Below are 57,671 nucleotides of genomic sequence, written 5' to 3'. Positions count from 1 at the left end.
GTTGGGCGCGTTTAGGTTATCCCTTTGATTCTATGGTGCCATCCTTAGGCTCAGCGCTGGGTAGCTCGGGTGACCGACCCGCAGCCTTAGCCGAGCTGATGGGCATTATTCAAAATGACGGCTATCGTTTGCCCACCGTGCGTATCAATCAGCTGCATTTCGCCGCAGATACGCCCTATGAAGTGAGATTACAGAATCAGAATACCCAAGGTGAGCGGGTAATGCGCCATGAAGTAGCACAAGCCTTAAAAGCAGCGCTGGCGAACGTAGTGCAAAACGGTACCGCACGTCGTTTAAAGGGCATTTTTACCGATGAAAAAGGTGGCATGTTAGCCATAGGCGGGAAAACCGGCACCGGTGATAACCGTATTGTGACTCAGATGCAGCAAGGTAAAAAAGTGGCGACTACGGCGATGAACCGTACCGCGACCTTCGTGTTTTATTTAGGTGACAAATACTTCGGTACTTTGACCGCCTTCGTGCCAGGCAGTAAATCCGATGATTTTAGTTTTACTTCGGCGCTGCCATTACAGGTGATGAAGGGCATGATGCCTATTTTAGCTCCCTATGTACAAACCGAGCAGGGCATGTGTGTGGTGAACGAATAAAGGCATGAATTAATAAGTGCCACGCCAACGACAAAGAGTGTTCCTGATGAACACTCTTTGTCGTTTTAAGGCTTAAATTCTCTATCGATTGAGCTTATTGCTGTGGTTAACATGGTTTAGTTAAAGCACTGCGATAAAAGTGCAGCGATTAAGATTACTGCGGCGATAACTGGTAAATTTTTGATTTCGCTTCATCGGTTACGAGATAAATCAGTCCATCTGGCCCTTGCACGACTGAGCGCAATCTTTGCCCTAATTCAGTTTTCAGCAGCCGCTCTTCTTTAATTATCTTGTCGCCATCAAGCACTAAACGCACCAGTGTTTTTCCCTTTAGGCTGGCGAGTAACAGATTATTTCGCCACTGTGGAAATTTATCACCTGTGTAAAACATAAAGCCCGCCGTGGCAATCGAGGGAACCCATTTGTAGACGGGTTGCTCCATTCCCACCTTATGGGTGCCTTCGCCGATGTTGCCGCCACCGTAATTTTCACCATAGGTGATCACCGGCCAGCCATAGTTTTTAGCCGCCTCATCAATATTGAGTTCATCGCCGCCCTGCGGTCCATGCTCGCCAGTCCATAATACTTTGCTGGTGGGATTAATGGCCGCGCCTTGCATATTGCGATGACCGATAGACCAGATCTCGGGTAAGGCGCCAGCCGTATTGACGAAGGGGTTATCCTTAGGCACTGAGCCATCGGCATGAATCCGCACCACTTTGCCTAAATGATTGTCCAATGTTTGGGCGCTATCTTTTTCACTATAGCGATCGCCGAGTGTGATAAACAGTGTGCCGTCAGGCGCCCACACTAAGCGAGAACCAAAATGGTGGCCGCTGTTGATTTTGGGGTGCTGACTAAAAACGCGGGTGAGATTTTCAAGCTTGTTACCATTGAGCGTGGCAAAACTGACCGCTGTGCTATTGAGCTCGCTTGCATCAGCTTCAGCGGGTTCTGAATAACTGAAATAGATTTTTTTGCTGCTGGCAAAATCTGGCGCAAGCACGACATCAAGTAAACCACCTTGACCTTTGTCATACATAGGCGGTAAACCCGTTAAGGGTTCACCCACTTTGCCTGCGGTGCTGACAATGCGCATTCTGCCAGCACGTTCAGTCACGAGCATACTGCCATCGGGTAAAAATGCCATACCCCAGACATTCTCTAACCCTTGGGCTATGGTTTTTACCTGAATATTACCCGTTTCCGTTTTGACGCTAATGGTCTCTGCGCTAGCGGTTTCGGCGTAAATAGCCGGTGAGCTTGCAATAAGACACAGGGCAAGACTTAAGGTGCTGAGCTTCAAGGCCTTTGGTATTAATTTACTCAGTCTCAAGGTCCTCAGCTTCAAGGTCATCAGTTTCATCGCTATCCTTAATCACAGTGTTCTCCTATAGGATGGATCAGAGTAACAAGTCAGTCACATAAGGGCAATTTATCGGCGAGACCTTGTATCGAAAATTCGTCTGTCCAGCTTTTATGAGTTTAAGCTTCACAAATCAAAAGCCTAACGTATGAAAACTAACGCATTAAAAACTAGCGCATGAAAAAGCCTAAGGCCATTGCTAAACCGACGATCACAATAAAGCCGCGTAGCAAGGGCTGTGAAATACGGTAGGCCAGCGCCGCCCCCACATAACCACCGACAATCGCCATAACGGCAAGCAGCAACAGATATTGCCCATCGATAACATTGCCCGCGGCATAAACCACAACGGCGATGGCGGTGAGCAGGGCTGAAATCAGATTTTTAAGTCCGTTCATCCCATGTAGATTGGTTTGCCCCATCAGGCCAAAACTTGCGAGTAGTATGATGCCTAAGCCACCATTAAAATAACCGCCATAGATACACACAGCCGACAACATTATCAGTGCCGTTATCGGACTTAACATTGGCGTAGAGGTGTTTTCGCCTTGCTTAGCGATTCTTCGTTTGAGTAACCAAGGGCCAACAATAAAGGCCGCGGTGGCCAGTAGAATCAGCCAAGGGATCAGCTTTGCGAAGACTTGCTCGCTGGTGGTCAGCAAAATACCCGCGCCAATACTCCCGCCAATTAAAGCAATTAAGATCAGATTCTTAAGGCTAAGACTCGCCGGATATTCGATATCCTTTCTAAAACGCCATGCGCTGGCGATATAACCAGGCAGCAGCGCGGCTGTCCCCGTGGCATTCGCCGCAATCGGTGGAACCCCGACAAACACTAACGCTAAAAGGGTAATAAAACTGCCACCACCTGCAACCGCATTGAGCATGCCGCCTAAAAAGCCAGCGAGTGCAATAATAAGCCAGTCCATAGATACCGCTCCTTTGGGCAATAAGAGAGTTAAACAGAGCGCTAAAAATGTGTCTGTTATTATGCACTCACCCTAACAGGATGATTTCGATATTGAAAGTCGCGTAATGATTCGTTACATATCGCCATTTGTGAAGGTGAAGATATAGGATGAGTGAGCAGGCTTTTATTTGCTTAGTGCTAAGGGGCTTGCTCCCAAATGCCAGACATAAAAATAACCGCTGCTATGGCTGCACTTTGCTCGGTAAAAACATCTTCTCCCCAGCAGTTTTGTCCATGTTCTTGGTAATAAACATGAAAGGTACTGAGCATAGGTGTTCGAATGCAATACCAACCATCGAAGGTATTCTTAGCAAAATTGACCCAATACTGCGCATCAGCAGCTTGGATTTGCTGAATGAGTAATTCATTTTGCGATAGCAAGGCCACAAGCTCATTCTGGGTGGTTATTTGATGCTCGGCTTTTATAGCCTCGAGAAGATTTTTAAGTTTTATCATGGGATCTTTTTCATTCATCGAGAGTATCTACATCACTTTTAACGAATGGCCGCGGAGATGGAGGATTGGATTAATGCTTCAAAAATATCTGTTTGCCCGGCAGGAATAAGCTGCCTGTGAATTTCGCGGCGTTTCGCACTGTCGAATAAACGCTCCGCAACCCAACCCGTTAAATAGATTGAGGAAAGGCAGCCGCCCGCAGTGGCAATATTGCCATTAATCACGAGGGCGCAGTCTTCTACATCGACGCCCATGGCAACTAGGGCAGGTTTTGCATCGGGGTGAGTCGTTGCCGAGAGATTGTCGAGTAGCCCTAATTTGGCAAAGAAGAATGACCCCGCGCAGATACTGCCAAGCAATTGTCGTGTGGGATCTAATTTAAGGGCGGACATAAACTCAGTATCAGCAAGTGCCGCAGGTACGCCTTTGTAACTACTGCTGAATAATACCACGTCGGCATCAGCGACTTCGGCCACATGACCATCGGTTGCAACCGTCATCCCCAAGCTTGATATGTGGCTAGGTTTGGTCCCGAGTACTTTTACTGTCCAATCGGTTTTTGTACGGCCGAGAATATCGCGCATTAAGAAGAAATCGATATCGGTAAATTCATCAAATATAACAATCGCAATCTGGTACATAAGCTTTCCTCTGGCTTTGTGCGGATAGTTTTTAGGTGTTATTTTGGCATTGTTTAATATATACAATTAGTTAGTGTTTTATAGGACTTAAGGTATTCGTTCCGCATCCTTATCACGAACTGCAATGAGCTATAGCCTACAATTTGGCGCGTATTATCGCTTTTTCAAGAGGTCATTTGCTCAACTCTAATGAGTTAATCAGGTAATTCATATCTAATGAATGAGTTGTGCAATTGACTAGGATTAGCTCTCAAGTCGCAGCGTTAACTAATTGCTAGATAAACAAAAAGCTCAGAATTATCTTCTGAGCTTTAATATATAAAACTTGAGCAGTGATGTTAAGAAGCAAAGCTAAACTGAACGCTTAAAACACCATTTCTGGTACATGCTCTGGCACGATTAACTTGCCAGCAGTTTTGCTGACGATTTCTTCGACGCTGACACCTGGTGCGCGCTCGAGTAAATGGAATGCGCCATCTTTGATTTCGATAAAGGCTAAATCTGTGACAACGCGTTTAATGCAGCCATAACCTGTCAGTGGCAATTCGCATACGGGCAGTAGCTTAGAATTACCGTATTTATCGGCGTGCATCATAGTCACGATAATGTTTTCGGCGCCGGCGACTAAATCCATCGCGCCGCCCATGCCTTTGATGAGTTTGCCTGGGATCATCCACGAGGCGATAGAACCATTGACATCGACTTCAAAGGCGCCGAGTACGGTTAAATCCACATGGCCGCCACGGATCATGGCAAAGCTTTCCGCCGATGAGAAAAACGAGGCGCCTTTCACTGCGGTAACGGTTTGTTTACCTGCGTTGATTAAATCTGGGTCGATGGCGTCTTCGGTCGGGAATTCGCCCATGCCGAGTAGGCCGTTTTCCGATTGCAACATGACTTCCATGCCTTCGGGAATGTAGTTGGCCACCAGTGTTGGAATGCCAATGCCGAGGTTAACGTAGTAGCCGTCTTTTAATTCTTTGGCGACGCGCTGAGCCAGTTGTTCTCTTGATAATGCCATGATATCTATCCTTTCTATTTGGCTTTGACGCTTTGGTCTTTACTCTTAGGTTTTTACCCTTAGTTTTTACTTTAGGGAGTTAAGTGCCAATTGCGTTAACTGTGTTTCAAGGTTTTGCCAGCGCCTTTTATTTTGCGGCTTTTACCGTGCGCTGCTCGATACGTTTCTCGAACTTGCCTTGAATAACGCGGTCAACATAGATGCCCGGCGTGTGGATATGATCTGGGTCTAGCTCGCCCGGCTCAACAATAAACTCGGCTTCAACCACAGTGATTTTGCCTGCGGTCGCCATCATAGGATTAAAGTTGGCGGCGGTTTTACGGAATACCAAATTACCCATGGTATCGGCTTTCCATGCACGCACTAAGGCAAAATCTGCGGTCAACGATTCTTCTAACACGTAATGGCGACCTTTGATTTCGCGGGTTTCTTTACCATCAGCGACTGGCGTGCCGTAGCCTGTAGCGGTGAAAAATGCCGGAATACCTGCGCCGCCTGCGCGGATTTTTTCCGCTAATGTGCCTTGGGGCGTTAAAATCACGTTTAGTTCGCCAGAGAGCATTTGCTGCTCGAAAGTGGCGTTTTCGCCCACGTAAGAGGCGATCATAGTGGCGATTTGGCGATGTTTTAACAGTAAGCCAAGGCCGAAATCATCAACGCCCGCGTTGTTCGAAATCGCCGTTAAGCCGTTAACGCCCATCTTAACCATTTGATTGATCAAGCCTTCTGGAATGCCGCATAGGCCAAAGCCGCCGACCATAATGGTCATGTCGTCCGATAAGCCTGCTAACGCTTCTTCATAGCTGCTGACGACTTTATTGAGTCCTGCCATTGTGATGTCCTTTTATGCTTTAGAAAACGCGCGGGAAATAACGCGCGTTTTTAATAACGGTTGTTGGTGTCGTTAATGGTTTTTGTTTTATTTTACTAACAGGGCTGTGGCCACTTTCGAACCGTTTTTACGATTCAACTGCGTGCTGATCGCTTGCCCTGCTAACGCGAGTTTTGGTAAATCGATACCCGTTTCGAATCCCATGCCGTGCAGCATATACACTAAGTCTTCGGTGGCAAGATTGCCCGATGCGCCTTTGGCATAGGGGCAACCACCAAGACCCGCAACCGAGGAGTCAAACACCCGCACACCTAAGTCTAAACAGGCCAAAATGTTGGCTAATGCTTGGCCATAGGTGTCGTGAAAGTGTAGCGCCAGTTTTTCGACTGGGACGCGCTCAGCCACTGTTTGCAGCATTCTACGGGCTTTTTGCGGCGTGCCTACACCAATAGTGTCGCCGAGCGATATTTCGTAGCAGCCCATTTTGTAAAGGATTTCAGACACACGGGCCACTTCACTGACCGCTATCTCACCTTCATAGGGGCAGCCGAGCACACAGGACACATAGCCGCGCACCGGAATATTGTGTTTTTTTGCTAATTCCATCAAAGGGATAAAGCGTTCAATCGACTCTTCTATCGAGCAGTTGATATTGCGCTGACTAAAGCTTTGTGAGGCGGCGCCAAATATTGCCACCTCACTCGCTTTTGCATCCAGTGCCAGTTCAAAGCCTTTGACGTTAGGTGTGAGCGCGCTATACACCACGCCGCTTTGACGCTGTATTTGCTTGAGCACATCGGCAGAATCGGCCATTTGTGGCACCCATTTAGGTGACACAAAGCTGCCTGCTTCGATGCGCTTAAGCCCCGCACCTGCCAGCGATTCAATCAAGGCGATTTTAGCTGCCGTCGGCACGGTTACTTCGTTTTGAAGTCCATCTCGTGCGCCCATCTCGAAAATGCTAACCGTGTCTTTGGCGTTCGCTGCTTGGCTTAGATTGGCTAACGACATCTTAGGCTTCCTTGATCGCGGTTGGCTCGTCTGTCTCTAACGGCTCAACGTTAAGCAAGGTTGCGCCATCGGTCACCAGCTCGCCCGCCTTAAAGTAGAACTCAGTGACTATGCCATCAAAGGGGGCTTCGATGGTGTATTCCATCTTCATGGCTTCCATCACCAGCAAACCTTGGCCCGCTTTCACTTGTGTGCCGACATCGACTAAATGGGTCACTACCGTACCGTTCATGGGCGCTTTTAACTTGTCAGCATTGCTGGCTTGTTCTTCGACTACGAGTGTTTGCACTGCTTTAAAGTGGTAACTGCCAGAGGATAAAAACAGCGTAAAGTCATCACCTTGGGCGCTAACGGGCACTTTACTCTTATGGCCGTTGATTTCGGCGAGCAGTAAATCTTGTTTCAGCTCGCCATTTAGTAACCAATCTTGACCATGCAGCGGTAGCTGATACATGCCGCCTAAATCGAGCATCACTAACTGCTGCAATTCATGGGCATCATCGAGCAGGGCAATATTGTGCTGACTGCAACTGTTGAGTCTAAAGCCGCTCACTTGACCCCAAGGCGAGTAAGGATCGGCGCTGTTGATCGCTTGCGCTTTGGCGGCTTCTTTACGGGCAAGTACTTGATATAGCGCGGCAAAGGCAAGGGCAGTGTCAGCTTCGCTTGAAGCTGTGCCAATCAGGGTATCGCCATAACGGCCAATAAAGTCAGTGCTAAAGTCGGCATTGGCAAACGCTGGGTGCTCGGCAATGTTCGCCAAAAATTCAATGTTGTGCTTAAGGCCGCTGATTTGATACGACTCTAACGCATGCACTAAACGCTGCAGGGCGCGCGGGCGCGATTCATCCCAAACAATAAGCTTGGCAATCATAGGATCGTAGAAGTTACTGATCACATCATTTTCGCGAATGCCCGAATCGATACGCACGTATTTACTTTGCTCGGGTTCACGTAAAAAGTTGAGCTTACCGCTGGCGGGTAAAAACTCATTTTGTGGATCTTCGGCGTAAATACGTACTTCAAAAGAATGGCCGTGGATCCGCACTTCATCTTGCTTAAGGGGCAGTGGCTGACCGCTGGCGACCATCAATTGCCATTTCACTAAGTCTTGGCCTGTGACCATTTCAGTCACGGGATGCTCAACCTGCAGACGGGTGTTCATCTCCATGAAATAGAAGCGATTGTCTGTATCTAACAGAAACTCCACAGTGCCTGCGCCAACATAATCGATGGCTTTGGCTGCCGCGACGGCTGCTTCACCCATTTGGGCACGCAGTGCATCGCTTAAACCGGGCGCAGGTGCTTCTTCGACCACTTTTTGGTGGCGACGCTGAATCGAACAATCGCGATCCGATAAGTAAATCGCGTTGCCAAAGGTGTCGGCAAACACTTGCACTTCGACGTGGCGCGGCTGGCGCAAATAACGCTCCATCAATAACTTATCGTTACCAAAAGAAGAGGCCGCTTCACGGCGCGCCGAGTTTACGGCTTCCATGATTTCGCCTTCATTCTCGACGATACGCATGCCTTTACCGCCGCCGCCATAAGCGGCTTTAATCAGCATAGGGAAGCCGATTTTCAGTGCCTCCGCTTTTAAGGTCGCATCGGTTTGGTCATCGCCGTGATAACCCGGGACTAAGGGCACGTTTGCCGCCGTCATAATAGATTTAGCGGCGCTTTTGCTGCCCATTGCATCGATAGCGTCGCTACCTGGGCCCACAAAGGCGATGCCTGCGGCTTCACATTTACGGGCAAAGTCGGCATTTTCAGATAAGAAACCATAACCTGGGTGAATCGCTTGTGCGCCCGCTTTTTTGGCGATGTCGATAATCAAATCGCCCTTTAAATAGGAGTCTGCCGGCGCACTGCCGCCTAAATAGAAGGATTCGTCGGCCATGGCGACATGGCGCGCTTCTTTATCGGCATCGGAATATAGGGCAACGGTGCGAACGCCCATGGCATGGGCCGTTTTGATGATGCGACAGGCGATTTCACCGCGGTTAGCAATCAATAGTTTGGTAAACATGTGCTTGGTCAACATCAAAGGGCTCCTTGGGTATCACTTGGCTTTTGCATGGGCTTGGAGGGCGTTGAGTGTGCTTGTTGCCAGTTAGGCTGACGTTTCTCAAAAAAGGCGTTTAAGCCCTCTTGGCCCTCGGTTGATACCCGAATGCGGGCGATACGCTCGCTAGTGTAATCAATGGTGTTTTGGTCTATCACGCCATCTTCAAGATGCGACAGCAGTGTTTTTACCCATGCCATGCCTTGCGGGCTATTGGCTCGCAGCGCGTCAATCATAGGCTTTGCGGCGGCGTCTAAGTCATCGCTGATCTCATGAATGACGTTAAGTTTTAATGCGGTTTCTGCACTAAAACGCTCGGCGGTCAGCATGTAGCGGCGCGATGCACGATTACCCATGGCGCGGGCAACATAAGGGCTAATTACTGCTGGAATTAATCCGAGTTTTACTTCGCTCAAGCAAAAGCTGGCGCGCGTCGTGGCGATAGCGATATCGCAGGCGCAAATCAGCCCCAGTGCGCCGCCAAAGGCTGCACCTTGCACTAGTGCAATGGTGGGCTTAGGAAAGGTATCAAGATCCTGCATCAGTTTTGCTAAGGCTTTGGCATCATTTAGATTTTGCTCAAAGTCCATTTTGGCTTGTTTGCGCATCCAATTGAGATCGGCGCCGGCGCTGAAGTTTTTGCCGTTCGCTTTGAGTACCAGCACTTGGCATTGCTTGTGCTCAGCAAAATAGCTAAGGACGCTAATCATCTCGCTAATCATCACTTCATCGAAGGCGTTGTGTACTTCTGCTCGGTCAAGAATAAGCTCGGCAACGCCGTTATTGAGCGCGTAAGTGACGTGCTGCAAGTTGCTTAAATCCTTTGTGCCGCTAGTGCTGTTTAATGTATCTGTCATTATTCTTTTCCCTATCTTCTTGTGTGACATATGTTTTTCACATATGCCTTCTACATACGGAACACACCAAAGCGGGTGTCTTCGATAGGGGCGTTTAACGCCGCCGATAGGGCAAGGCCGACCACATCGCGGGTTTGCGCTGGATCAATAATGCCGTCATCCCATAAACGGGCGCTGGCATGATACGGATGACCTTCTTTGTCGTACTGGGCGACAATCGGCGCTTTAAAGGCTTTTTCATCCTCAAGTGACCATTCTTCACCTTTACGGGCTAAACCGTCGCGGCGCACTGTGGCGAGTACGCCAGCCGCTTGCTCTCCGCCCATCACAGAAATACGGGCATTAGGCCACATCCACATCATGGTCGGTTCGAACGCGCGGCCACACATGCCGTAGTTACCCGCGCCGTAGCTGCCGCCGATAATCACAGTAAATTTAGGTACATTGGCGCAAGAAACCGCGGTCACCATTTTAGCGCCGTGTTTGGCTATGCCTTCGTGTTCGTACTTTTTACCCACCATAAAGCCGGTGATGTTTTGTAGAAACAGCAGCGGAATTTTGCGCTGGCAGCACAGTTCAATAAAGTGCGCGCCTTTTTGCGCCGACTCAGAGAACAGAATGCCGTTGTTGGCGACAATGCCGACTGGGTAGCCGTGAATTCGAGCAAAACCGCACACTAACGTTGCACCATAGTTGGCTTTAAACTCATCAAAATCAGAATCATCGACGATACGGGCGATCACTTCTTTGACATCAAAGGGCTTTTTCAAGTCGGTGCCGACAATGCCGTACAGTTCGCTAATGTCGAACTTCGGTGGTTTGACAGGACTTAAGAGTGATTTGATTTCTTTTTGATGATTCAGGCGTGATACCGCGCGGCGGGCAAGCTCTAACGCGTGCTCATCGTTTTGGGCTAAATGATCGGCTACGCCGGAAATTTTTGTGTGCACTTCGGCGCCGCCTAACTCTTCGGCGCTGACTTCTTCACCTGTGGCCGCTTTGACTAATGGTGGGCCGGCTAAGAAGATAGTGCCTTGATCTTTTACGATAATCGATTCATCCGCCATGGCTGGCACATAGGCGCCGCCTGCGGTACACAGGCCCATCACTACTGCAATTTGGGGGATGCCCTTAGCGGACATTTGCGCTTGATTGTAAAAGATGCGGCCGAAATGGTCGCGGTCGGGGAAGACTTCATCTTGGCGAGGCAGGTTAGCGCCGCCCGAGTCGACTAAATAGATACAAGGCAAGTGACAACGGCTGGCAATATCTTGGGCGCGTAGATGTTTTTTAACGGTAATCGGGTAGTAAGTGCCGCCTTTAACTGTAGCGTCGTTGGCGATGATCATGCACTCAACACCGCTCACACGGCCGATACCAGCGATAATGCCTGCTGCGGGCACTTCTTCGTCATAAACTTCAAACGCCGCAAATTGCGACAGTTCTAAAAAGGGCGAGCCTGCATCAAGCAGCTTTTCAACCCGCTGACGTGGCAGTAATTTACCGCGGGATAAATGGCGCTCTAGCGCCACAGGGCCGCCGCCGAGTTCGATTTTATTGAGTTTAGTTTTAAGATCGGCCACTAGGGCGGCCATATCGTCTGATTTTGCTTTAAATTCATCGCTACGGGCGTTGATACGACTGCTTATTTGCGTCACTTTGATTGTCCTTATAAAGCGGAAACTCGGTATCACCTTGCTCGAATGGGTGGCGCAAACTGTAAGTTACAGTGAGGTGCTACCCATTCACTTGTGAGAGATTATTTAAACTCGCGTTATTTCGACTCATTGAACAGTTCGCGGCCAATCAGCATGCGGCGAATTTCTGATGTGCCGGCGCCGATTTCATACAGCTTGGCATCACGCAGTAAGCGGCCAGTGGCGTATTCGTTGACATAGCCATTGCCGCCTAGCAGTTGAATTGCATCCAGTGCCATTTTGGTGGCGAGTTCTGCGCTATAAAGAATGGCGCCTGCGGCATCTTTACGGGTGGTTTCACCGCGATCGCAGGATTTTGCCACGTTATAGACATAGGATTTGGCGGCATTCATACCTGTGTACATGTCGGCTAACTTGCCTTGCACTAGTTGGAATTCACCGATGGATTTGCCAAATTGCTCACGCTCGTGGATGTAAGGCACAACGATGTCCATACAGGCATTCATGATCCCCAGCGGACCGCCAGACAGTACGACACGCTCGTAATCTAGGCCGCTCATCAGCACTTTTACGCCGTTATTGAGGCCGCCTAAAATGTTTTCTTCTGGTACTTCTACATCTTCAAACACCAGTTCGCAGGTGTTAGAGCCGCGCATGCCGAGTTTGTCGAGCTTTTGCGCTTGGCTAAAACCTTTCGAATCACGTTCAACGATAAAGGCGGTAATACCGTGTGCGCCTTTGGTTAAGTCGGTTTTCGCGTAAATGACATAGGTGTGTGCATCTGGACCGTTAGTGATCCACATTTTGTTGCCGTTTAAGATGAATCGGTCGCCTTCTTTACGGGCATGCAGCTTCATCGAAACCACGTCAGAACCCGCGTTTGGCTCACTCATGGCCAGAGCGCCAATATGCTCACCGCTCACCAATTTTGGCAGGTACTTGGCTTTTTGCGCTGCATTACCGTTACGGTTGATTTGATTGACACACAGGTTTGAGTGGGCGCCGTAACTTAGGCCGATAGAAGCTGATGTGCGGGAGATTTCTTCCATCGCCACGACGTGGGCTAGGTAGCCCATGTTCGCGCCACCGAACTCTTCGGGTACAGTTACTCCGAGCAGTCCCATTCCTCCAAGCACAGGCCAAAGTTCATTGGGAAAGGCATTGTCGTGATCCACTTTCGCGGCAATTGGGGCGATTTCATTCGCGGCAAAATCCTGCACTGCATCGCGCAGCATATCGACGTCTTCGCCTAGGCCAAAATTCAGACTTGTGTAGAGAGAGTTCATTGCTTGTGTCCTTTCAGATGTTCTAATTTCAGATTGTTATAGTTTTTATGATTTTTAGGTGCTTGAGTCTTTTAAATCTTGTACTTAAATCCGTAGTCGTTATCGCCATCAAATTGATTTGATTTTGTGTTAACGGGGATTTAGGCTTTTGCCGTTTTGTTATCTTCTAAGGCTAAACGGCACTGCTGCTCGGCGGAATTGAGTTCCATTAATACGACTTTGATGTCGTCCATTTGCTGTTGTAGTGCGGACTTCTTTTCTTCCACTAGCGCCAGCATGGTATTGAGCTGTGAGGTGCTGCTCTTGTCGGCATCGTATAATTCGAACAAACGACGGGTTTCTGCCAAAGAAAAGCCCAAGCGTTTACCGCGAAGAATGAGCTTGAGACGCACCCTGTCTTTGAGGCTATAAATACGGGTTTGGCCGCGGCGTTTAGGTTTAAGCAAACCTTGGTCTTCGTAAAAACGAATACTACGAGTAGTGATATCAAACTCTTTTGAGAGATCACTGATCGAGTAAGTCGTTTGTGGTGTGTTCGTTGCGCTCATTCATGCACCCTAAATAATCAGTTTTAAGCAAGATATATGAAGTTTACGTAAAGGTAAAGATTTTGGCTTTTATTCTGTTGGCAAAAAAGTGTCAATCCCAATTGCCATCAGCCTGTGCAGCGAGATTAAAACGTGTGCTTTAAATTAGTGTTCTCACATAAAACCACAAATATCTTCTGGTTATAGGCTAACGTCTAATAGTGGGCTTTAGACCTCCTTGCTAATAATAGAAGCAGGAAGGGGTAGTTATTGCGGCTGACGATGTGAGTCGCAGTCCTGATTGGAGGACATATGTTGACCGAACAGCAAAATGCATCTGTAGCGCAAGCCACAAATCAAAAACAGAACCAACAAAAACATCAAGCGTTGCACCAAGCATCCTTGCTTAATAAAGCCGAATTCTGGGGAGAAGCGGCGAAGACGCTCGATTGGATTAAGCCGGCGCAAACTGTGCTCGATGAATCGCAGGCACCGTTTTATCACTGGTTCGCCGATGGTGAGATGAACACTTGTTATAACGCCGTTGACCGCCATGTGTTGGCTGGACGCGGTGACCAAGTGGCTATCCAGTATGTGAGTCCTGTTACTGATACTGAATACGGCATTAGCTACGGGGAGTTACAGGCTCAAGTGAGCCGACTCGCGGGCTTTATGCAATCTATTGGTATAGGGAAGGGCGACCGTGTGGTGATTTATATGCCTATGGTGCCGGAAACCACCTTCGCTATGCTGGCCTGTGCCCGCATAGGTGCGATTCATTCGGTGGTTTTTGGTGGCTTTGCCGCCAATGAACTCGCGACTCGGATCAATGATGCTAAGCCTAAATTGGTCTTGTCGGCATCCTGTGGCATTGAGCCTTCGGGCGTGATCCCTTACAAGCCTCTGTTAGATAAAGCGTTAGCTCAGTCAGTGCATCAGGTTGATCACTGCCTAATTTTGAATCGTAGCCAGTATCAGGCTGATTTGCTTGAGGGCCGTGACTTAGATTGGCAAGCCGCATTAGCAACTGCACCTAAGGCCGACTGTGTCGCGCTTAAGGCTACCGATCCCTTGTATGTGCTTTATACCTCAGGCACCACGGGTCAGCCTAAAGGTGTGGTACGCGATAATGGTGGCCATGCCGTGGCTCTGGCTTGGTCGATGCAGCATATTTACGATATTCAAGCGGGTGATGTGTTTTGGGCTGCGTCTGATGTGGGTTGGGTTGTGGGTCATTCTTACATTGTGTACGGACCGCTGCTGGTGGGCGCTACAACCTTAATGTATGAAGGCAAACCTGTCGGTACGCCAGATCCCGGCGCATTTTGGCGCACGATTGCCAAATATAAGGTCAAAAGCTTCTTCACCGCGCCGACGGCTATTCGCGCAATCAAGCGTGAAGACCCTGATGGTGAGTATCTACAAGGTGTTGATTTAGCTTGTCTTAAATATGTTTTTTTGGCGGGGGAGCGTTGCGATCCCGATACCTTAGTCTGGGCACACACTAAACTCGCTAAACCTGTTATTGATCACTGGTGGCAAACCGAAACGGGCTGGCCTGTCGCAGCAAATTTGATGGGTACAGCACCAGTTACCATTAAACCGGGTTCGCCAGCTTTACCTGTGCCAGGTTATGCGGTTGAAGTGCTGGACGAATTAGGTGAGCAAGTTGCGGCCAATACTTCGGGTAATGTGGTGATTAAATTGCCTCTACCGCCGGGGACATTGACGACACTGTGGCAAAATGATCAACGCTATCAAGATAGTTACTTGTCTATGTATCCGGGTTACTACTTAACTGGCGATGCGGGTTATACCGATGAAGACGGCTATCTCTACATTATGAGTCGTATCGATGACATCATAAATGTAGCGGGGCACAGGCTATCGACGGGGCGCTTCGAAGAAGTGTTATGTCAACACCCTGATGTGGCCGAAGCCGCGGTAATTGGGGTAGATGATGCGCTTAAGGGCCAAGTTCCCCTCGGATTAGTGGTACTCAAGAAAGGCGTGACGATTAGTGATGAAGAGCTGCATAAACAGTTAATAACCCTAGTACGCCAAGAAATTGGTCCCGTCGCCTCCTTTAGGTTAGTCAGTGCGATTCAAAAATTACCTAAAACGCGCTCTGGTAAAATTTTACGCGGTACTATGCGAAAAATTGCCGATAATCAGCAATATACCGCGCCAGCGACTATAGAAGATCCACAGACCTTAGAGTTAGTGCGTACCGCGCTCACTCGCATGGGTTATGCCGATGCTTTAGTGTAAGAAATAGAGCGTAAAGGCTTTTATAGGAAGAGTGTAAAGGTCTTATAGAGAGTTGAAATATTAAGGTGATAGTAAACTGACCAAGCTTGCTATCGCCTTTTTGCGCATGGCATTTCTTATTTCGGCAAAATCAAAGATTGAAATTTTCACCTCAAATTTGCTAGTCTTGCATTCTCATCACGTACAGCTATATCACCTACAGTTTTACTGTAATCAAATGGCTTAGGGACGACCCTAAATACGCCTAATCTAACATGGGGACGACCCCTTTATGGGAGTTCACTATGAGTTGGTTCTTATTAGTTCTTGCGGGTTTATTTGAAATTGGTTGGGCTATAGGGCTTAAATATACCGACGGTTTTACGCGTTTGTGGCCAAGTATCTTTACAGTAGCGTCGATGGCAGTGAGTGTGTTGCTACTAGGACTCGCGGTTAAGCATTTGCCTATTGGTACGGCTTACGGCGTGTGGGTCGGCATTGGTGCTATGGGTACGGCGATTGCGGGAATTATCCTCTTAGGAGAAGGCGTTAGCTTACTGAAAATCACCAGTTTGATACTGATCTTACTGGGGGTTTTAGGGCTTAAACTCGCCCATTAATTGACGCTTATATTGGATAAAATGAGACCTAAACGATTGGTACTTTCGGCACAATCGAAATTGCCAATCGTATGTCTCTGGTAATTAAGTTACAAAGATCGGTATAATTACGCCTCAAAATTGGTTAGCTCTAACCTCTGTGACCCGTGGGAATAATATAATGCAAAACCACAGCAATCTTAATGATATCGGCGTAATTGGCCTTGGTGTTATGGGTAAAAACCTTGCGCTAAACATCGCAGATAACCAATATCACGTCAGCGCGTTTGACCTCGATCCTGTTAAAGTTAATGGTGTAATACAGCAAGAAAAACAGGAACGTGCTGGACTCGAATCTCGCATTCTTGGCTGTGCTAATCTTACCGAAATGTTAGCCAGTCTCACAAAACCCCGTATTCTTGTGCTTTCTGTTCCTGCTGGTGCCCCCGTCGATGGTGTCTGTAGTGCCTTGATTTCTGCCGGAATTGAGTCCGACGATATTGTTATCGACACAGGAAACAGTTTATGGACTGACACTGTTGAGCGTGAAGCGCGCTACAAAGGGCAGTTTGTATTTTTCAGCTCTGCAGTTTCGGGCGGCGAAGTCGGTGCGCGTTTTGGACCCTCACTTATGCCTAGCGGTGATATCGATGCATGGCACCATGTTGCGCCGATTTGGAAAGCGATTGCCGCTAAGGTTGATACCAAAACTGGGCTACCTATCGAACGCTTCGAGCCGGGTAATCCAGTGACAGAAGGCGAGCCATGCACGACTTATATTGGCCCCGCGGGTGCTGGCCATTATGTGAAAATGGTGCACAACGGTATCGAATACGCTGATATGCAGTTGATTTGCGAAGCGTATCAAATGCTGCATGACGGTTTAGGCATGAGTGCATCGGAAGTGGGCGATGTGTTTGAACGCTGGAACAAAGGCAGTTTAAACAGCTATTTGATGGGGATCAGTGCCGAAGTATTAAAACAGGTCGATCCATTAACGGGTAAACCGCTGGTGGAAATGATCTTAGATAAAGCGGGCCAAAAAGGCACGGGTTTGTGGACGGCCGTGAGCAGTTTACAAATTGGCTGTCCGGCGCCGACGATTGCTGAAGCTGTGTATGCGCGCGCCATAAGTACCCAAAAATCCTTACGTCTACAACTCAGCCAGAAATTGGCTGGGCCAAATGCACCTGTTATCGATGACGCACAAAAAGCACTGTTGATTGAAGCCCTTGAAAGCGCGTTATATTGCGCGAAAGTGTGTTGTTACGCCCAAGGCTTCCAGTTGATGGCGATGACGGCTCATGAACAAAAATGGCAGTTAGACTTTGCTGAAATTGCAAAAATTTGGCGTGCGGGTTGTATTATTCGCGCGACTTTCTTGCAATCAATCACTCAAGCCTATGAAGACAAATCTGATCTTAGCAATCTGTTGATGGCGGACAGTTTTGCGTCTGCCTTGTCTGAAAAGCAAGGCCTATGGCGCACTGCGGTAGCGACTGCGGTAATGCAAGGTATTCCAGCGCCGTGTATTAGCTCAGCACTGGCATATTACGACAGTTACCGCTGCGAAACATTACCAGCGAACTTACTCCAAGGTCAGCGTGACTTTTTCGGCTCTCATACCTTTGAGCGTATCGATACCCCAGCAGGCGAGAAATATCACTTAGATTGGAGCGCTAAAGAGCGCACCTTAGCTAAGGTTTAATGTTCGTGAAAACTCGTATATAGTATTTTATAAAGACCCTCAATATTGAGGGTTTTTTTATGCTTGCACGAAATGACAATTAACTCATTAGCGCCAAAGATAATAGTTTATTTCCTCAATAGCCTATTACTTTTCGAGATTAACCTTATACCTTGGGTTATAAAGTTAAATATGAGTCAGTAAGATCAAGTTGATGGATTCTAGTCTTCTGAGTATGGTTAGTGATTCTTATATGTATTCTCTCTTTTCAACCCGCCATAAGAATAGTTTTTTAATAATATTGCTGTTCGGCATTTAGACTAAGTATGTTTTTTCATACTTGCTTTAGCGTATTTATTTCTCACATTAATAGGTATTTCATGCTGTAAAATATGCATCTTTCGTAAATATGTAACAATTTATTTTAAATTTTAAACATTCTACCAAATAGCTTTTATTTACTTAAATATTTATTGGTTTGACTTAATTTTTTGATTTTGTAGGTATTTATCTCATTTGCAAATGAGAGGTTAAGGCTGTTGCTATTTTTGTGCATGGATGCTTAGCTCACATTAAATCTACTTTTCTGTTTATTGTTGTTTTCATTTTGATTACTTGTGTGTTAAAAGATGTATCACCATCAAATGCTAATATTGGTTTTTTGGTGGTTAAATAATAACTAAAATAACAGTATTTAATGCGGATAAAAGGCGAGTAAATTCTAGCTATCCAATATTAAATTATAAGATGTAATGACAAGAAGGAATGTCTATCCATGCGTATGTCCATTGTTGCATTAAGCATCACGGCCGCCTTATTGGCAGGTTGTGGAAGTGACAAAAAGGCTCCAGAGCCAGTCGCTAAGATCAACACAGCACCAACAACTGCCGATATGACCATTGATGTGTCGCAGTCTCTATTATTTACTGGCAAATTAGATGCGACAGATGCCGAAGGCGGTTTGACTTACTCTTTAGTTGATCCAACTGATTTAAAACTAGGTACTTTGACTTTAGTTAATAAAAGTACCGGTGAATTTACTTATGCTTCCAATGCCAGTGAAGGCACTGATGTTGTCAGATTTAAAGTATCTGACGGTCAGTATCAAGCTGAGGGCACATTAACAATTCATATCAAAAATGGCGATCCCTTATATGCTTATCAATGGCATTTGAAAAACACAGGCCAGAATTCTTTTGCATTGAATCGTGGTATCGCTGGCGAAGACATGAATGTTAGTGAAGCAATTTCAAAGCAAGTTATGGGTCAAGGCATCACAGTTGCCGTTGTGGATGATGGCTTGGAAATTTCTCATCCCGATCTGGTCAATAATACTGTCAAGGGAGGATCGTATAATCTGATCACAGGTTCAGTTGATCCTACTCCTTTTTCGGGTGAATCTGGTCACGGCACTGCAGTGGGCGGGATTATCGCAGCAGAAGGTTGGAACGGTATTGGTGGTCGTGGTGTCGCCCCAAAGGCACAACTAATTGGTTTTAACTTCTTAGATTTCGATCCGACAGGTAAAGTGACAAATGTTCAAACATTTGAAAATTTTACTAAATCACATGGCGCTAGTGCTTACAGCGACAGTGCGCGTGTTTTTAACCAAAGCTATGGTTACAGTGTTCCTTTCCCACACGGTTTTGATGAGGATGAGTCTGAGGTATATCGCGATGTGGCCACTCAGAGCTTTGATGGAAAAGGGAGTATTTTCGTTAAATCTGCAGGTAATGGTTATGACTATTACCGTTTCAGTACCTTTTGGCTTCCAGGTGATTATTTTTCTGCTACAGCCGAAAACCCTGCTAACCATGGATTACCTTTCCATAATTCAAACATGTCCAGTGATAATGCAAACGTCTACAACTTAGTCGTTAGTGCAATCAATGCTAAAGGCGTGTTATCGAGCTATTCATCTGTAGGTTCTAACATTTTTGTTACTGCACCTGGTGGTGAATACGGTGAAGATAACCCAGCAATAGTGACAACAGATCGTGTAGGTTGTGAGAATGGCTCTGCGATTGCAGAAGATCGCCCAAGTACGCCGTTCCATGGTGGATTACATCCTTTAAACTCAAATTGTGATTACACTTCAACGATGAACGGTACCTCATCAGCGGCACCAAATACTTCAGGTGCAGTCGCCGTGATCATGAGTGCAAATCCTGATTTGACTTGGCGTGATGTACGTCATGTTCTAGCCAAAACATCAACTAAAGTGAATGCTGATATTGCGACTAAAACCGTTACTATTGGTGAGGGTGAGGGTGAAGGTGCTCCAGAATATGCTGCTATTCCGGGATGGCAACAAAATGCTGCGGGTTATTCATTCCATAATTTTTATGGTTTCGGCCGAGTTAACGTAAGCGAAGCGGTAAAATTGGCTAAATCCTATGCTGAGGATTTAGGTGAATACGTGGTAACTGAATGGCAAGCGAGCCAAGAATTGGCAAAAGCTATTCCTGACGCGGACGTCAATGGTGTTAGTGATACTCAGATGGTAGCGGATGATTTAATCATTGAAGCTGTACAAATCGAGTTAACGGCAGATCACTTACGTCTACCGGATCTTGCTGTTGAGCTAATATCTCCAGCAGGAACGAAAAGTGTATTAATGACACCTTATAATGGTATGGTATATCAAGGTGTTATGGATAAAACAGATCCTGAAGATCTCATTACAGGCTTTGATGCAACGCCTATGCTGTCTAATGCTTTCTATGGTGAATCAGCTAAGGGAGAATGGACTATCAAGCTTATTGATGTGAATAGTGGTAGCTATAAATTTATCAAATATGATCAAGGTTATATCTCTATTCCTAATGAAGCTGATGGAAAACTAAAAGGTTGGTCAATTCGTTTCCATGGCCATGCTGCCAAGTCTGCATCTTAAGGAGTATTAAATGAAAGCGTTGAATTTATCATTAGTTGCAGTTGCTCTTACGTTATCTGCACAAGTTATGGCACATGACAAAGTTGATTTGATTGACCCTCAAGGCGAAACAAAAGGGGTCACCGTGAGTCGTGCTGAGTTTTTAGGAACTGATACCCAGTATTACGTCAAAACTGACGCGGGCGTGAAGCAAGCAAAACAGTTGACGAAAGGGCAAAAAGTGGTAACTCAGTCTGGTAAGCCATTTGCAGAAATGACAGGAAAATTGGTTGTTAAGCTCAAACCTGGTGTTTCAGCTGCGGATTTTGCAAAAGCTCATGGCCTGAAAGTGGATTGGCAGAATAAGAGTAATTTACTCTTGTTAGCCGCTGAAGAAGGCACAGATCTCATCAGCTTAGTGAACGCTATTAAGGCGTCACCCGAAGTTGAACGAGCTAAGTTAGATCGTGCCATTGCCAAACAAGAAATACAGTAGTTTTTGTTTGATTTAAAAGGGCCAGTTGGCCCTTTTTACTTTTTAACTATGTAAGTTCATCAGCAGCAAAGGCGATCAGCTTTTGCCAGAGTGCTTGGGCGACGGGGCCTAAAGGTGAGTGGGGTTTTCGCATCACATAGTAATCGAGTTGAATATTGTTTTGCCTTTCACGCAGATCCAGTGCAATCAATGCGCCCTGTTTGAGTGAATCTTCAATCATATAGTGCGGCAGTTTGCCCCAGCCCATACCACTTTGAATAAGCATTTTTTTGGTGTAAAAATCATTAACATACCAACGTCGTTGCCCCGCCTGTACCCCAAACTCAATATTCGCAGTGCCTGAGCCTGTATCTTGGATCACGATTTGGTATTCATTAACGAGCTCTCGTGCATAGGTCAGTGTCGGATGACGCTCAAGCATGCGCGGTGCTGCAACATCGAGAAGGCTACCGGAAAAAAGATAGGCTAATTCTAAATGGCTCGAACGTATGGGCTCAATTCCGCCTGCGGAGATGATGATTTCAGCTTTATCTTGATTCAGCGCTTCGAGTGCACCAGTTAAAAACTCTTGTTTGAGAATAATTTGGGTATAGGGAAACTTATTTTGAGTCAGCTCTAAAATCGGCAAAATTCGAGCGAGATTAAAGGAGGCTTCAAAAGCTAAGGTGATGCTTGCTTCGTTACCTTTGGCTAAATGTTTCGCCACTTGCTTCATTTCCTGCGCTTCATTCAGCACCCGCTGGGAATGTTGCAGCAGTTTTCGACCTTGCTCTGTGATGGCGAGTCGATAACCTTCACGGTTAAATAAGATGAGATCGAGTTGAGATTCTAACTGTTTGATACTTTGACTAATGGCGGGTTGGGTTTTATGCAGCTTGTCACTGGCAGCTTTGAGTGAGCCCGCCTCAGCTACGGTTTTAAACATCAGCAGTTGGTCTAAGGTCACAAGGATTGCTCACAAGTCATAAATTATTAGTTTATGAGATATTAGATTTTATTCCATATTTATTTATCTTTTATCGGCTCATAATCGATTCCATTCTCGCTCGTCGTCTGCGAATTTATGCCCAAGACTGACGGCAATATTAAGATCAATGGTGTGTGTGCGATGCGATTTTCAAACTTATGTAATACCAAGGGTTCAAGTATCAATGGCTTAGATGCAGAGGTTGATACACAGAAGTTATTCCTTTGTGCCAATACACTCAATCGCGCCACCGCAACCGTCACACTGGCGATGAGCATAGTGTTTTTTATCTCGGGATTTGCCAAGTTATTTGGCGTGCCTATGTTCCATGTTCCGTTTACTTTGATGAATCTTCCCACCGGATTTGGCTATTTTATTGGTTTGATGGAAGTGATTGGTGCCCTTGGGTTGTGTCTACGTGACTACCGAGTGCTATCGGCGAGCGGTTTACTGGCGATTATGCTGGGGGCGATTTATTTCCACTTTAACTATGAAGCGCCGATTAATGCACTGCCGGCATTGAGTTTATCGGCTGGCCTCTTTCTGGTTATCAAACTGGATGAAATTATTGAGCGTTTAGTGCAATTTCAGCGGCAGTTGGTGCTGAATCGCTCCGCATTTTAAGCGTGCATTGAAGTGTTATGTAGAACAGTGAGTTAAGCGAGAAATGCTGAGTTTAAAGCCAGTAGTACAGATATAAGTTAATCAACACGAGAGGATTATGATGCAAGTTAACGCGAGTCGTATGCCTGTGCTATTTGTGCCCCATGGTGGTGGCCCTATGCCTTTGCTCAATGATGTTAATCATAGGGAGTTGCGTGCATTTTTAACTTCAGTAACAGCGCCAATGCCAACTCCGAAGGCGATTGTGTTGATCACTGCCCATTGGGAAGAATCTGTGGTGACTTTGTCGAGTAGCCCAAAGCCAAGTATTTTGTATGATTACTATGGATTTCCACCTGAGGCTTATCAGCTGACATATCCTGCACCCGGTGAGCCAGAATTAGCCGCACAGATTGCGAATATGCTAGCGGATAAGGGCATCGCAGCCCGCTTAGATAGCGAACGCGCATTTGATCACGGTACCTTTGTACCACTTAAGTTGATGTATCCTGAGGCGAATATTCCCGTGGTGCAGATGTCGTTAGTCCACAGCCTCGATCCTAAAACCCATATAGCGATTGGGGAGGCTTTAGCGCCGCTGCGGGACCAAGGGGTGTTGATCGTGGGGTCTGGCATGTCGTTTCACAATATGCGGGCATTTTTCTCAAGCGATCTCACAGTGCAAAGCCGCAGTGCAGAATTTGATCATTGGTTGACGCAAACTTTAACGACAAGTGTTAGTTCTGCCGAGGTAAAAACAGCGTTAACTCATTGGCAATCAGCCCCTGAAGCGCGTTTTAGTCATCCGCGGGAAGAACATTTATTACCGCTACACGTGTGTTTTGGTGCAGGCCATAATGGTTCATCCCATGCCGAACGCAACTTTAATGGTATTTTGTTAAACACGCTGATCTCTGGTTATATCTGGCAATAAATGGGGTAGGATTTCCCTCGTCGATAATAAGCCAAATTGAAGTCGTGCTGCGGCCAATAAAAAAGGTTCGTATCTATCGAAGATATGAACCTTTTTATATTCAGCATTGAGCTGTGGTGTAGCATTAGCTTAGCGGATTTACTCTTATGCGGTAAACACTAAACCCACGCTAAACAAGGTACTGAAAATCATGGTTAACTTAGCTGTGCGGCCGAGTAACGGATTTAAGGCTTCACCAGAAACGGCATAAAAATCGCTACTGAGTTTGCGGGCAATAAGCAGAGATAATCCCGCAAGTAGTACTGGTAAACCGGGTAAAATACCGAATAAAAAGCCAGCGATGACTAGACCAAAGGGCAAATAGATTAAGGCTTGGTAAAGCACTTTTGCCTGAGCTTCGCCAATACGTACCGCTAGAGTATGTTTGCCCGCTTGGGTGTCGGTACGGATGTCGCGAGTGTTATTCACCAACATTATCGCAGCGTTAAATAAGCCAATCGCACAACCTAATAACCACGCATTAACAGTCGTATTGCCCGCCTGCAGATAATAACTGCCCACCACTGCCACTAACCCAAAAAAGACAAATGCCGCTACTTCACCGAGCCCATGGGAGGCGAGGGGATAGGGGCCACCACTGTAGCCAAGAGCACCTAAAATAGCTGCTGCGGCGAGAATGGCGATGGGCCAGCCTCCGTGCCAAATCAGATATGATCCCACGGCAAGCGCCATTAAGAGACAAAATATCATGGCATTGCGAACGCTTGTTGGTGAAATTAAACCACTTTGAGTCACGCGAACGGGCCCTAAGCGCTCGTCTGTATCTATGCCGTTTTTAAAATCAAAATAGTCGTTAGCGAGGTTGACGGCGATTTGTAATAAGACAGCACACAACATTGAAGTGGCAGCGATTAACCAGCTGTAACTCTCAAGATGCAGGGCGAGAATGTTGCCTATCAGTAGGGGACCTATGGCCGCGGGTAGCGTACGGGGTCTTATTGCTAAAATCCAAGGATTCATGGCGTCCAGTCATTATTGGTAAATGGGAATGGTACCGAGCAAGGGCTCAATTAGCGCATAGCATAACAAGATTTAACACGAAAGTGAGCACTATCTAATAAACGCATTTAACAGAGTTTGAATTGGCGCACATATGTTCACTGATGCAGGATGAGATTTGTCGTTAAGTTCAAAGAAAATCAAAAAAGTCTGTGTTTCCATAGTTAATGTTGATGGAGGCTTTGTGCTGTCCATGACATAGGCGTAACGCTAAATACTCTGTTTAGTAGATAGCATAGGCGGTTGTTACCCTATGCTCGTTATTTTTTGCCGCTACAACAATGCCGATAAGGACATATTTGGATGCGTTTTGACAATAAGGTGGCATTAGTCACTGGGGCTGCGGCTGGGTTAGGTCGAGCGTATGCCATCATGTTGGCTGAACGGGGGGCAAAAGTGATACTCGTCGACCAGCCGTTATCGTCTTATGAGTCAATTTCCACCGACGGCGCTCAGACGAGCCAAGCCAACTTAGAATTAATGCAGACCTATTGCAGCATTATTAAACTCGGTGGAGATTGCATTTATTTTGTGCTTGATGTGAGTCAGCGAAATGAAGTGAATAGCATGATCGAAGAGGTGATCCTACGCTGGCATCGCATTGATATCTTGATTAATAACGCGGGCGTTTATGGTGCTTGTCCCTTTGAGCACATTAAACTTGAGCAGTGGCAACGGCAATTGGATGTCGATCTCAATGGCAGCTTTTATCTCACTCAAGCTGTTTGGCCTTATATGCAACAACAGCATTTTGGCCGGATAATGATGACAACGGGAGCCTCGGCCTTGTTCGGTGACTTGCACCAAGTTGGTTTTAGTGCAAGCAAGATGGCGCTGGTTGGCATGGTGAATAGCTTATCATTAGAAGGTGAAATTCATAATATTCGAGTCAATAGTTTATGCCCTCAGGCCGTAACCGCGATGACGGCCAAACATTTAGCGAGTGCGATTCAACCGCTATTTTCCTTTGAATCATTAACGGCTACTACGGCTTTCTTGGTGAGTGAACAGGCGCCAAATGGTCAACATCTACTCGCCGGAGCGGGCAGTGTTAGCCACGGCATGTTTGTCGAGTTTCAGCCTATGTATTTTAATGAAGGTCTTTTTACGCCAGATAACCTCGCGCAGCAGTGGCCACAGTTACACCAATCCTTCCCCGTGACTTTGCACTCCTGTGGAGAGGATAAAGTGTTGTCTTGGTCTAAGTTAAGTGCGCTAGAACATCACATTAAAATCGATTGATTCATCATGCTTGTATTTGAACTAAGCCTGCATCTATAGCGATTTAAATGCAGTAAGTGGCTCAATAAAGCCGTAAATGCTAACCACAATAAATAACATAGATAATCCAGCGTGCCTCGTTTAATTCCTCACCGTTGGAGTGATGATTTGATTGTGAATAATCGATAGAAGACTGGTCAGCTTAAGGCTAACTGAGTTACCCTTTAAGATTAATTGCTAATTACGCAGTAGGATCCCATGAGTCAGGTATTAGACGATCTTTTATCATTACTTTCCCTTGAGCAAATTGAAATTGGCCTCTTTCGTGGTCAAAGCCAAGATCTGGGTTTTGGGCATGTGTTTGGTGGTCAAGTGATGGGCCAAGCACTGAGCGCCGCAAAACAGACAGTAGCTGCTGAGCGTAAGATCCATTCATTACACTCCTACTTTTTACGTGCAGGTGACGAGAAGTTGCCGATTGTTTATGAAGTAGAAAATATGCGTGATGGCGGTAGTTTTAGCGCTCGTCGGGTTAGTGCTATTCAAAAAGGTCGCCCCATTTTTCATATGACCTGCTCCTTCCAAGAACCTGAGGAAGGCTTTAGTCATCAAGCTATTATGCCTCAAGTGCCCGGACCTGAAGGTTTGTTGAATCAGCAGGAATTGGCGCTGACGATGCGGGATAAAGTACCGCCGAGCATACTTGAAAAGTTTATGGCCGATGCGCCAATTGAGATGCGATTGGTCAATCCCCTGCACCCTTTTGCGCCTAAAGAAACCGAGCCGTACCGTTATGTTTGGATGAGGGCTAATGGTCCTATGCCAAATGATGCCCATATTCATGAATATTTACTCGCCTATGCCTCAGACTTTAACTTTTTAGTCACGGCAGCTCAGCCCCACGGTGTATCCTTCTTAAGTCCTGGGGTACGAATGGCGACGATCGACCATGCGATGTGGTTCCACCGCCCGATTAATATGGGAGAGTGGTTGCTTTACAGTATCGATAGCCCTAATGCTAGCGGTGGCAGAGGTTACGTCAGAGGGCAGTTTTTCAATCAACAAGGCGAGTTAATGGCTTCTTCTACTCAAGAAGGCCTGATACGCATGGTAAAAGGACGTTAGTATGTATCTGAAAATAAAATCGTTTATATTGTTCTCTCTCATGGCTGTCTTGCTCAATGGCTGTGTGACTGTAACACCTGAACAACCGATTATCATCAATGGCGCCGCTGGCTATCTAGAGAAGATCCCATTACCTCAAGGCTGCCAAATCATTATTGCCATTATTGATTTGAATACTCCAGGTGTCATCGTCGCACAAAAAACCTTCAATATCGCCAGAGCACCTGTGCCATTTAAATTTACATTGCCCGCTAAATCGATCGATAAAAGTATCCAATATGGCGTAGTGGCGATGATCAAGTTTCAAGACCAAGTGATCTTCCAAACCTATGACAGGTTCCCAGTTATCAATAATGATAAGTTCACGACAGAAGTGTTAATGAAGGCGGTGATGGCGAATTAACCACTGGCCACAACTGCAATAATATTGTTTTTATATTGATGAAGATTTAGCCCTTTCAATTCCATATTGAAAGGGCTTTTTTGTGATCATTAATCCGCTTGCTATGCTGTAAATGTGAGATTAAATATTAATTTGCTCTATAGAGGATTAAGAATATTAATGCATAAGTTAGTTGATTTTTATAAGGGATATCATTTTATAAAATATTATACAAAAACAAAATGTATATATTTTGTTTGTTAAAGGTTATTCTTTTTGTTCTTTATTGTTTATTAAAAGGTATTTTGAGTTTGTTTTGTAACTAATGATATTTATAAAAAAGAATATTTATTTACGGGGACTTATTCTGTTTAACCTAAGGGTATTTTTGAGTTGACACTTAAAGATTAAGTTTAACTATATGATTTAATGTTTATTATTTGTTTTTATCGATTTTTATACTACGACTTATCGTTGGGACATAAAACAGTCTGATAAAGGTTCTATGGATTTATTTTAACAAGGTATAAGGTTGTTCATCATTTACTGAATTACGTTCTGTTAACTTACTGTTTTAATTTGTATCATCACGTGTTACAAATTATCGCGATAAAACTCAGTGATCATCATCACAGTAAATTGAATGGTTATTCATAAAAAATGTCAGTTACGGGTGATGTTTTTGGTTGCCGCAGCGTTTTCATGCCACCCAAACCTGAGTTTTATAAATCATACAACTTATAAGAATTAGGGAAGTCACAATGAAAACTAAAATAGCATTAGCAGTGTCTATGGCACTGTTATCGTCGTCGGCAAATGCACAAACCGTATTATCACCTACGGGTGAAACCTTGCAGTTAGATATTCCAGTTGAGTTATTGCGCGATTCGGCTCGCGGCCAGATAACGACTGTAACGCTTAAAAATTCAGAAGCTAAATTTGTCCCTGAAGCTGATTTAGCCGATGAAGAATATACTTATATTGTTAGGTTGCGTGATAGCGCGGTGGCAAATTATCAAGGCGACATTCTTGGATTTAAAGCAACTAGCCCTCAGCGAGTACAGTCAACCTCTCAGAGTAAAAGTTCTGGTAATGTAAAACTCAATGTTGCAGCACCTGAGGTTAAGAGTTATGCCAGTTTCCTTGAGGTTAAACAGGAACGTTTTATAACCAATGCGAGCGCAGCTATTGGCAGTCGCCTCGAGCCCATCACGACTTATCAGTATGCGCTTAATGGTATGGCTGTACGTATGACTCAGGCTCAGGCAATCAAAATGGCTGAACTGCCTGAGGTTGTGTTTATCGAGCGTGAGCGTGTAGAACAGCTTGAAACCGATGTCAGCCAAGCGCTTATCGGTTCTCCTAATGTATGGGATGGCAGCGCGACGGGCACGAAAGCCATGGGTGAAGGCGTGATCGTCGGTATAATCGACTCTGGCATTAACTCAGATCATGCGTCATTCGCTGATGTTGGCCAAGATGGCTATGATCACACAAACCCATTAGGTCAAGGTATCTATATTGGTGATTGTAAAACTGATTTTGCGAGCATGTGTAATGACAAGTTGATTGGTGTGCGCAGTTATCCTGAAATTACCAACATTTATGATGACGCTGATATTTTTGGCGCTACGCCGCCAGAAAAAAATGGTGAAGATTATGGCGGTCATGGCTCCCATGTGGCTGGCACTGCAGTGGGCAATATTTTATTGGATGTGCCTTATTTAGATGGGGAGACTGGAAAACTTGAAGGCGACGGCATACCCAGTGGTGTTAAGTTCGCCCAGATTTCCGGTGTTGCTCCTCATGCCAATGTTATAGCCTATCAAATATGTGCGCCAGGAAACCAAGGGGATAAATACAATGGGTGTGAAACCGTACCTATTCTAAAAGCCATTGATGATGCGATTAAAGATGGTGTGGATGTTATTAACTTTTCCATCAGTGGTGGTGGTAACCCATGGAATAGTGCAACAGAGCAAGGGTTCTTAGCCGCGCGTAATGCGGGTATTTTTGTTGCTGTTGCAGCTGGCAATACTCGCACAGATATAGAGCAAGTACCTTATTCCACCCCTAAAAATGCCCCCTGGTACACATCAGTAGCAAACTCTACACACAGTCGTGAAGTTGTACGAGAACTAGAGTTTAGTGGTAAAACCTATGACTTCACAATTGGTTCTGGTCCTGTTCAAACCGAGGTTGTAAAAGGTATTCCTATTTTTGCGGGAACGGTTGATGCGACAAATGTTGAGGGATGTAAAGATTTTCCTGCTGATGCATTTAAGGAAAAAATTGCTGTTATTAAGCGTGGAACATGTGATTTCACTGTAAAAGTAGCAGGAGCTCTATCGGCGGGTGCAAAGGCAGTGATCGTCTTTAATAAAGACGGTGAAGGTAATAAGCATTTAAAAATGAGCTCACTTGAAAAGTTAAATGTTCCTGCAGTCTTTATTGGCAATACCGATGGTTTAGAGTTAGTTGCAGCCATTGCGGCAAATCCAGCTCACGAGTTGACATTAGCACCTATGCCTCAAATATTGAATAGAGAAGCAGATGTCTTGGCTGACAGCTCCCTTATCGGTCCTAATGGTACGAATGATGTGATTGTGCCTTTTGTTGCGGCCCCTGGTAGTGATATTTATGCCGCCAATGCGGATCAACAGTTTGGCCATGATAAAACGGGTACAGCTCCGGCTGATTTCACGTTGATGTCAGGTACTTCAATGGCAAGTCCTCACGTTGCGGGGGCAGGTGCTTTACTCAAATCACTGCACAAGGATTGGACGCCAGATAATATCCGTTCTGCGCTTATGCTGACCGCGACCACAGCCCAAGCAATGAAAAAAGCTGACGGCAAAACTGTTGCAGATCCATTCGACGTGGGAGCAGGTCGTATTCGAGTTGATTTAGCCGCAAAAACGGGCTTATTGATGGATGAAAGCGCACTGAATTATGAAATTGCTAACCCTGCTGTCAATGGCGATCCACGTAAACTCAATGTGCCAAGTATGGCGGATTCTCGTTGTGTAAATTCCTGTAGTTGGACACGTACAGTTACTGCGGTTGAAGACGGTGCGTGGACGGCAAAAGGCGTCGCAGCTACCGATAAATTCGCGTTATCTGTATCGCCAGAGAGTTTTACCCTGAAAAAAGGCGAGAGCCAAACCATTACAGTGACCGCCGATGTGACACAAGTGGGGGCTGATTGGGGATTTGGTAATTTAGTGCTTGAATCAGCTAGCTTCCCAACGGCAACTATGCCTATAGCCACTAAAATTGCGAAACGTAACCTGCCTACTTTAGTAAGTATTGATGCAACACGTAATGCAGATGAGCTTAATTTATCGCAGTTAAAAGCGGTTGACTTTGCGAGTGTTGGTGCAGAGGTGACGGCATTGAAGCTGAGTCGTACTATCGAGTCGAGTGTTAAACAAGACTCAGATAATTCAAGTTATCTGGATGATTTAGATGATGGAGTGCAACTCTTTAAGTTTGATGTGGATGACAACGCATTATTATTTCGTGCATCAATCAGCTATACCACATCTCCTGATTTGGATATGTATGTACTGCGAGATAAAAACGATGGCAGTAAGATAACGAGAGTCGCCTCATCAGCGAGAATTGGTTCAGAAGAAAGTGTGCTAATTAATGCTCCAGAGAAAGGCACTTATATCGTGATTGTACAAAACTATGAAGCATCGACGGCGACAGCGGATGATGTATTTGGTTTGAAGCAATTAACGTTTTATAACAATGAAACAGCAGGAGATAATTTAACCGCAAGCCTTACCGGTGATAATAAGGACTTTAATATCAAATTTGCATGGAAGGAAGCGTTAAAAGTCGGGGATGATGGTTTGGCTATGCTGACCTTAACCACCGGTGATGATAAAATTGCCCCTATTAAGTTGCCAGTAGTATTTGAGCGTGTTGGTGACGATGTACTTCCGCCTTTAGGTAATGTACTAAGTGGTGAATTAACACCTGGTACCGCTAAAGTGATGAAGACACGTATCGAAGCGAACAAAACGCAAGAAACCCGTGTTTACACCCTAGAGGCGTTATTACCAGAAGGTCATGAAGTGGCTAATATTAGCCATCAAGGTGCGCAAGTGGGCAATAAGATCACTTGGACTATCGAAATGGCTTCTGCAGCTGCGGCATTAGATGTCACCTTTGACTTAGTGCCACGTAAGGCGAGTCAAGGCAACATAGTGGCATTGACCAACAAAGTGAATAACGACTCGGCTGAAATCTTAAAGCAGGAGTATCAATTTGATGTTCCAGAAGTGGCGCCAGTCGCTGTGATTGAAGCTCCTGCCACTGTCCAAGAAGGTAAACCTTTGTTCATCGATGCGAGCAAGTCGTCGGATGCCAACAATGATCCTTTGACCTACAAATGGACTCAGTTAGGGGGCGCTAGCTTTAACTTTGACGCTAATGCGGCCAAGCTTAATCTCGTTGCACCAAACGTGAGTGGCTCTGCTCAGACGGTGTCATTCCAACTGACAGTATCTGATAACCACGGCAATAAAGATTCAAGTGTTGTGTCTGTATCTGTGACTGAAACACCAGCCAAGAAAGATGATGGTGGTGCCTTAGGTTGGTTAAGCTTGTTGTTGCTACCTTTTGCTTTTGGTCGTCGTAAACAAGGCTAAACCCTCAGAGAAAATCGGAAGGTTTAATGGTAAGAGAGAAGGGCTGATATTGATATCAGCCCTTTTTGTATTTGCTGGTTTGGGTTAGCGATTTGACATTAAAAAATCGACAAAGGCGCGGTCTGCTTGGCTGACGGGGCGCTGCTTTTTCCATGCAATATGGAGGTTTAAAAATACCGGTGGATCGAAGGGTTTGGCTAAAATGTCATCTTTTGAGCTTATCGCCATCTCAAGTACACTGGTGATCCCAAATCCTTGGGAAACAATCTGTTTAATCAGATTAATCAAATTGGTCTCGAAGGCAATATTGGGCTTTTTGCCTAATTCTTTGGCTTGAGAGAGTATCCACTCTCGGTGGAAATAACCTGTTTTGAACATCACTAATTCATGGTCGAAAAAGTCATGTAGACTCACAGCGCTATGTTCCGCTAAAGGGTGTTCGGCACCCATGGCGATCACCATTTGCTCACGGATCAACAGCTGACTATCAAATTCGGGTTGTAGGTCTTGGGCGGTAATGATCGCAATATCCACTTCTTCCTGTTGCAACATGCGCAGTGCATCCCGTGTCCCGCCTTCAAACAGTGATAGTTTCAATTCGGGGTATTTATGCCGAAAAGCCATTAAGCGCGAGGGGAGATAGAAAGAACCCAGCATGCCCGGCACGGCAATGCGGACCTCTCCCGAGGTGAGATTGGCCATGGCGCGGATTTGCGCTTCGGCCTGCTTAACTTGTTTTAGGATCAAAGTGGCGTGTTGATGCAGGACTATACCTTCGGCCGTGAGTGTGAGCAGTTTATCATTTTTGTTGCTCGTACGATTGACTAAGGTGACGCCGAGTGCGACTTCTAAGCGCTTGATACTTTGACTTAACGCGGGCTGAGCCATATTCAGTTTCTTGGCTGCGGCGGTAAAGCTGCCGGTATTGGCAAGGGCATCTAAATGTTTGAGTTGGCGAATATCCATTAATCGGGCTCGTACTATTTTATCAGTGGCAAGAAGTGTACTTTTGGCGCGCTATTTCTATAACAAAAATCAATGATTACGATAGATATTATCTATTATTGTTATGTTATGCCCAGTGATAATCTTTGTCTATCCTATGAGTGATTACTTGGTCGAGGCTCCCGTGCAAGCCGTATTAGATACTATGATTGACAATAAACAGCGTGACACCCGATTGATGTGGGCGCTCTGCGTCGCTTCAGTGGTGGTCTATATCAACTTGTATTTAATGCAAGGCATGTTGCCGCTGATTGCGGAACATTTTGCGGTATCAGGCTCTAAAGCGACGTTAATCCTGTCGGTAACCAGTTTTTCCTTAGCCTTTTCATTGCTCTTGTATGCGGTACTGTCAGATCGTATCGGTCGACACACTCCAATCATTGTCAGCTTGTGGTTATTGGCATTGTCTAACTTACTACTAATTTGGGCACCGGATTTTAATGGGTTAGTGCTAGTACGATTGCTACAAGGTGCATTACTCGCTGCTGTCCCTGCGATTGCCATGGCATACTTTAAGGAGCAATTATCACCGAGCACTATGCTGAAAGCCGCAGGTATTTATATTATGGCTAACAGTATTGGCGGGATTGTTGGACGTCTGCTCGGTGGTTTAATGTCGCAGTTTTTATCTTGGCAAGAATCTATGTGGTTGCTGTTTCTAGTGACGTTAGCGGGGGTGGCTTTAGTGAACTATTTGCTGCCTTCACTTGCCGATGCGCAGTCGATGTCACCCAGTAACACTGAGCCTTCCTTATCAAAACGCGCCCGTTTAGCGCAAGATCTTCATGGCTTTAGTCATCATCTGACCGATGCGCAAATGCGTTTGGTCTACGCGATTGGCGGCTTGACCTTTATGATGATGGTGAATCAATTTAGCTTTATTCAACTGCATTTGATGGCTCCACCCTATGAATGGAGTCGTTTCCAAGCCACCTTGATTTTTCTGTGTTATTCCAGCGGGACTATTGCGTCGTATTTCACTGCGAAATGGCTCGCCAAATTTGGTCAACATAAATTATATCAATGGTCTTGGTGCGTGATGTTGCTCGGCAGTTTACTGACCCTGTTTGATACCACTTTGACCATTAGCTTAGGTTTTTTAATGACCGCCTGTGGGTTCTTCCTTACCCACAGTTGCTGTAATTCCTTTGTTGCAATGCGGGCCAGTCGTGATCGAGCTAAGGCGACGTCACTCTATTTATGTTGTTATTACTTAGGTGCTGCGATTGGCGGCCCTTATTTGATGATGTTTTGGCATGAGGCGCAGTGGCGCGGTGTGGTGATGGGATCGTTAACCTTATTAGCCTTGATCGCCTTAGCAATCACCCGTTTGCATTACCATCAAACTCATGTCAAACGGGCGTTAGTCTAAAGCTTAAATATGTCCTTTAGTCATCGGAATTAATGTATTGTTTGCGGTCTAAATCGTATTTACGCATTTTGTCGTAGAGGGTTTTGCGGGGCAGTTCTAGCTGCTCCATGGTCTGCTTAATACTGCCCTTGTTGTGGCTAAGTGCTTCTTCAATCAGTACCCGTTCAAAAAACTCTACCCTTTGTAGCAGGGACATACTCGAGTGCAGGCTTGGAGTATTGCCTAACGTGCCGGCAAAAGCAGCTTCTCCGCCCAGCAGCACAAAGCGTTCAGCGAGATTACGTAACTCACGCACATTGCCTGGCCAGTCGTGGGAAGTAAGTATCGCGTTTTGCTCCGCATTTAAGGCGATAAGCGCTTTGTGATAGCGTGCCGATGCGACGCGGGCAAAGTGTAAAAAGAGTAACGGAATATCTTCACGGCGATCTCTCAGGGGAGGGATGGGCACAGTCACCAGATTTAAGCGATACAACAAGTCTTGGCGAAATTCCCCGGTGTCACACAGACCTTTTAAATCGACTTTTGTAGCCGCAATCACACGAATATCTAAGTTGATGCTCTTGTTAGAACCTAAACGTTCAACCTTACGATCTTCAAGCACTCGCAGCAGTTTTACTTGCAGCGACAGTGGCGTACTTTCAATTTCATCTAAAAATAACGTGCCACCATTGGCATATTCAAATTTGCCAATGCGCATCTTATCGACGCCAGTAAAGGCCCCCGCTTCGGCGCCAAAGAGTTCACTTTCAATCAGGTTTTCGGGGATTGCACCACAGTTGATGGCGACAAAGTTGGCTTGGCTGCGGCTGCTGTGGTCGTGTAAATAGCGGGCGACAAGTTCTTTACCTGTACCGGTTTCGCCTTCAATTAACACATCCGCAGGCGTATCTATCACTTGCGTTATGATGTGGCGCATACGGTTGATGCCGACACTGTTGCCCAAAATACGAGGGCCCGGTACGCTTTGGCTTTCGAGATCCTTTTTAAGCTTGCGGTTCTCTAAGGTCAGACTGCGTTTTTCTAAGGCGCGTTTAACCACATCGAGTATATGTTCGTTATTAAAGGGTTTTTCGAGAAAGTCGTAGGCGCCTTGTTTTAAGGCATTGACTGCCATGGCAATATCACCAAAACCAGTGAGTAGGACGACGGGGAGAGCGGGATCTTGCAGACGGATTTGTTGCATTAAGCTGATGCCGTCTAATTGTGGCATGTTGACATCCGATATCACCATTCCCGCCCAATCTTTATGCAGCAACTTAGCGATACCTTTGGGTTCTGTGGTGGCGAGCGCCTTAATGCCCTCCAGTTCAAATAGTTGAACGAGAACTGTGCCTATGTGCGGCTCATCGTCGATGATGAGAACAGAATAATCTTGAATTGAATTGGGCACACTCATAAAACTAACGTTCCTCGAGCAAGTAAATAGGTAAAATAATCTGGAAAATAGCGCCACCCTCTTCGGCATTGGCAACGTTAATTTGGCCTTGCATGGATTCGATAATGCGTTGTGAAATCGATAAGCCTAGCCCCAGTCCGTGCCGTTCGTTGGTGGTAAAGTAGGGTTCGAAGATTTTCTCCATTTGGCTTTCACGTACACCCGGGCCTGAATCTTGGATACTGATGCAAAACTTATCTTCACTGGTCACGCGGATAACCAATTGGCGTTTAACCGATTGTTGCATAGCAACAATAGCGTTGCTCATAATGTTGACAAACACTTGTTGTAATCTAACCTTATCGCCCCAAACCTGATCGTTGCCGTTGGGTAATTGCACATCGAGTTCAACACCCTGTTTATCAATAGCAGGTTGAACTATGGTCAGGGCTTGCTTGATACAGCGGCCAATATCGGTTGCGCTATCAGCGCCTTGGCTCTTGCGGGTAAAACTTTTAAATTGCCCAACAATATCGGCTAATCTGTCGGTAAGTTCAATAATAATCTTGATATTATCCAGTGCCTTATCTTGCATATCACGGGCGAGAAAAGTTTGGGTATTTTGGGCATAGCTGCGAAGTGCCGCGAGTGGTTGATTGAGTTCATGGTTAATACTGGCAGATAAACTGCCTATCACTGTCAGTTTTGCCGCTTGGATCAGCTCATCTTGAGTATCTTTGAGTTGATTGTTGGCCTGCTGTAAGTCCTGAGTACGTTCTTCAACTCGCTGTTCTAACAGGCTTTGCGCTAGTTGCATTCGGTGTAGATTGCGACGGCGCTCGGCGTTAAATAGGATGCTGAGTGCAAGCAAAAGATAAATACTAGCTGACAGTAACATCAGCGCGGGCAAAGAGGTCAGTAAAGGTTTGATTGGCGCTAAGATGTGTACTCGCCAGCCTGCTTTAGCCATTGATTGGTGGATGTCCATGTATTGTTCATGGTCTGTACCCGTTTGCAGTTGGTAGAGCATAGCTTGACTACCACTTTCATAGGGCGGCTTCATCAACAACTCTCCTATGGGACGTTCTGCATAGCGTTTTGAGGCATTAAGGGCATATTGTTTGGCTTGGGTAAGCGGAGTTAGTGACTTTAACCGCCATTCATCGATACTGGAAATAAAGACGATATCTTCAGGATCACTGATAAGGAACTGATACTGACCCGCAATCGCGATACTGGTACTTTGTTGCTCTATGTCGGCAATGTTAACTTTGACTATGATGGCCCCAAGTATGCCTTTACCACCTTGTTGATAAATAGGGTAAGAGAAATAAAATCCGCGCTTATCTGAGCTGGTACCCACTGCGTAATAACGGCCTAGATTGCCCGAGATAGCATCTGTGTAATAGGGTCTAAAGGAGTAGTCCTTGCCAATAAAGGAAAAACTTTGTTGCCAGTTACTGGCGGCAATGGCGATACCTAAGGCATCAATCAGATAGATATCGGATGCTTCGGTGACATGCTGAATTTCTTCGAGATATAAATTAAGCTCTTGGACTTTATCAGGATTCTGCTGGTCGTTCAGGACATTGGCGAGCATTGGGTTAGTCGAGAGCACGTGGGGAATACTTTCGTAGCGCGATAGTGCACCATCGAGAAAACTGACTAATTCCTTTAGTTGTTTCTCCGATTGCTTTTGGATCTCGATTTTACCTTGATGCAAATGCACCCAGTAGGTCAGTTTGAGGGTTGCAAATAGGCCTGCAAGTAACACAACGGTCAGAAAGAGGCGTTTCTTGGCCTTAGGCGTCATGGGCAACATGGTGGTTATCCTGATAAAGCAACGGGATCAATAACTGATACTGCGCATAATAAAACAAAGCGAGCCTGACTAGGCTCGCTTAAAATCTATCTGTAATCAAGGGGTAATCTCACAACCTTGAATTGCAGACTAATATCCACGCATCGAATCCAACCATTCAGGTAAGAAGAGTGAAATCTGTGGTACGTAAGTAATCAGGGCTAAGAAGGCTAGCATCACGAGTAACCAAGGCAGAACCGACTGAATCACCCAACCAATACTGCGCCCCGTGATCCCAGCGGTGACAAAGAGATTGAGTCCCACCGGCGGCGTTAGCATACCGATCTCCATGTTCACGACCATTATGATACCTAAGTGGATAGGATCTATGCCTAATTGCGTTGCAATAGGGAACAGAATTGGCGCCATAATGAGTACAATCGCCGATGGCTCCATAAAGTTACCAGCAGCAAGCAACAGTAAGTTAACGATGATCAGGAATCCCCAAGCGGGTAAACCCATGCTAACAATATACTCAGCAATAATGTGAGGGATACGTTCTGTGGTTAATACATGCGCAAATAGCATAGCGTTAGCTATGATAAACAGCAGCATGATACTGACCTTGGCACCATCGCGCACAACATGACGTATGTCTTTGTCGATAGGCGTTTTAATCAGTCCTAAGAACATATGGCCTAAGTTACGCGCAGTTGCTTTGGCTAAGTTTTCACCTTGATTACGCCATGCCACGTCTTTTAATGGCCCGATATCACGGTAGCCAAATACCGCAATAAGGTAAGCATATACACAAGCCACAGCTGATGCTTCGGTTGGGCTAGCGACGCCACCATAGATAGAGCCTAATACGATAAAGATGAGTGCTAATCCACCCATTGCCTTGGCACTTGAAATCCCCAGTTGTTTAACGCCAGGGAAAGGACGTGAGGGCAAGTTTTTAAAGCGGGCAACGATATAAATGACGATCATCAATATAAATCCCATCATTAAACCTGGGATTAAGCCTGCCATAAACATTTTTGCAGCCGACACTTCAGTTGCTGCGGCATACACTAACATGACGATTGAAGGTGGGATCAAAATCCCGAGAGTTCCAGAGGTCGTGATCACGCCTGCAGCAAATTTTTCGGGATAACCAGCTTTTACCATGCCGACTATGACGATAGAACCAATTGCCGCAACAGTCGCAGGAGATGATCCAGAAACTGCAGCAAACAGCATACATGCCATAACGGATGCCATTGCTAATCCACCACGGACATGTCCAATACTGTCCATGGCAAAATCGATAATCCGTCTAGCGACACCACCCGTTGATAGGAAGGCGGATGACAGAATAAAGAAGGGGATTGCGAGTAAAGTGTAATGCTCTGATGAAGACTCATACAGCTTGAGTGCAACTGAAGCTAAGGAGTCATTCGAGAACAATAAAATCGTCAGCATGCTGGAAAAACCTAATGCGATAGCGATAGGCATACCGAGAAACATACATACGAATAGGGCGGTAAATAGGGTTGCAATAGCCATTATTTAGCCTCCTTTTGGTCAGAGACTGGATCTACTTTAGCGTTTTTAGCGCTCTCATCGATTAAATGCATACTTTCTTTCGCTTCATCGGCAAATTGGAAGCCTGAGACTTGGTCACGCAGAATGGCGATAAAGAGTTCGACGAAACGCCAAGTCAACATAAAAAAGCCAATGATTAAAATACTTTGAGATAACCAAATCGGTATTGCGCCGTCTTCAATATCGATTTTTAAAGTGTTCCAAGCAAAATCTGGATCAAGGCTTTTTAATATAAATTGTGGGAAATGAATGTCTTCCATAGGCAAACCGATTTGATACATCTGGCTTAAGTAATCCCAACTGCCTTTTAAAAAGAGTCCGCAATAGACGATACAAACAAAGGCAGTAATAAGAGATACTATCTTTTTAGCCTTTGGCGCTAAATTTTTAACAAACGCATCGACACCAATATGGGCACCGACTTTAACCCCATAGGACATACCAAATAACACAAACCAACCGCAAAAGGTTAATGTAAGTTCTTGGATCCAAAGAAAACCCGTGTTGAAGAAGAAGCGAGCGACGACTTCTGAAAACACTAGCAGCGTCATCAGAGTGATCAATAAATTGAGCACACCTTCTTCAATATAACCAAATATTCGCGATATCACAGCCATAATCCCCTCGCTGAAATGGCCGCCTAAGCTCGGTTGAGCTTAAGCGGCTATCATCATTATTATTTATTTGCAGCTACAGCAGCATCAATCACATCTTTACCGATTTGATCTTCAAACTTAGCCCAAACAGGTTTCATTACCTCAACCCATTTTTGACGTTCAGCAGGAGACAGCGTTACTAACTGTGAACGTTTAGAATCAAGGATTAACTGTTTGTCTTCATTGTCTTTTTCAGCGGCAATCTTGTTACCTAATGCGATAGATTCGTCTAAAGCTTCTTTGATGATCTTACGTTTGTCAGCAGGTAGACCTTTCCAGAAAGTGTCAGAGGTAACGACCATATAGTCGAGAACACCGTGATTACTTTCAGTGATTTGGCTTTGCACTTCATAGAACTTTTGTGAATAAGTATTTGACCAAGTGTTTTCTTGACCATCGATAGCGCGGGTTTGAAGTAGGGTAAATACTTCAGAGAAAGGTTTTTTCACAGGGATTGCACCAACAGCATCAAACTGGGCTGCTAGAACATCAGATGCCATAACGCGGAATTTTAAGCCTTTTGCATCAGCAGGATTTTTAAGTGGTGTGTTAGATGAGAACTGTTTCATACCATTGTGTAAATAACCCAGACCGACAATCCCTTTACGGCTCATGGAGTTCAGTAATGTTTGACCAGCTTCACCTTGTTGGAAACGGTTCACGGCATCCATATCATTGAATAGGAAAGGTAAATCGAATATTTGTAGACGTTTAGTGTAACGCTCAAACTTTGAGAGTGAAGGCGCGACAAATTGTACGTCGTTTAACAGCAGTGCCGCTAGTTCGTTGTTATCCCCAAATAACTGTGAGCTAGGAAATACACTGACTTTGTATTCACCTGGTAAACGTTGTTCAACGAGTTCTTTAAATTTAAGTGCCATTTGGCCTTTAGGTGTGTTTTCTGCCACTACGTGTGAAAACTTAATTTCAATCGGTTCTGCAAATACGTTAAAACTGGTCGCAAATACGGAGGCAACAGCGAGCATTTTGACTAAGGTTTTGAGTGGACGGGTCAATCCAGTTTGTTGATTCAATATCATCTTGAGTTCCTTTTTCTGTTGTTAGGATTTGTCCTCAGTCTTGGTTAGTTTGTTACCAAGTTTGAGTAGGAATACAGCCTTGATTTCCCTGAGGTCTGTCTTACTAAAGGCAAATACCACGCCAACTTACACTGGCTTCTGTAAGTGTTTGGTTACTAAAGTGTAGTTCATTTGATGTTTGTCACACTTTTAGTTTGTTGGGTGAGATCTCGCTCACAGTGATTTTGTGTTTGGGTGGAAACCCACCCATAGTGAAGATCGGCCCCAAATTGACGGCTCTTGTCGTTGCAGATAAATTAAACAAACTTAGTTATTTTGAGATCAAAAAAAGCCGTAAAAGTATGCGATATAACGACAAATATTGTGGTGGGTTGCTTTAGGAGAAGAAGTGTAGGTGAGATGTGAAGTCTATGGAGGTTAAGTCGATAGCTATCGTAGTCAATCAAGACACAATTCATTTGATGCTGTTAGTCATCCTCTAAAAGAATACGTTTAAGGATAGCATCGCTAGGTAACAAGGCTAAATGGCCTTGTTCATCAAAGTACCAACCGGTAATAAAGCCTTTTTGGCGCATGCTGACGAGATTATGCATGACTTCCCGCGCTTCTTTTAGAGCCGTTTGCTCATCGCAGGCGTGGGTATGCTTTAAATAAGTGGCAATATTGGCAAGAGAAGCGGATTGACTGACGCTGGCCATAATGTTGATCTCCAAAAATGCTAAAGCAGAATGAAATCAGGCTGAGTGTCGATAGTGCTTAGTATTTAACGAAATATAAAATGCCGAATAGCATAACTTATTACTCGCTGATTGAGATCAAGCATAGTTGAGTCAGCGCGTGGGTAAAGTTTATTGGGGGAGATATATGGTGGTCGCTACTGGGCTCGAACCAGTGACCCCCTCCTTGTAAGGGAGGTGCTCTCCCAGCTGAGCTAAGCGACCTGGGATATAACGTGTGTGTTGCAGAATATGGTGGTCGCTACTGGGCTCGAACCAGTGACCCCCTCCTTGTAAGGGAGGTGCTCTCCCAGCTGAGCTAAGCGACCTGGGATATAACATGTGTATTGCAGAATGTGGTGGTCGCTACTGGGCTCGAACCAGTGACCCCCTCCTTGTAAGGGAGGTGCTCTCCCAGCTGAGCTAAGCGACCTGGGAATTCTTAAACTACACAATTTTTAAGTCATTCTTCACTAAAGAATGGTGGTCGCTACTGGGCTCGAACCAGTGACCCCCTCCTTGTAAGGGAGGTGCTCTCCCAGCTGAGCTAAGCGACCTGGGAATGACTTTTACACACTAATACATTAAGTTATATGGTGGTCGMTACTGGGCTCGAACCAGTGACCCCCTCCTTGTAAGGGAGGTGCTCTCCCAGCTGAGCTAAGCGACCTGGGATATAACATTTTGTATGCCATAATTTCTTTGTAGAAAATATGGTGGTCGATACTGGGCTCGAACCAGTGACCCCCTCCTTGTAAGGGAGGTGCTCTCCCAGCTGAGCTAAKCGACCTCGCTGTGTGGAGCCGTATTATAGGGAGGTTCGATTTAGTGTCAACGCTTTTTAGTGAAAAAAGCATTGGTCGCGCTATTTTTGTCCACATTGGCTTAATGCTAATCACGCCGCCGATCAAAGTGTTATTTAATTCGCCAGTCAATGGTACGTAATTCGGACGCTCGCGATTAAATATGGGTTGAACTCATTCCATTCACCGGACTTTTTTGTGGTAAAAGTGCTGAGGAAGTGAGTGATTTTTAAAAATTAGTGCATTAATGGCATGAGTATATTGATAGTGTATAGATACGCGTGTTCGATGGCGCAGATATTTATAGTCGAAGGAATATAGGTGTAGAGATTTAGGGGTTGAAATATAAAGCCTGAAAAATCATCTCAAGTGTTAGCATTCATCAATGGTGGTGATCGCAATAGTGCCACCTTTATATATCGCTTTATATTGGCTTCCCTATAAAAGGGAGGGATTCGCGACACGATTTAACCAGATAAGTGATACTGTGAAGCTTGTCCCATTTGCAGCGCCTGCTTTGACTGTTAGAATAAGCCCACTTTTTTTATCGTGATTGTCTTTATCTAGACGACTTTATATAGGTTAGTGTCCCATTATGACAACTAAGACGCGTTTTGCCCCTAGTCCTACCGGTTTCTTGCATGTTGGTGGTGCCCGTACGGCACTTTATTCTTGGTTACAAGCCCGTGCAAATAACGGTGAGTTTGTATTACGTATTGAAGACACTGATATTGAGCGTTCGACTCAAGCTGCTTGCGATGCGATTTTAGAAGGCATGAACTGGCTAGGTTTGACATGGGACGAGGGCCCATATTACCAAACTAAGCGTTTTGACCGTTATAACGAAATCATTGCTCAAATGTTAGAAAAGGGCACAGCGTATAAATGTTACTGTTCACGTGAGCGAATCGATGCCTTAAGAGAATCACAGGCCGCTAACGGTGAAGCACAAAAGTATGATGGTTGCTGTCGCGACTTACCCGCTCGCGAGACTGATGAACCATTTGTGGTGCGTTTTAAAAATCCAATCGGTGGTTCAGTGGTATTTGATGACCATGTTCGTGGTCGGATTGAATTTTCTAACGATGCATTAGATGACTTGATCATCGCCCGTACCGACGGCGTACCAACCTATAACTTCTGTGTGGTGGTTGACGATTGGGATATGGGGATCACTTGTGTGGTGCGTGGTGAAGACCATATCAACAATACCCCGCGTCAAATCAACATTCTTAAAGCATTAGGGGCGCCGATCCCAGAATATGCACACGTATCTATGATTCTAGGTGATGACGGCGCTAAGTTGTCTAAGCGCCATGGCGCTGTTAGCGTAATGCAGTACCGTGACGATGGCTATTTACCAGAAGCCCTGCTGAACTATTTAGTACGTTTAGGTTGGTCACATGGCGATCAAGAGATTTTCTCATTAGAAGAAATGAAGCAATTCTTTAAGTTGAGTGACATCAACAAAGCCGCTTCTGCTTTTAATACCGATAAACTGGTGTGGTTGAACCAACACTATATAAAGAGCCTAGATCCAGAATATGTGGCAACACACTTACAATGGCACATGGACGATCAAAAAATTGATCTGTCAAATGGCCCAGCATTAGCTGAAGTGGTCACTGCATTAGCTGAGCGCGCTAAGACTCTAAAAGAGTTAGCCGCATCTAGCCGCTATTTCTATGAAGATTTTGCTGAGTTTGATGAAGCACAGGCGAAAAAGCATTTACGCGGTGTTGCGTTAGAGCCATTGCAACTGGTGCAACAGAAATTATCGGCATTAACTGAGTGGACAGCTGAAGCTATTCATCAGGCAATTGAAGATACAGCGACTGAATTAGATGTGGGTATGGGTAAGGTCGGTATGCCTTTACGTGTTGCAGTAACAGGGGCAGGGCAGTCTCCAGGCTTAGATATCACACTATTTTTAATTGGAAGAAGCCGTTCTGAGCAAAGAATATCCAAAGCGATTGAATTTGTAGCAGATAGAATAAATTCCTAAAAAAACGAGTTGACACTTTTAGGTGCGCTGCATAGAATGCGCCACGCAGTTGAGACACAGTCGAGCAAATGCTTGCAGTGCACTTAAATGTAGTTCGATAGGTTTGGGGTTATAGCTCAGCTGGGAGAGCGCTTGCATGGCATGCAAGAGGTCCACGGTTCGATCCCGTGTAGCTCCACCAAACTTACCGTAGATGTTAAACGGGAACCTTTTCTAGTGAAAAGTTCAAATTAATATGTCCGGGGTCCCCTTCGTCTAGAGGCCTAGGACACCGCCCTTTCACGGCGGTAACAGGGGTTCGAATCCCCTAGGGGATACCATCTATATTTTATAGAGAGTGGTTCCTAGCAAATAACTAACGTGTTGTTTGGTAAGAACAAAGTCTAAATTTCTGCTGATACATATACTGCTAAAGTTAGCTGTGTTGACAAAAATTTGGGGCTATAGCTCAGCTGGGAGAGCGCTTGCATGGCATGCAAGAGGTCCACGGTTCGATCCCGTGTAGCTCCACCAATTTACTGCCTTATTAAGCAGAAACGAAAGTTTAAATTAATACACCCAAGGCACACTTCGCTACTTAGAAGAGTGCCTATGATACCGTAGATGTTAAACGGGAACGTTAAGTTCAAATTAATATGTCCGGGTCCCCTTCGTCTAGAGGCCTAGGACACCGCCCTTTCACGGCGGTAACAGGGGTTCGAATCCCCTAGGGGATACCACATTTTGGTTCCTAGCAAATAACTAACGTGTTGTTTGGTAAGAACAAGGCATTTGCTTCCTAGCATACTGAAGTGAATGTGTTACAAAGCTCGGTTACGAGTTAAATCATAAGTCCGGGTCCCCTTCGTCTAGAGGCCTAGGACACCGCCCTTTCACGGCGGTAACAGGGGTTCGAATCCCCTAGGGGATACCACATTTTGTGTTCCTAGCAAATAACTAACGTGTTGTTTGGTAAGAACAAGGCATTTGCTTCCTAGCCTACTGAAGTGAATGTGTTACAAAGCTCGGTTACGAGTTAAAACATAAGTCCGGGTCCCCTTCGTCTAGAGGCCTAGGACACCGCCCTTTCACGGCGGTAACAGGGGTTCGAATCCCCTAGGGGATACCATCTATATTTTATAGAGAGTGGTTCCTAGCAAATAACTAACGTGTTGTTTGGTAAGAACAAGGTATTTGCTTCCTAGCCTACTGAAGCGAATGTGTTACAAAGCTCGGTTACGAGTTAAATCATAAGTCCGGGTCCCCTTCGTCTAGAGGCCTAGGACACCGCCCTTTCACGGCGGTAACAGGGGTTCGAATCCCCTAGGGGATACCACATTTTGGTTCCTARCAAATAACTAACGTGTTGTTTGGTAAGAACAAGGCATTTGCTTCCTAGCCTACTGAAGTGAATGTGTTACAAAGCTCGGTTACGAGTTAAATCATAAGTCCGGGTCCCCTTCGTCTAGAGGCCTAGGACACCGCCCTTTCACGGCGGTAACAGGGGTTCGAATCCCCTAGGGGATACCAATTTTAATCAAGGTTTATCGAAACTTTGGTTAAAGACAATAAGCCACCTCAAGGTGGTTTTTTTGTGTCTGAATTTTGAATATTAAATCGAGATCTCCCCGATTCATTTACGAGTCATACGCCCCGAGTTATTTGCCGAATTTACCCACCAATTCAAACCACCTAAATAAAAATGAATGATGCTTCGAGAGGCTTACTTAGTGTGGTGAAGTCATTCTGTTCAATCGTGTGATAAGAATTATTTAAGTGTTTTCCTGCTTAACCTTGCGCTAATCCAGGGCTAAAACTCACCTTTCGGATTGTTCAGTGTGTTGGCACTTTGAATGCTGCCACTTTCAATACTGATAAGTTGAATCGTTAATCGCGATTTATCTCATGCTTCCAATCGCTAAACTAGCGCAATTTGAAGTGAACCGTTCTTACGGTAGCTATTGTAATAGCTGAATAGCGTATCGTTGCGGTGAATATGCGGGCGAGTGTAAGAGTGAAGCTTTGTGGGAAGAGGGCAGAATTAGGTGGAAACTTATTTGAGATAAAAAAGGTGACACTCACTGCTGAGTGTCGCCTTTCGTCATCTTACCTTTGGCTTAGTCTACACCTAAGAATCCACCGGTTTGGTGGGCCCATAATTGAGCATAAATCCCGCCTGCGGCGATGAGTTCATGGTGCGTGCCTTGCTCAACGACTCGGCCTTGATCTAATACAATTAACCTGTCCATCGCGGCAATAGTAGAAAGTCGATGGGCAATCGCGATCACTGTCTTGCCTTGCATTAATTCATATAAACTTTCTTGAATGGCGGCTTCGACTTCAGAATCTAGCGCAGATGTGGCTTCATCAAGCAGTAAAATAGGCGCATTTTTTAATAAAACCCGCGCGATGGCGATACGTTGCCTTTGGCCGCCAGAGAGTTTTACGCCACGTTCACCCACTTGGGCATCTAAGCCATGATTACCGTTAGGATCACTGAGTTCCTGAATAAAGTCATAGGCTTGAGCTTGTTTAATCGCGCGATCAAGTTGCTCTTCACTGGCACTGGGATTGCCGTAAAGAATATTCTCGCGAATGGTGCGGTGCAAGAGGGAGGTATCTTGGGTCACCATGCCAATTTGCGAACGCAGTGAATCTTGCATAACCATCTTGATGTCTTGGTCGTCAATATTAATCTGACCTTTTTCAACATCGTAGAATCGCATTAGTAGATTCACTAGGGTCGATTTACCCGCGCCAGAACGCCCTACTAAGCCAACTTTTTCACCTGCTTTAATATTCAGATTCAGATCTTCAATCACGCCAGTCTGCTCACCGTAATGGAAACACACTTGGTTGAAATCAATCTTGCCATGATTGACGACCAGCGCCTTGGCGTTTGGCTCATCTTGGATGATCGTTGTTTTCGATAAGGTGTTCATTCCATCGGTAACCGTGCCGATATTTTCGAATAACGAACTGATTTCCCACATTATCCACTGTGACATGCCGTTTAAGCGCAGTGCTAAACTGACCGCAATGGCGATGGCGCCGACCGTGATTGCGCTATCGGTCCATAGGGCTATCGATACTGCTGCAATACTAAAGGCCAACAGATAGTTGATGATTTGCACGCTGACGCTGATGCCCGTCACTAAGCGCATTTGGCGATAAACCGTGTCTAAAAATATCCGCATACTGGATTTGGCGTATTCGGCTTCTTTTTGCGTGTGGGCGAATAGCTTCACTGTGGTGATGTTGGTATAGCTGTCGACGATACGGCCTGTCATGGTTGAGCGCGCATCGGCTTGCTCGGTAGAGACACTTTTTAGTCTAGGCACAAAGTACCATTGCAGACCAACATACAGTGCAAGCCAGACGAGCATAGGTATGACTAAGCGCAGATCAGCGCTGGCAATCATCACCAGCATAGAGGTGAAATACACTAAAATGTATACCAACACATCGAGCAATTTCATCACAGTTTCGCGCACGGCTAAGGATGTTTGCATCACTTTCGTGGCGATTCTACCAGCAAAATCATCTTGATAAAACGATACACTTTGTTTTAGCAAATAACGGTGTGCAAGCCAGCGGATCGACATAGGATAATTGCCGAGCAAGGTTTGATGCATGATAAGCGCATGCAGTAATACCAATATTGGCATCACAATTATCACCATACCTCCCATCAGCATTAAGGTCGTGCCTTCGTCTTGGAATAAGGTTTCGGGATTTTTTTTCACAAGCCAATCCACTAATTGGCCCATGAACCCGAACAGTGACACTTCAAGCATGGCCAGCATGGCGGTCAGCACTGACATTAAGATCAGCGGCAGTTCGTAGCCCTTAGTGTAGTGGCGACAAAAAGCATAAACCCCTGTGGGTGGTTTAGTGGGTTCATCATCGGGTAGGGCTTCAACCCAGGATTCAAATCGTTTAAACATGAATTAACTCTATGGTGAGATAAAAAATAGTTGGCTCTAGCATATACCCAAACAACCTGAAGATGCAGGATTCAGCGGGAATTTAACGCACTTTAGGCAAGGCGGTTATTTGCAGACCTAGTGGACTAAGTTAAAAATAACCAACACGGCATAAAGTGCGTTACCCCGTGGTTAACATCAGCCGCCGGGACGGAGCGTCTAGGACACTCCACTTCCGTGTTGCACCAATTCAAAAGGTGGCCGACATTCTGTCATTGATGCGCCTTGAATTGAAGCACCCTAAACGCTCTGAAACTCGTATCTTCAGGTAGCTTGGGTATATAAGATTTCATGCCCTAAAAGCATTGAAATGATTGAGTTCCGTTTTCCGCTAGTGCTATATGCTAGTTTTACGTAAAGTAATGAACAAGAAATTAATTGTGAGCGAATATTGTCGGGCGTGATGAAAAATGAGTACAGATAGAGCGTCTGAGAGTGCAAATAAGCGTGATGAAATAGATTCGGTGCATTCGCTGGAGTCCAGTTCGGGGCAACTTTCTGCGTCCATTTGCCGTGAAGCGAGGATGAGCCGTGATCCGCGGTTTGATGGTAAGTTTTTTGTGGGCGTCTTAACAACGGGCATTTATTGCCGAACTGTGTGTCCTGCTGTGGCACCAAAAGAGCAAAATGTGCGTTATTTTGATTCGGCCATTAAAGCCGCGCAGGCGGGATTACGCCCATGTTTACGTTGTCGGCCCGACAGTGCGCCGGGATCGAATCCTTGGAAGGGGACTGGCACAACGTTATCGAGGGCCATTAGCTTAATCGAAGCGGGTGCCTTAGCGGGAAAGTCATCGGGAGAGCCAGCCTCGACAGTAACACAATTGGCTGACCGATTAGGGATCAGCAGTCGTTATCTCAATAAGCTCTTTACCGAAGGTTTTGGCACTTCGCCAAAACAATATGCCTTATATCGGCAGTTACTGTTTGCTAAACAATTATTGCACCAAACCCAATTACCTATCACTCAAGTCGCGATGGCGGCGGGTTTCAACAGTATTCGCCGTTTCAATGAGGCGTTTAAGCAAACCTTGCAATTGACGCCGACCCAGTTAAGAAAGAGTGCATTAACCAAAGCGGCAAAGGAGTCCATGATTGAGCCATCAACAGGATTAGGTGAGATTGATACTATGGGTGAATTTGTGCCTCACTATGGATTAACCTTGTATCAGTATTATCGGCCGCCATTGGATTGGACATCACAGCTGGCGTTTTATCGATTACGTGCAGTAACAGGGATGGAATGGTTCACACCGCAGATGAGTCATCCACAAGCGAGCGATGTCGTTGGCGATGAGGCGTCCGTGGTAGATGAGGCCAAAGCTGGCGATAATGGGCTCGAATATGGTCGCTGTTTTGCCCTAGGTAAGATGCGCGGCACAGTGCACATTATCCATGAGCCTAAGCTAAATCGCTTCAAACTCGCGATAATGTTGACCGAAGATTCCCCTGTCGATGAGCTGCAATTGCTGGTCACTGAAGTGCGACGCATTTTAGATCTCGATGCGGATATGCTGCAGATTGAACAAGGCTTAAGTGCGCTACCAAGTTTAGGATTAACACCGTTTTCGGGATTACGCATTCCCGGTGCAGGCTCCTTATTTGAGGCGGCCTGCCGCGCGATTTTAGGTCAGCAAGTGACGGTAGTGCAGGCGACTAAGCTACTTAATCAATTGGTTGAAGCCTATGGCGAGCGCTTTAATCTCAATGGGTGCGAGTATCGTTTATTTCCTACACCCGAGGCCATTCGTGAGGCGAGTCTAACAGAGCTAAAAATGCCCGGCGCTCGTAAATTAGCTCTCAATGCGCTCGCGGCGTTTATCTGCGATCATCCTGAGGCGAGTGTCGATGATTGGCTCAGCGTTAAGGGCATAGGTCCATGGACGATAGCCTATGCCAAGCTTCGCGGTTTGGGCGATCCCAATGTGTTTTTGCATACCGATTTGATTGTTAAAAAGCATTTGCTGGTCTTGTATGGCAAGACCCATAGGCTGGATGAAGCCGCTGCGGGTGCGGTTAACTACCTGCAGCTGTGCCAGCAACTGAGTCAAGAGATCGCGCCTTGGGGCAGTTATTTAACCTTTCAACTTTGGCATCAATAACGACGTAAAACGATCTAAATTGATAGAGATAAATGTAAGACATAAATAGAGAGATAAATTATGAAGCATGCGATTCGTCAATTGAGCCAAGCGCCGAGTATTGCTGCGTATCAGCCCTGTGCCGTAGATACTTTTATGAGTCCTGCCGGAATATTGCAGTTAAATGCCAATGCCTATGGGCTGAGTCATTTAACGGTTGTCGGCTCGGATCGCACTGAGATTGCGCTTGCTAAGGTGAGTGAGGATGTCCTCAATCAAGCTAAGGCGCATATTAGTGAAACTCAAGTGCAGCTCGCGCGTTATTTTGCAGGTGAACTGATTGAATTTAATGTAAAGCTCGCACCTAAAGGCACTGAATTTCAGCGTGAAGTTTGGCAAGCTTTGCTCAATGTAGATTATGGTCAGAGCTGCAGCTATGGGCAGATTGCCGAGCAAATTGGTCGGCCTAAGGCGGTGCGCGCCGTGGGCGCGGCCAATGGTGCGAATCCGATTGCGATTATCGTGCCTTGCCATAGAGTGATAGGCAAAAATGGCAAGTTAACGGGTTACGCCTATGGGCTTGCGATGAAACAGCAGTTATTAACGCTGGAAACTGCCAAGCATTGCCTCGATATTTAAGCTAGAATAGCCGCCTATTAAGATATTGGTGAGCAGTTAAACTTTCTATGACTCAGGCTTCTTCCTCTGCGGCAAGCTTTGCCCAACTCGGCATTATTGCACCTTTGCTAAATCGATTAACCGAATTAGCGTATGTTTCGCCTACACCAGTACAGGCGGCGACGATCCCCGCTGTGCTTGCGGGGCGCGATGTGTTAGCCGGTGCTAATACGGGCTCGGGTAAAACGGCAGCCTTTGCCGTGCCGCTGTTGCAACAACTTGTTGACGCAAAAACAGAGGATAAGACAGGCGCTTGTGTTCGTTGTTTGGTCTTAGTCCCAACCCGTGAATTAGCACAACAAGTCGCTGACAGCTTTTTATCCTATGCCTCACATCTCAATGGCAAGCTAAAAATTGTGGCTGCGTTTGGCGGTGTGTCGGTGAATGCGCAAATGCAGAGTCTACGCTCTGGTGCCGACGTACTCGTAGCAACGCCGGGTCGTTTGTTAGATCTGTTGTCCAGTAATGCCATCAAACTCAATCGTGTCAGCGCCTTAGTGCTAGATGAAGCTGACCGCATGTTAAGCCTTGGTTTTACTGAAGAATTAGCTCAAGTGCTCGACGCTTTGCCCGTCAAGAAACAAACCTTATTATTCTCTGCGACATTCCCTGAAGAAGTCCGTGAGTTAACGGCAAAACTGCTTAATAATCCACTTGAATATCAATTGCAAAGTGAGCAAGAAAGCACGATTCATCAACGGGTGATTACGGTTAATCGTCCGATGAAAACCGCATTATTGGCGCATCTGATTAAAGAACATCAGTGGTCACAGGCGTTGATCTTCGTGAGTGCTAAAAATACTTGTAATCACTTAGCGCAAAAGCTGTCTAAACGTGGGATCACAGCCGAAGTGTTCCATGGCGATAAAGCCCAAGGTGCGCGTACGCGGGTGCTCGATGGCTTTAAAAATGGTGAGATCAGTGTGTTAATTGCGACCGATATTGCCGCCCGTGGTATCGATATCGATAAACTGCCTGTGGTGATCAACTTTGATTTACCACGAAGCCCTGCAGATTATATGCATCGTATTGGCCGTAGTGGCCGCGCCGGTGAAGCAGGCTTGGCCGTGACCTTGATTTCCCATGAGGATTATCACCACTTTGGCGTGATAGAGAAAAAGAACAAACTTAAGTTAGTGCGTGAGCAAATTGTCGGTTTTGAAGCCGATGATGAAATGCCAGCCGAACTGTTAGAACAAGCTAAACCTGTCGCCAAGCCTGAAGGTATGGGTAAAAAAAAACGTAAACAGTTACCGCCTGCCAATGCTGAATTTTGGGGTAAAAAATCTTAAGTCGTTGGAAACAAGCTATTCTTAGCTTATCTCTGGCGTTCCTTGTCATCTCACTTGTCGTAGGTAAGGTTTATGCAACACTTATTCTGGTTAGTTGAAGGTAAAGTCGCAGGGCGCAGTGGCCCTAATAAAGATCCTTGGGATTTACAAGCGCTCAAAGAGGCCGGTATTGGTGCCATTCTGTCGGTCAATGGGGGCGAGGGCTGCGAGCCGAGTGCGTTTAAGCAGCTTGATTTACGTTACGAATGTATTCCCTTTTCGCGCAATGTGCCGCCCCAAGATGGGGATGTGGCGATTTGTGTCGCTCAGTTGCCCAAGGCACTCGCTTTTATTCAGCAATGTGAAGCCGATGAGCTGCCTGTAGTGATCCATTGTCGCTCTGGCAAGGATCGCACCAGTCTTATCATGGCCTATTACTTGATGGTCAATGGTGCAGCGCCATTACATGCTGTGAGCCAAGTTCGTAATATTCGCGATATCGCTTTTACTGCCGAAGGTTGGGATCAATTCGCCTTTGATGTCTTGTATGCATTGCAAGACTAAGTATTTGTCGGCGATTGGCGTCGAACCTATTAATAAATAGGTAATAATAGTTTCATTCGTTTGACCTTAGTCATCAAAATTTTACTGTGTTAAGGTTAAGCTATCCGAAGGTTGTTTTTAGTGAGTTATTTATCTAATTATGAAAAGTAAGGCAAGTCAGTCACAGGGATTACTACTGTTTCGGTTATCACAGACTCAAGTGTTTGCCTTAGGCACGTTGAAAGTGCGTGAGCTGGTGCCGTACACACAGCTAAGCAAAATTCCCCAATCTCATCCGACGATTCTTGGCGCTTCAACTATTCGTGGCCATACGATTCCTATCATAGATATGGCGGCTGCGATTGGTTATCGGCCGATAGCTCCTGAAGAGCGGGAAAAATGCTACATCATCATCACTGACTGTCAGCGGATGATCATTGGCTTTTTAGTGCGTGGTATCGATAAGATTATTGAATGTAATTGGCGCGATATTGAGGCGCCTTCTGCCAATTTGGGCAAGAATGCTTACTTGACTGGCGTGACCCGTTTTGAGGACCAGTTAGTACAATTGCTCGATGTTGAGTTATTGCTGTCGAAAATTTTCCCGAATAACCCACAGGCAAATCGGGCAATCTTGACCGATGTGCAGCGTGAGAAACTCAAACCCATGAATATCCTGTTAGTGGATGATTCTAAGGTGGCACGTAAGCAGTTATCCGACGCTCTTGATATGATCAACATCCCTTATCGAGTGACCGCCGACGGTAAAGAAGCCTTAGTCATGATGGAACAAGCGGCACTAGAGCATCACCCCATAGATATTCTGGTGAGTGATATTGAGATGCCGGGACTAGATGGTTATGAACTGGCGTTTGAGGTGCGTGATAATCCACTGACCGCCAAGGCATACATCATTTTACACACGTCTTTATCCAGCGAAATAAGCGTGAGTCAGGCCCACCAAGTGGGGGCAAATGAAGCGCTGACTAAGTTCGATGCCCACGAGTTGATTGATGCCATGTTGCGTGGTGCCGATTTAGCCATGAAGCAGCGCCAATAAGGCGCTTGTTAGTTTTTTGTATGCTTTTTGCGGGACAAGGGTAATTTAGTTAGCTTATTTCCCCGCAAAACTAGACAAGTCTAGTCACATCCTATAAAAACCTTATTGGCCTCATTTCCGAAGGTGCGCGTTGGGGATCTCAACCGAAATATAATAACGACAGGTTAAACCATGAAACAAGAATCATCATTATTAGCTAAGTTGGCTAATGGCAGTCTCGTATTACAAATCTTATTAGGGATTATCGCTGGTGTGGTGTTAGCGAGTTTTTCACCCGATAGCGCAAAAGATATCGCCTTCTTAGGCAGTTTATTTGTTGGAGCACTAAAAGCGATTGCTCCAATACTGGTATTTATCTTAGTAGCATCGTCGATTGCCAATCAAAAGAAAAATACGCAAACCAATATGCGCCCAATTGTGATCCTGTATTTATTGGGTACCTTTGCCGCGGCGTTAACTGCTGTGATTTTAAGCTCTATTTTCCCCACGACTTTAGTTTTGGTTGCTGGTGTGGAAGGTACAAGTCCTCCACAAGGTATTGGTGAAGTGATCCATACCTTATTATTTAAACTGGTTGATAATCCAGTGAATGCGTTAATGACGGGCAACTATATTGGTATTCTTGCTTGGGGTGTGGGTTTAGGTTTAGCCTTACATCATGCTAGCGATTCGACTAAGCAAGTATTTGCCGACATGAGCCACGGCATTTCGCAAATGGTGCATTTCATTATTCGTTTAGCACCTATTGGTATTTTTGGTTTAGTTGCTGCGACGTTTGCTGAAACCGGTTTTGCCGCAATTGCGGGTTATGCGCAGTTATTGGCTGTGTTATTAGGTGCGATGGCCATTATTGCGTTAATCGTTAATCCTTTAATTGTTTACGTGAAGATTAAACGTAATCCCTATCCGTTGGTATTTCGTTGTTTGCGTGAAAGTGGCGTGACGGCATTTTTTACCCGCTCGAGTGCGGCGAATATTCCGGTGAATATGGCGCTGTGTGAAAAATTAAATCTGCATGAAGACACTTACTCAGTCTCTATTCCCTTAGGTGCCACCATCAATATGGGCGGCGCGGCGATCACTATTACGGTATTGACCTTAGCTGCGGCGCATACCTTAGGCATTCAAGTCGATTTACTCACCGCATTGTTATTGAGCGTTGTAGCCGCTATTTCGGCTTGCGGCGCCTCGGGTGTAGCGGGTGGTTCATTACTGTTGATCCCACTGGCTTGTAGCTTGTTTGGTATTTCTAATGATGTCGCCATGCAAGTGGTCGCTGTCGGCTTTATTATTGGTGTGGTTCAAGATGCTGCCGAAACCGCATTGAACAGCTCAACTGACGTTATCTTTACCGCTGCTGCTTGTGAAGCTGCTGAGAATAAAGCTAAACTGAGTTAACGAGTGCTGTTATTCGTATTGAAAAGTATTATGGAAGCAGTCACTTAGGTGGCTGCTTTTTTTATGGGAGTCGTTATGATCTTTTTTGATTTTAGAGTGCGAGATGCTGCAAAGCCCTGGTATGGGATAAATGACACTGTGATGGGCGGTTTGTCCCGCAGTAAGATGACGGTGTCACCTTTAGGCTATGGAGAGTTTAGCGGCCATGTGTCACTGGCAAATGGCGGCGGGTTTGCTTCGGTGCGTTGTGAGTTTAACCCAATAGATGTCAGTGGGTTTACTGGGATCTATGTCGAACTTGATGGCGACCGACCTAAAGACTATAAAGTGAATTTAAAGGATGTCGACACCCCCCAAAGCACGGTTTATCAAGCGCCTATGCCCGCGCCCAGTCATCAAACGTTTGGCGTGAGTGGCGCTAGAGTCTTGAATTGGCAGCGGATAGAAATTCCCTTCAGTGACTTCTTGCCCCAATGTCGGGGTAAACCGATTTCCCGAGTGGCAATAGATTTAAGCCAAGTCTGCAGTCTAGGGTTAGTGATTGGTGCCCAGCAGAGTGGTGATTTTTCTTTGAAAATCAAAGAAATTGGCTACTATTAGCGTTTATAGTTGGTTTCTTATCATGAGTTTTTTGCCCCTAATTGCTTATCCCTAATTGCTTGCTATTGATGGTGCGGGCATCTCTAGGCTTCATTTAAGAAAAAGGATAAGGCCGAGGCACTTATCCTTATGGTGGGCAGGGCAAAGTTGTGAGTTTGGCGAAAGCTGCTACTTATGCGCCTACAATCCCTAAGGGTTTGGCCGTTTGCCACGCGCCGCGGGTAAAATCTGGGAAGGTGACTGAGTTACTGCGGTCATTGACTGAATGTTCACTTAAGATATTCACCACCGACCAAGACGCTGCATCGTACACATCCTGATCTAAGGCCTCGCCATTGCGCAGGCAATAAATCATGCGCCATAACATCACAAAATCCATGCCGCCGTGGCCGCCGTTAATCTCAGCTTCTTTGCCTATGCGTTGCCACAGAGGGTGATCATATTTGTCATACCACTTTTGCATGTCCATATCCCACTCGTGGTAACTTTGACCAAAGCCACCATTTTCGACGGCGATACGATTCGGGAAACCCGCAAACACGCCATTTGTCCCTTGGATTAAATTGTGGCGACTGTAAGGTCTTGGGCTCGTCGTGTCATGCTGCACCATGATGGTCCGGCCCTTAACTGTTTTAATCAGGCTGGTATTGATATCGCCATTGATGTACTTGAGCTGATTACGCTCATGATCGGCGGGGAATTCACGTTTAGTATAGAGCGCACGGCCAAGGGCTGGGGAACTCATCGAGGTTAGATAATCAAATCTATCACCGCGGTTGATGTTCATATACTGGGAAACTGGCCCTAAACCGTGGGTCGGGTACAAGTTACCGTTGCGCTTGGTATGCCAATAAGTTCGCCATGAGCCCGTCTTATGGTCGATTTCCTTCATCTGCCAGCGTAGCTCGTGGATATAAGCGGCTTCACCGTGGAGCAACTCACCAAACACACCTTGGCGTACCATGTTGAGAACCATAAGTTCTTCACGGCCGTAGTTGACGTTTTCCATCATCATGCAGTTTTTCTGAGTGCGTTCGGCGGTATCTACAATTTGCCAGCATTCCTCTACTGTGAGTGCTAACGGTACTTCGACAAAGGCATGTTTACCGCTTTCCATCGTCTCTATCGCCATAGGTGCGTGCCATTCCCATGGAGTAGAAATGATCACAATATCAATATCATCGCGGCTTAAGAGATCGCGATAGCTCAGGTCATTACCAGTATAGACTGCCGGTTTTGGCCGATTCTGTTTAACGATATGATCCACGGCTCTGTCCAGCACCGCTAGGTGAGTATCACAAATAGCTTTAAGTTCAACGCCTTCTAAATGACAGAATTGCTCGACATGGCTAAAGCCACGCTCGCCAACACCGATAAAGCCAACTCGAACCACGTCCATCTTGGGTGCTATGAGTCCGATAACGGATTTACCCGTTTGCGGTTTAGGGGCGACACTACTGGCGTAGGCGTTGAGGGCAATATTGGCTGTGACGAGTCCGGCGGTAGCTGCGCCCGCTGCTTTAAGAAAGTGACGACGATGAATGTTATGCATAGCGCT

The 57,671-nt window shown here is 45.7% G+C and carries 44 protein-coding genes and 14 tRNA genes (1 of these 58 cut by a window edge); 29 read left to right on the top strand and 29 right to left on the bottom strand.

Translation table 11 applies throughout. The annotated features are described in order from the left end of the window. Window positions 1-608, top strand: the final stretch of a protein-coding gene (locus L5L98_RS05780; protein WP_219250893.1) for a transglycosylase domain-containing protein. It extends 2,470 nt beyond the left edge of the window; only the last 608 of its 3,078 coding nucleotides appear in the window; its start codon lies off the left edge, out of view; it ends in the stop codon at window positions 606-608. 154 nt (window positions 609-762) lie between these two features. Here L5L98_RS05780 and L5L98_RS05775 read toward each other — a convergent pair whose 3' ends face one another. The 12 genes from L5L98_RS05775 to L5L98_RS05720 form a co-directional block, all read right to left on the bottom strand. Then, window positions 763-1,974 (bottom strand): PQQ-dependent sugar dehydrogenase, encoded by a 1,212-nt coding sequence (locus tag L5L98_RS05775; protein WP_263139235.1) that lies wholly within the window; start codon window positions 1,972-1,974, stop codon window positions 763-765. 170 nt (window positions 1,975-2,144) lie between these two features. Beyond that, window positions 2,145-2,903: a sulfite exporter TauE/SafE family protein gene (locus tag L5L98_RS05770; protein WP_263139233.1), complete on the bottom strand. Its 759-nt coding sequence runs from the start codon at window positions 2,901-2,903 to the stop codon at window positions 2,145-2,147. Between the two features lie 179 nt (window positions 2,904-3,082). Beyond that, on the bottom strand, window positions 3,083-3,400 hold the full coding sequence (locus L5L98_RS05765; protein WP_263139231.1) for a cytoplasmic protein: 318 nt from the start codon (window positions 3,398-3,400) through the stop codon (window positions 3,083-3,085). Between the two features lie 38 nt (window positions 3,401-3,438). Next, complete coding sequence (locus L5L98_RS05760; protein WP_263139229.1) at window positions 3,439-4,041, bottom strand: DJ-1/PfpI family protein; 603 nt, start codon at window positions 4,039-4,041, stop codon at window positions 3,439-3,441. 364 nt (window positions 4,042-4,405) lie between these two features. Beyond that, window positions 4,406-5,062: a 3-oxoacid CoA-transferase subunit B gene (locus tag L5L98_RS05755; RefSeq protein ID WP_173243940.1), complete on the bottom strand. Its 657-nt coding sequence runs from the start codon at window positions 5,060-5,062 to the stop codon at window positions 4,406-4,408. Window positions 5,063-5,189: 127 nt separating this feature from the next. Next, the gene (locus L5L98_RS05750) at window positions 5,190-5,894 is read right to left on the bottom strand and encodes a CoA transferase subunit A (RefSeq protein WP_028761111.1); all 705 of its coding nucleotides are present in this window, start codon (window positions 5,892-5,894) and stop codon (window positions 5,190-5,192) included. Between the two features lie 87 nt (window positions 5,895-5,981). Then, on the bottom strand, window positions 5,982-6,905 hold the full coding sequence (locus L5L98_RS05745; protein ID WP_263139225.1) for a hydroxymethylglutaryl-CoA lyase: 924 nt from the start codon (window positions 6,903-6,905) through the stop codon (window positions 5,982-5,984). A 1-nt stretch (window position 6,906) separates the two neighbouring features. Beyond that, window positions 6,907-8,949 carry an acetyl/propionyl/methylcrotonyl-CoA carboxylase subunit alpha gene (locus L5L98_RS05740; RefSeq protein ID WP_263139223.1) on the bottom strand — a complete coding sequence of 681 codons (2,043 nt, stop codon included), beginning with the start codon at window positions 8,947-8,949 and terminating at the stop codon, window positions 6,907-6,909. Then, window positions 8,949-9,827: an enoyl-CoA hydratase-related protein gene (locus L5L98_RS05735; RefSeq protein ID WP_263139220.1), complete on the bottom strand. Its 879-nt coding sequence runs from the start codon at window positions 9,825-9,827 to the stop codon at window positions 8,949-8,951. The genes L5L98_RS05740 and L5L98_RS05735 overlap by 1 nt, the downstream gene beginning before the upstream one ends. A 50-nt stretch (window positions 9,828-9,877) precedes the next feature. After that, window positions 9,878-11,485 (bottom strand): carboxyl transferase domain-containing protein, encoded by a 1,608-nt coding sequence (locus tag L5L98_RS05730; protein ID WP_011847235.1) that lies wholly within the window; start codon window positions 11,483-11,485, stop codon window positions 9,878-9,880. A gap of 116 nt (window positions 11,486-11,601) precedes the next feature. After that, the gene (locus L5L98_RS05725) at window positions 11,602-12,771 is read right to left on the bottom strand and encodes an isovaleryl-CoA dehydrogenase (RefSeq protein WP_198573822.1); all 1,170 of its coding nucleotides are present in this window, start codon (window positions 12,769-12,771) and stop codon (window positions 11,602-11,604) included. A gap of 140 nt (window positions 12,772-12,911) precedes the next feature. Then, a complete protein-coding gene (locus L5L98_RS05720) occupies window positions 12,912-13,319 on the bottom strand; it encodes a MerR family transcriptional regulator (RefSeq protein WP_006082318.1) in 408 nt (135 codons plus the stop codon). Between the two features lie 291 nt (window positions 13,320-13,610). On the opposite strand from L5L98_RS05720, the gene L5L98_RS05715 reads away from it, so the two are divergent. The 5 genes from L5L98_RS05715 (at window position 13,611) to L5L98_RS05695 (ending at window position 21,205) form a co-directional block, all read left to right on the top strand. Continuing rightward, window positions 13,611-15,569, top strand: coding sequence for a propionyl-CoA synthetase (locus L5L98_RS05715; RefSeq protein WP_263139208.1), 1,959 nt, complete (start codon window positions 13,611-13,613; stop codon window positions 15,567-15,569). Window positions 15,570-15,853: 284 nt separating this feature from the next. Next, a complete protein-coding gene (gene sugE, locus L5L98_RS05710) occupies window positions 15,854-16,168 on the top strand; it encodes a quaternary ammonium compound efflux SMR transporter SugE (RefSeq protein WP_173497693.1) in 315 nt (104 codons plus the stop codon). A gap of 160 nt (window positions 16,169-16,328) precedes the next feature. Then, window positions 16,329-17,855 carry an NADP-dependent phosphogluconate dehydrogenase gene (gene gndA, locus L5L98_RS05705; RefSeq protein ID WP_173497694.1) on the top strand — a complete coding sequence of 509 codons (1,527 nt, stop codon included), beginning with the start codon at window positions 16,329-16,331 and terminating at the stop codon, window positions 17,853-17,855. Between the two features lie 754 nt (window positions 17,856-18,609). Continuing rightward, window positions 18,610-20,730 carry a S8 family serine peptidase gene (locus tag L5L98_RS05700; RefSeq protein ID WP_263139205.1) on the top strand — a complete coding sequence of 707 codons (2,121 nt, stop codon included), beginning with the start codon at window positions 18,610-18,612 and terminating at the stop codon, window positions 20,728-20,730. Between the two features lie 10 nt (window positions 20,731-20,740). Then, window positions 20,741-21,205, top strand: a complete 465-nt coding sequence (locus tag L5L98_RS05695; RefSeq protein WP_263139203.1) for a hypothetical protein — start codon at window positions 20,741-20,743, stop codon at window positions 21,203-21,205. Window positions 21,206-21,251: 46 nt separating this feature from the next. Here L5L98_RS05695 and L5L98_RS05690 read toward each other — a convergent pair whose 3' ends face one another. Beyond that, window positions 21,252-22,151 carry a LysR family transcriptional regulator gene (locus L5L98_RS05690; protein ID WP_263139201.1) on the bottom strand — a complete coding sequence of 300 codons (900 nt, stop codon included), beginning with the start codon at window positions 22,149-22,151 and terminating at the stop codon, window positions 21,252-21,254. Window positions 22,152-22,313: 162 nt separating this feature from the next. Here L5L98_RS05690 and L5L98_RS05685 point away from each other — a divergent pair, with 162 nt between their 5' ends. Both L5L98_RS05685 and L5L98_RS05680 read left to right on the top strand, forming a co-directional pair. Next, on the top strand, window positions 22,314-22,796 hold the full coding sequence (locus L5L98_RS05685; protein ID WP_263139200.1) for a DoxX family protein: 483 nt from the start codon (window positions 22,314-22,316) through the stop codon (window positions 22,794-22,796). Window positions 22,797-22,893: 97 nt separating this feature from the next. Continuing rightward, complete coding sequence (locus tag L5L98_RS05680) at window positions 22,894-23,709, top strand: DODA-type extradiol aromatic ring-opening family dioxygenase (protein WP_263139197.1); 816 nt, start codon at window positions 22,894-22,896, stop codon at window positions 23,707-23,709. 144 nt (window positions 23,710-23,853) lie between these two features. Here L5L98_RS05680 and L5L98_RS05675 read toward each other — a convergent pair whose 3' ends face one another. Beyond that, the gene (locus L5L98_RS05675; RefSeq protein WP_263139196.1) at window positions 23,854-24,729 is read right to left on the bottom strand and encodes a 1,4-dihydroxy-2-naphthoate polyprenyltransferase; all 876 of its coding nucleotides are present in this window, start codon (window positions 24,727-24,729) and stop codon (window positions 23,854-23,856) included. Between the two features lie 342 nt (window positions 24,730-25,071). Here L5L98_RS05675 and L5L98_RS05670 point away from each other — a divergent pair, with 342 nt between their 5' ends. From L5L98_RS05670 to L5L98_RS22380, 4 genes are all read left to right on the top strand, one after another. Next, a complete protein-coding gene (locus L5L98_RS05670) occupies window positions 25,072-26,010 on the top strand; it encodes an SDR family NAD(P)-dependent oxidoreductase (protein ID WP_173243966.1) in 939 nt (312 codons plus the stop codon). Window positions 26,011-26,247: 237 nt separating this feature from the next. Then, window positions 26,248-27,114, top strand: a complete 867-nt coding sequence (tesB, locus tag L5L98_RS05665; RefSeq protein ID WP_263139195.1) for an acyl-CoA thioesterase II — start codon at window positions 26,248-26,250, stop codon at window positions 27,112-27,114. 1 nt (window position 27,115) lies between these two features. Further along, on the top strand, window positions 27,116-27,517 hold the full coding sequence (locus L5L98_RS05660) for a YbaY family lipoprotein (protein ID WP_131523152.1): 402 nt from the start codon (window positions 27,116-27,118) through the stop codon (window positions 27,515-27,517). 740 nt (window positions 27,518-28,257) lie between these two features. Beyond that, a complete protein-coding gene (locus L5L98_RS22380; protein ID WP_317633947.1) occupies window positions 28,258-32,157 on the top strand; it encodes a S8 family serine peptidase in 3,900 nt (1,299 codons plus the stop codon). 84 nt (window positions 32,158-32,241) lie between these two features. Here L5L98_RS22380 and L5L98_RS05640 read toward each other — a convergent pair whose 3' ends face one another. Next, window positions 32,242-33,123: a LysR family transcriptional regulator gene (locus L5L98_RS05640; RefSeq protein WP_028761094.1), complete on the bottom strand. Its 882-nt coding sequence runs from the start codon at window positions 33,121-33,123 to the stop codon at window positions 32,242-32,244. Between the two features lie 163 nt (window positions 33,124-33,286). Between L5L98_RS05640 and L5L98_RS05635 the strand changes: the two genes are divergently transcribed. After that, window positions 33,287-34,534, top strand: a complete 1,248-nt coding sequence (locus L5L98_RS05635) for an MFS transporter (RefSeq protein WP_219234031.1) — start codon at window positions 33,287-33,289, stop codon at window positions 34,532-34,534. Window positions 34,535-34,550: 16 nt separating this feature from the next. Here L5L98_RS05635 and L5L98_RS05630 read toward each other — a convergent pair whose 3' ends face one another. From L5L98_RS05630 to L5L98_RS05575, 12 genes are all read right to left on the bottom strand, one after another. Next, complete coding sequence (locus L5L98_RS05630; protein ID WP_263139193.1) at window positions 34,551-35,930, bottom strand: sigma-54-dependent transcriptional regulator; 1,380 nt, start codon at window positions 35,928-35,930, stop codon at window positions 34,551-34,553. Window positions 35,931-35,934: 4 nt separating this feature from the next. Further along, window positions 35,935-37,731 carry an ATP-binding protein gene (locus L5L98_RS05625; protein WP_263139191.1) on the bottom strand — a complete coding sequence of 599 codons (1,797 nt, stop codon included), beginning with the start codon at window positions 37,729-37,731 and terminating at the stop codon, window positions 35,935-35,937. 129 nt (window positions 37,732-37,860) lie between these two features. After that, window positions 37,861-39,258, bottom strand: coding sequence for a TRAP transporter large permease (locus L5L98_RS05620; protein WP_028761090.1), 1,398 nt, complete (start codon window positions 39,256-39,258; stop codon window positions 37,861-37,863). Beyond that, window positions 39,258-39,914, bottom strand: a complete 657-nt coding sequence (locus L5L98_RS05615; protein WP_173497702.1) for a TRAP transporter small permease — start codon at window positions 39,912-39,914, stop codon at window positions 39,258-39,260. Before L5L98_RS05615 ends, L5L98_RS05620 begins: the two co-directional genes overlap by 1 nt. A 59-nt stretch (window positions 39,915-39,973) precedes the next feature. Beyond that, window positions 39,974-40,993 (bottom strand): TRAP transporter substrate-binding protein, encoded by a 1,020-nt coding sequence (locus tag L5L98_RS05610; protein ID WP_113941003.1) that lies wholly within the window; start codon window positions 40,991-40,993, stop codon window positions 39,974-39,976. A 467-nt stretch (window positions 40,994-41,460) separates the two neighbouring features. After that, on the bottom strand, window positions 41,461-41,691 hold the full coding sequence (locus L5L98_RS05605; RefSeq protein WP_105252063.1) for a hypothetical protein: 231 nt from the start codon (window positions 41,689-41,691) through the stop codon (window positions 41,461-41,463). A 167-nt stretch (window positions 41,692-41,858) separates the two neighbouring features. Beyond that, a tRNA-Val gene (locus L5L98_RS05600) sits at window positions 41,859-41,934 on the bottom strand. 28 nt (window positions 41,935-41,962) lie between these two features. Continuing rightward, a tRNA-Val gene (locus L5L98_RS05595) sits at window positions 41,963-42,038 on the bottom strand. 28 nt (window positions 42,039-42,066) lie between these two features. Further along, window positions 42,067-42,142: transfer RNA gene (locus tag L5L98_RS05590), tRNA-Val, on the bottom strand. A gap of 48 nt (window positions 42,143-42,190) precedes the next feature. After that, window positions 42,191-42,266: transfer RNA gene (locus L5L98_RS05585), tRNA-Val, on the bottom strand. 37 nt (window positions 42,267-42,303) lie between these two features. Beyond that, window positions 42,304-42,379, bottom strand: a tRNA-Val gene (locus L5L98_RS05580). 44 nt (window positions 42,380-42,423) lie between these two features. Then, a tRNA-Val gene (locus L5L98_RS05575) sits at window positions 42,424-42,499 on the bottom strand. 608 nt (window positions 42,500-43,107) lie between these two features. Between L5L98_RS05575 and gltX the strand changes: the two genes are divergently transcribed. The 9 genes from gltX to L5L98_RS05530 all read left to right on the top strand — a co-directional run bounded on the left by gltX (window position 43,108) and on the right by L5L98_RS05530 (window position 46,026). Next, the gene (gene gltX, locus L5L98_RS05570; RefSeq protein WP_105252064.1) at window positions 43,108-44,517 is read left to right on the top strand and encodes a glutamate--tRNA ligase; all 1,410 of its coding nucleotides are present in this window, start codon (window positions 43,108-43,110) and stop codon (window positions 44,515-44,517) included. 105 nt (window positions 44,518-44,622) lie between these two features. After that, a tRNA-Ala gene (locus L5L98_RS05565) sits at window positions 44,623-44,698 on the top strand. 63 nt (window positions 44,699-44,761) lie between these two features. Then, window positions 44,762-44,837: transfer RNA gene (locus L5L98_RS05560), tRNA-Glu, on the top strand. Between the two features lie 117 nt (window positions 44,838-44,954). Then, window positions 44,955-45,030: transfer RNA gene (locus tag L5L98_RS05555), tRNA-Ala, on the top strand. 130 nt (window positions 45,031-45,160) lie between these two features. Next, window positions 45,161-45,236 (top strand) — tRNA-Glu (locus L5L98_RS05550). A gap of 118 nt (window positions 45,237-45,354) precedes the next feature. Then, a tRNA-Glu gene (locus tag L5L98_RS05545) sits at window positions 45,355-45,430 on the top strand. 119 nt (window positions 45,431-45,549) lie between these two features. Next, window positions 45,550-45,625 (top strand) — tRNA-Glu (locus L5L98_RS05540). 131 nt (window positions 45,626-45,756) lie between these two features. Continuing rightward, window positions 45,757-45,832: transfer RNA gene (locus L5L98_RS05535), tRNA-Glu, on the top strand. Between the two features lie 118 nt (window positions 45,833-45,950). Beyond that, window positions 45,951-46,026 (top strand) — tRNA-Glu (locus L5L98_RS05530). Between the two features lie 587 nt (window positions 46,027-46,613). Here the strand turns inward: L5L98_RS05530 and L5L98_RS05525 are convergent. Continuing rightward, a complete protein-coding gene (locus L5L98_RS05525; protein ID WP_113941006.1) occupies window positions 46,614-48,443 on the bottom strand; it encodes an ABC transporter ATP-binding protein in 1,830 nt (609 codons plus the stop codon). Between the two features lie 449 nt (window positions 48,444-48,892). On the opposite strand from L5L98_RS05525, the gene L5L98_RS05520 reads away from it, so the two are divergent. From L5L98_RS05520 to L5L98_RS05490, 7 genes are all read left to right on the top strand, one after another. After that, entirely contained in the window at window positions 48,893-50,584 is a 1,692-nt protein-coding gene (locus L5L98_RS05520) for a DNA-3-methyladenine glycosylase 2 family protein (RefSeq protein WP_263139178.1), read from the top strand. Window positions 50,585-50,644: 60 nt separating this feature from the next. Next, window positions 50,645-51,202, top strand: a complete 558-nt coding sequence (locus L5L98_RS05515) for a methylated-DNA--[protein]-cysteine S-methyltransferase (RefSeq protein ID WP_014610850.1) — start codon at window positions 50,645-50,647, stop codon at window positions 51,200-51,202. 47 nt (window positions 51,203-51,249) lie between these two features. Next, a complete protein-coding gene (locus L5L98_RS05510) occupies window positions 51,250-52,533 on the top strand; it encodes a DEAD/DEAH box helicase (RefSeq protein ID WP_113941008.1) in 1,284 nt (427 codons plus the stop codon). Between the two features lie 72 nt (window positions 52,534-52,605). Next, window positions 52,606-53,076, top strand: coding sequence for a dual specificity protein phosphatase family protein (locus L5L98_RS05505; protein ID WP_028761083.1), 471 nt, complete (start codon window positions 52,606-52,608; stop codon window positions 53,074-53,076). 139 nt (window positions 53,077-53,215) lie between these two features. Further along, on the top strand, window positions 53,216-54,115 hold the full coding sequence (locus tag L5L98_RS05500; RefSeq protein ID WP_028761082.1) for a chemotaxis protein CheV: 900 nt from the start codon (window positions 53,216-53,218) through the stop codon (window positions 54,113-54,115). A gap of 171 nt (window positions 54,116-54,286) precedes the next feature. Continuing rightward, complete coding sequence (gene sstT, locus L5L98_RS05495) at window positions 54,287-55,513, top strand: serine/threonine transporter SstT (protein WP_113941009.1); 1,227 nt, start codon at window positions 54,287-54,289, stop codon at window positions 55,511-55,513. 75 nt (window positions 55,514-55,588) lie between these two features. After that, window positions 55,589-56,113 carry a CIA30 family protein gene (locus tag L5L98_RS05490; RefSeq protein ID WP_131523161.1) on the top strand — a complete coding sequence of 175 codons (525 nt, stop codon included), beginning with the start codon at window positions 55,589-55,591 and terminating at the stop codon, window positions 56,111-56,113. Window positions 56,114-56,285: 172 nt separating this feature from the next. On the opposite strand, the gene L5L98_RS05485 is transcribed toward L5L98_RS05490, so the two are convergent. Beyond that, the gene (locus L5L98_RS05485; RefSeq protein WP_263139171.1) at window positions 56,286-57,665 is read right to left on the bottom strand and encodes a Gfo/Idh/MocA family oxidoreductase; all 1,380 of its coding nucleotides are present in this window, start codon (window positions 57,663-57,665) and stop codon (window positions 56,286-56,288) included. Between the last annotated feature and the right edge of the window lie 6 nt (window positions 57,666-57,671).

Source organism: Shewanella sp. SM23 (genome assembly GCF_025654295.1).
In the GTDB taxonomy this organism is placed as follows: domain Bacteria; phylum Pseudomonadota; class Gammaproteobacteria; order Enterobacterales; family Shewanellaceae; genus Shewanella; species Shewanella oncorhynchi.
The sequence above is the reverse complement of the archived record's forward strand: the minus strand, read 5'-3'. Positions and strand labels throughout refer to the sequence as shown.

Excerpts from the sequence above, each read along its gene's own strand:
- L5L98_RS05775 (WP_263139235.1), bottom strand. The coding sequence starts at position 1,974 with ATGAAACTGATGACCTTGAAGCTGAGGACCTTGAGACTGAGTAAATTA.
- L5L98_RS05770 (WP_263139233.1), bottom strand. The coding sequence starts at position 2,903 with ATGGACTGGCTTATTATTGCACTCGCTGGCTTTTTAGGCGGCATGCTC.
- L5L98_RS05765 (WP_263139231.1), bottom strand. The coding sequence starts at position 3,400 with ATGATAAAACTTAAAAATCTTCTCGAGGCTATAAAAGCCGAGCATCAA.
- L5L98_RS05760 (WP_263139229.1), bottom strand. The coding sequence starts at position 4,041 with ATGTACCAGATTGCGATTGTTATATTTGATGAATTTACCGATATCGAT.
- L5L98_RS05755 (WP_173243940.1), bottom strand. The coding sequence starts at position 5,062 with ATGGCATTATCAAGAGAACAACTGGCTCAGCGCGTCGCCAAAGAATTA.
- L5L98_RS05750 (WP_028761111.1), bottom strand. The coding sequence starts at position 5,894 with ATGGCAGGACTCAATAAAGTCGTCAGCAGCTATGAAGAAGCGTTAGCA.
- L5L98_RS05745 (WP_263139225.1), bottom strand. The coding sequence starts at position 6,905 with ATGTCGTTAGCCAATCTAAGCCAAGCAGCGAACGCCAAAGACACGGTT.
- L5L98_RS05740 (WP_263139223.1), bottom strand. The coding sequence starts at position 8,949 with ATGTTGACCAAGCACATGTTTACCAAACTATTGATTGCTAACCGCGGT.
- L5L98_RS05735 (WP_263139220.1), bottom strand. The coding sequence starts at position 9,827 with ATGACAGATACATTAAACAGCACTAGCGGCACAAAGGATTTAAGCAAC.
- L5L98_RS05725 (WP_198573822.1), bottom strand. The coding sequence starts at position 12,771 with ATGAACTCTCTCTACACAAGTCTGAATTTTGGCCTAGGCGAAGACGTC.
- L5L98_RS05720 (WP_006082318.1), bottom strand. The coding sequence starts at position 13,319 with ATGAGCGCAACGAACACACCACAAACGACTTACTCGATCAGTGATCTC.
- L5L98_RS05715 (WP_263139208.1), top strand. The coding sequence starts at position 13,611 with ATGTTGACCGAACAGCAAAATGCATCTGTAGCGCAAGCCACAAATCAA.
- sugE (WP_173497693.1), top strand. The coding sequence starts at position 15,854 with ATGAGTTGGTTCTTATTAGTTCTTGCGGGTTTATTTGAAATTGGTTGG.
- gndA (WP_173497694.1), top strand. The coding sequence starts at position 16,329 with ATGCAAAACCACAGCAATCTTAATGATATCGGCGTAATTGGCCTTGGT.
- L5L98_RS05700 (WP_263139205.1), top strand. The coding sequence starts at position 18,610 with ATGCGTATGTCCATTGTTGCATTAAGCATCACGGCCGCCTTATTGGCA.
- L5L98_RS05695 (WP_263139203.1), top strand. The coding sequence starts at position 20,741 with ATGAAAGCGTTGAATTTATCATTAGTTGCAGTTGCTCTTACGTTATCT.
- L5L98_RS05685 (WP_263139200.1), top strand. The coding sequence starts at position 22,314 with ATGCGATTTTCAAACTTATGTAATACCAAGGGTTCAAGTATCAATGGC.
- L5L98_RS05680 (WP_263139197.1), top strand. The coding sequence starts at position 22,894 with ATGATGCAAGTTAACGCGAGTCGTATGCCTGTGCTATTTGTGCCCCAT.
- L5L98_RS05675 (WP_263139196.1), bottom strand. The coding sequence starts at position 24,729 with ATGAATCCTTGGATTTTAGCAATAAGACCCCGTACGCTACCCGCGGCC.
- L5L98_RS05670 (WP_173243966.1), top strand. The coding sequence starts at position 25,072 with ATGCGTTTTGACAATAAGGTGGCATTAGTCACTGGGGCTGCGGCTGGG.
- tesB (WP_263139195.1), top strand. The coding sequence starts at position 26,248 with ATGAGTCAGGTATTAGACGATCTTTTATCATTACTTTCCCTTGAGCAA.
- L5L98_RS05660 (WP_131523152.1), top strand. The coding sequence starts at position 27,116 with ATGTATCTGAAAATAAAATCGTTTATATTGTTCTCTCTCATGGCTGTC.
- L5L98_RS22380 (WP_317633947.1), top strand. The coding sequence starts at position 28,258 with ATGAAAACTAAAATAGCATTAGCAGTGTCTATGGCACTGTTATCGTCG.
- L5L98_RS05640 (WP_028761094.1), bottom strand. The coding sequence starts at position 33,123 with ATGGATATTCGCCAACTCAAACATTTAGATGCCCTTGCCAATACCGGC.
- L5L98_RS05630 (WP_263139193.1), bottom strand. The coding sequence starts at position 35,930 with ATGAGTGTGCCCAATTCAATTCAAGATTATTCTGTTCTCATCATCGAC.
- L5L98_RS05625 (WP_263139191.1), bottom strand. The coding sequence starts at position 37,731 with ATGTTGCCCATGACGCCTAAGGCCAAGAAACGCCTCTTTCTGACCGTT.
- L5L98_RS05620 (WP_028761090.1), bottom strand. The coding sequence starts at position 39,258 with ATGGCTATTGCAACCCTATTTACCGCCCTATTCGTATGTATGTTTCTC.
- L5L98_RS05615 (WP_173497702.1), bottom strand. The coding sequence starts at position 39,914 with ATGGCTGTGATATCGCGAATATTTGGTTATATTGAAGAAGGTGTGCTC.
- L5L98_RS05610 (WP_113941003.1), bottom strand. The coding sequence starts at position 40,993 with ATGATATTGAATCAACAAACTGGATTGACCCGTCCACTCAAAACCTTA.
- L5L98_RS05605 (WP_105252063.1), bottom strand. The coding sequence starts at position 41,691 with ATGGCCAGCGTCAGTCAATCCGCTTCTCTTGCCAATATTGCCACTTAT.
- gltX (WP_105252064.1), top strand. The coding sequence starts at position 43,108 with ATGACAACTAAGACGCGTTTTGCCCCTAGTCCTACCGGTTTCTTGCAT.
- L5L98_RS05525 (WP_113941006.1), bottom strand. The coding sequence starts at position 48,443 with ATGTTTAAACGATTTGAATCCTGGGTTGAAGCCCTACCCGATGATGAA.
- L5L98_RS05520 (WP_263139178.1), top strand. The coding sequence starts at position 48,893 with ATGAGTACAGATAGAGCGTCTGAGAGTGCAAATAAGCGTGATGAAATA.
- L5L98_RS05515 (WP_014610850.1), top strand. The coding sequence starts at position 50,645 with ATGAAGCATGCGATTCGTCAATTGAGCCAAGCGCCGAGTATTGCTGCG.
- L5L98_RS05510 (WP_113941008.1), top strand. The coding sequence starts at position 51,250 with ATGACTCAGGCTTCTTCCTCTGCGGCAAGCTTTGCCCAACTCGGCATT.
- L5L98_RS05505 (WP_028761083.1), top strand. The coding sequence starts at position 52,606 with ATGCAACACTTATTCTGGTTAGTTGAAGGTAAAGTCGCAGGGCGCAGT.
- L5L98_RS05500 (WP_028761082.1), top strand. The coding sequence starts at position 53,216 with ATGAAAAGTAAGGCAAGTCAGTCACAGGGATTACTACTGTTTCGGTTA.
- sstT (WP_113941009.1), top strand. The coding sequence starts at position 54,287 with ATGAAACAAGAATCATCATTATTAGCTAAGTTGGCTAATGGCAGTCTC.
- L5L98_RS05490 (WP_131523161.1), top strand. The coding sequence starts at position 55,589 with ATGATCTTTTTTGATTTTAGAGTGCGAGATGCTGCAAAGCCCTGGTAT.
- L5L98_RS05485 (WP_263139171.1), bottom strand. The coding sequence starts at position 57,665 with ATGCATAACATTCATCGTCGTCACTTTCTTAAAGCAGCGGGCGCAGCT.